This window comes from Herbaspirillum sp. GW821-FHT09A12 (assembly GCF_059418325.1).
This window is the reverse complement of the sequence record NZ_JBWKPR010000005.1, coordinates 172,809-229,514: the sequence shown is the minus strand read 5'-3', so window position 1 is coordinate 229,514 and position 56,706 is coordinate 172,809. Positions and strand designations below refer to the sequence as shown.

The following is a 56,706-nucleotide window of genomic DNA, read 5'->3' as shown; positions in this document are numbered from 1 at the left end:
GGCCGCCGCCGCCCGCAGCAAGGAACTCGGCGACGAATTCGGCAAGGCCTGATGAAGAGAACTGCAAGCATCGTTGCGGCGCTGCCGCTGGCGGGCGCGCTGCTGCTGGCAGGTTGCGCCTCGACCGCCGACGGCGACGGTTATTACACCGTGCGCCGCGGCGACACCCTCTATAGCATCGGCCGCGACTTCGACCAGAATCCGTCCAACCTGGCTGCCTGGAATCGTCTGCGCAATCCCAACGACCTGGAAGTCGGCCAGCGCATCCTGGTGAAACCGCCGACCGGGATTGTGGCGCGCACCGGCGCCGGCCAGACCAGCCGCGGCGCATCGCCGGCCCCGGCGCGCAAGGCCACGCCGGCCGCCAGGCCCGCGGCCAAAGCGGCGGGCCAGGGCGGCGATGACGATGCCCCGGCGCCGGCCGATGCCAAGCTTGACTGGATCTGGCCTACGCAGGGCAAGTCGGCGCCCAGCAGCGACAGCTACAAGAAGGGCATCGACATCGCCGGCAGCGATGGCCAGGCGGTGGTGGCGGCCGCCGCCGGCAAGGTGACCTACGCCGGCCACGGCATCCGCGGCTATGGCAACATGGTGATCATCAAGCACACGCCTGCGCTGCTGTCGGTCTATGCGCATAACAAGAGCATCGCGGTCAAGGAAGGCCAGATGGTCACGCGCGGCCAGCAGATCGCCGCGATGGGCAACAGCGACACCAGCAAGGTGAAGCTGTATTTCGAAATCCGCCGCAACGGCAAGCCGGTCAATGTGATGGCCTTGCTGCCGCCGCGCTGAACCGTTCAGGAATTGTCATGGCCAAGCTTGAAGAGATCGTCAGGAAGCAGAAGGTGGGGGCGACCTTTGTCATCAGCGCCCAGATGCTGCAGTTGAGTCCGCGCGAGTTCGATGCGCTGGCGCAGGTGTGGGACGATGATGGGGGGCCTGGTTTCAATGTTGCCGGGACGCCGTTTCGGGTGGTGGTGGATGGGGAGTTTTTGATCAGTCGGGTGACTGTGGTTCGGACTACTGCTGAAGTGTGATGTTTTAATTTACTGCGCCGTATTAGATAGATGTCGGGCGGCGCTGGGTAGTCTGGTCTTGCTGCTTGTTGGTGTACTGGCTTTAGTCTTTTCTTTCTTCGGTCGGAGGGGAGCGCCGGGGGCGGCCCGGCAGCCGCTCACTTTCTTTGCTTCGCCAAAGAAAGTAAGCAAAGAAAGGCGACCGCTACCGCCCAGCCCCTTCGGGGTTCCCGCTGGAGTCGCCGAAAAAATGGGCAAGGCAGAGTCGCTACGCTCCGACTGCCTTGCTGATCCATTTTTTCGGTGACTCCAGCGGCTGGTCAGAAGCGGACTTCTTGTCCGGCTCGCCTTCGGCATTGCGTTGCTTGCTGCTCGCCTACGGCTTCGGTGTTTTTGATCGCTATCGCCGTCGTTTCGCCGCGCTGTACTTAGTCCTTGCGCTGCAACCGGTACACCACCGTATCCAGCTTTTTCAAGCCGCGCTCGATGAACTTGGGTTCCTTTTCCAGGATGTCGCGGCGGTCGATTGCCTGCGCTTCCGTATGAGAGGCGTAAATCTCTTGGACTTCCTTTTCCGGCACCGAAAACGGCGGCCCATCCATTTGCTCCTGGGCATATTCCAGGGTGATCAGGATGCTGCGCGCGCCGGTCGGCAGGCGGCCGTAGACTTGTTCTGCGTAACGTGCGCGCATTTCCGGCGGCAGCGCGATCAGCGCTGCGCGGTCGTAGGCGCTGGCGCAGTTGGCCAGGGTCGCATCATCGAGCTTGAAGATGTCGCCGCAGATGATTTCGATGGCGCCGGCCGAGTAATGGGTTCCTTGCGCGGATTCGCGTACTTGCGGCGACAGTTGGTTTTCGGCGAAGAATTGTTCGACCGCCAGCTGCGACAGTTCCACGCCCAGCACCTTGTGGCCTTGCTCGGCCAGCCACAGCATGTCCAGCGACTTGCCGCATAGCGGCGCCAGCACCGTGCTGCCGGCCGGCAGCGCCAGCGTCGGCCAGTATTTCTGCAGCAGCGGCGTCACGCGCGACTGGTGAAAATGGGTGCGTCCCTCGCGCCAGCGTTCCAGCCAGAATTCTGCTTCCATCTTGTCTCCTCGTTATCGTCAATCCGCTTGCGTTGTCAGCGCAGCAGGTAATCCAGCGCCACGCCGGCGAAGATTGCCGAGCCCAGCCAGTTGTTGTTGTTGAAGGCGGCGAAGCAGCGCATGCGGTCGCGCTCGCGGATCAGCGTGTAGTGATAGATGGCGAAGCCGCAGGCGACCAGCATGCCGGCCGAGAACCACAGGCCCATGCCGTACTGCAGGCCTACCGCCCAGATCAGGGCCAGGGCGACGGCGTAGCACAGCATCACCGCCAGCACGTCATGGCGGCCGAAGGTGATGGCGGAGGTCTTGATGCCGATCTTGAGGTCGTCGTCGCGGTCGACCATGGCGTATTCGGTGTCGTAGGCCACCGCCCAGAATACATTGGCGACCAGCAGCACCCAGGCCGCTGGCGGCACCTCGCCGGTCACCGTGGCGAAGCCCATGGGAATGCCGAAGCCGAAGGCGATGCCCAGGTAAGCCTGCGGGATCGCGAAGAAACGCTTGAAGTAGGGGTAGGTGGCGGCGATGATGAGCGCGGCGACCGACAACTGCTTGGTCAGCGCGTTGAGCGGCAGGATCAGCAGGAACGACACCAAGGCCAGCACGCCGGCCACCATCAGCGCTTCCCACGACTTGATCTTGCCGGCGGTCAGCGGGCGTTGCTCGGTGCGTTTCACAAAACGGTCGAAGTCGCGGTCGGCGTAGTCGTTGATGGCGCAGCCGGCCGAGCGCATCAGCGCGGTGCCGACCACGTAGATGGCCAGCACGCCCAGCGCGGGAACGCCGCCCGAGGCCAGCCACAGGGCGATCAGCGTGGGCCACAGCAGCAGCAGGATACCGATGGGTTTGTGCGCGCGCACCAGCAGCGCGTAAAGCTTGAGCCTGTTCATGCCTGGTCCGGAAAAGGAAAGCCGCATTATAAATCGCTGCCGCGGCGACTGCTGCCGGGCTGGTGGGCTGACGTGCGGCTGACAGCGGATGCCCGCCGGGCAGAAAATTGTTGAAGAAAATATCTTATTGATCATTTTCTGCTGCATAGCGGCATCGTTTTTCTTTGCGCCGGGAAGGGACTCCCGTTAATGTAACGCGGCTGTCATGGAGCATTGTTAGCATCAAAACCCCTTTTCTGGAGGTCTCTGATGAAATTCAAAACACTGGTCGCGACAGGCTTGCTGGCGACGATCGCCTCTTCCGCCCATGCCGCAACCGAAATTTCCTGGTGGCATTCGATGACCGGTGCCCTGGGCGAACGCGTCAATGCCCTGGCCGATGACTTCAACAAGAGCCAGTCCGACTACAAGGTGGTTCCGGTCTACAAGGGTACCTACGACGAATCGATGGCTGCCGCCATCGCTGCCTACCGCGCCGGCAATGCGCCCGACATCCTGCAGGTATTCGAGGTCGGCACCGCCACCATGATCTACGCCCGCGGCGCGGTCAAGCCGGTGTATGAAGTCATGCACCAGGCCGGCGAGAAGTTCGACCAGAATGCCTATGTGCCGGCGGTGGCGGGTTACTACTCCACGTCCAAGGGCATGATGTCCTTCCCGTTCAACAGCTCCACCACCATCATGTTCTACAACAAGGACATGTTCGCCAAGGCCGGCCTCGATCCAGAGAAGCCGCCCGTGACCTGGCAGGAATTCGTCGGCATGGCCGCCAAGATCAAGGCCAGCGGCGCATCGTGCGCATACACCACGACCTGGCAATCCTGGGTGCATTTGGAATCGTTTTCAACCTGGCACAACGTCGAGCTGGCATCGAAGAACAATGGCTTCGGCGGCCTCGATGCGCGCCTGAAGATGAACAGCCCGTTGCACGTGCGCCATATCGAAAACCTGGTGAACTGGGCCAAACAGGGGTACTTCACCTATGCCGGCCGCAAGGATGAGGCCAACGCCAAGTTCAATGCCGGCGAGTGCGCGATGATCACCGGCTCCTCCTCCGCGTATGCCGATATCCGCAAGAACGCCAAGTTCAAGTTCGGCGTGGCCGCGCTGCCGTACTACAACGACGTGCCGGGCGCGCCGCAAAATACCGTCATCGGCGGTGCTTCGCTGTGGGTGATGGGGGGCAAGAAGGCGGATGAGTACAAGGGCGTGGCCAAGTTCTTCACCTACCTCTCCAAGCCGGAAGTGGCGGCCAAGTGGCACCAGGACACCGGCTACCTGCCGGTCACCAAGGCTGCTTACGAGCTGACCAAGCAGGCCGGTTTCTATGAGCGCAACCCCGGCACCGATGTCGCGGCCAAGCAGATGATCGTCAAGACCACCGAGAAGTCGCGCGGCCTGCGCCTGGGCAATTACGCACAGATCCGCACCGTGTTCGACGAGGAACTGGAAAACGTCTGGACCGGCAAGAAGACCCCGAAGGACGCGCTGGACTCGGCCGTCAAGCGCGGCGACGAATTGCTGACGCGCTTCGAGCGAGCCAACAAGGGCAACCAGTAATACCGGCGTTGACTGTGCCGCCGGCCGCGCTGCCCATCGCGCACGCGCGGCCGGCGGCATCGCCCGTTCCGATGGGATGGCGCGGCGCCGCCGGTTTGCGCTTTCCTGAACCTTTTTTCCTGGCCTGAACCAACGTGGAAAAACGCGCGCGATTCAAATCCAAATGGTTGCCGTATCTGCTGGTCGCACCGCAGATCCTGGTCACCTTGCTGTTCTTCTTCTGGCCGGCGCTGCAGGCGCTGTACCAGTCCGTTCTCTTGCAGGACGCCTTCGGCGGCTATTCCGAATTCGTCTGGCTGGACAACTTCGCCGCCCTGTTCGGCGACCCGACCTATCTCGAATCCTTCCGTACCACGGCGGTATTTTCCCTGCTGGTGGCTTTTTTCGGCATGACCCTGTCGCTGTTGCTGGCGGTCTTTGCCGACCGCGTCACCCGCGGCGCGTCGATCTACAAGACCTTCCTGATCTGGCCCTATGCGGTGTCGCCGGTAGTGGTGGGGGTGCTGTGGATGTTCCTGCTGAGCCCTTCGCTGGGCGTGCTGTCGCACCTGCTGGGCAGGCTCGGCATCGATTGGGACTATATGATCAACGGCCGCCACGCGATGATCCTGATCGTGATCGCCGCCGTGTGGAAGCAGATCAGCTACAACTTCCTGTTCTTCCTGGCCGGCCTGCAGTCGATCCCCAAGTCGCTCATCGAAGCGGCCGCCATCGATGGCGCCGGCCCGGTCAAGCGCTTCTTCACCATCGTGTTCCCGCTGATCTCGCCGACCACGTTCTTCCTGCTGGTGGTCAATGTGGTCTACGCCTTCTTCGACACCTTCGCCATCGTCGAGGCCACCACCCGCGGCGGCCCCGGCAAGGACACCGAGATCCTGGTCTACAAGGTGTTCTCGGACGGCTTCAAGGGCGGCGACCTGGGCAGTGCGGCGGCGCAATCGGTGGTGCTCATGGCGGTGGTGATCCTGCTGACCGTGGTGCAGTTCAAATACGTCGAAAAGAAGGTCCAATACACATGATCGAGAGACGGCCAATCCTGGATGCGGTGAGCCACCTGGTGCTGATTCTGGGCGTGCTGGCGGTGGTGTTCCCGCTCTATGTCGCCTTCATCGCCAGCACCCAGACCGCCGAGCAGTCGGCCATGTCGCCGATTTCGCTGGTGCCCGGCGGCGAGCTGCTCAACAACTACGGCACCGTGCTGTTCAAGGGCGCCTCCGGCCAGGTCATCGCGCCGCCGGTGATCAACATGCTGTGGGTCAGCCTGGTGACGGCGCTGATCATCGCCGTGGGCAAGATCGCCATCTCCATGCTGTCGGCCTTCGCCATCGTGTATTTCCGCTTCCCCGGCCGCAACCTGTTCTTCTGGATGATCTTCGTCACCCTGATGCTGCCGGTGGAAGTGCGCATCACGCCGACCTACCAGGTGGTGTCCGATTTCGGCATGTTGAACAGCTACGCCGGCCTGACGGTGCCGCTGATCGCCTCGGCCACCGCCACCTTCCTGTTCCGCCAGTTCTTCCTGACCGTGCCCGACGAGCTGGCCGAGGCCGCCCGCATCGACGGCGCCGGGCCGCTGCTCTTCCTCAAGGACGTGCTGTGGCCGCTGTCGCGCACCAATGTGATCGCGCTGTTCGTGATCATGTTCATCTACGGCTGGAACCAGTACCTGTGGCCGCTGATGATCGCCACGAAACAGGACATGTACCCGATCGGCATCGGCATCAAGACCCTGATCTCGGGCGGCGATTCGGCCGTCGAGTGGAACATGGTGATGGCCACCATGATGCTGGCCATGCTGCCGCCCGGGCTGATTGTGGTGGTGATGCAGAAATGGTTCGTCAAGGGCCTGGTCGATTCCGAGAAATAATCTTACGCAGAGCGAATATGGCAGCGATCCATCTCAAGCAAGTCCGCAAGACCTACGGCCGCGGCGCCAAGGCGGTCGACGTCATCCACGGCATCGATGCCGAAATCGCCGACGGCGAATTCATCGTCATGGTCGGCCCTTCCGGCTGCGGCAAGTCCACGCTGCTGCGCATGGTGGCCGGCCTGGAAGAAGTCAGCGACGGCCAGATCGTCATCGGCGATCGCGTGGTCAACGAACTGGAGCCCAAGGAGCGCGACATCGCCATGGTGTTCCAGAACTACGCGCTGTATCCGCACATGAGCGTGTATGAAAACATGGCCTACGGCCTGAAGATCGCCGGCCTGCCCAAGGCCGAGATCGACGCGCGCGTGCAGCGCGCGGCGGCCATCCTCGAGCTGGGCGCCTTGCTGGAGCGTACGCCGCGCCAGCTCTCCGGCGGCCAGCGCCAGCGCGTGGCGATGGGCCGCGCCATCGTGCGCAAGCCCGCGGTATTCCTGTTCGACGAGCCGCTGTCCAACCTCGATGCCAAGCTGCGCGTGCAGATGCGGCTGGAGATCCAGAAACTGCATGCTTCGCTGCGCACCACCAGCCTGTACGTGACGCACGACCAGGTCGAGGCGATGACGCTGGGCCAGCGCATGATCGTCATGCACAAGGGGCGCGCCGAGCAGATCGGCACCCCGGCCGAAGTCTATGCGCGCCCGGCCACCACCTTCGTGGCCGGCTTCATCGGCTCGCCGCCGATGAACCTGCTCAACGGCAGACTCGGCGACGACGGCACGCGCTTTACCTTCGACGACGGTTCGACGCTCGACTTGCCGGCGGCCAAGCGCATCGGCGGCGGTGCGCGCATTCTCGGCATCCGTCCGGAACACCTGCAACTGGGCCGTCCCGGCCTGGCGCTGCAAGTCGAGCTGGTCGAGGCGCTGGGCGCCGAATTGCTGGTGCACACGCGCTGCGGCGGCCAGAGCCTGGTGGTGCGCTGCGCGGCCGGCACGGATGTCGCCATGGGGCAAACGGTGACGGCCGGTTTCGATGCCGCTCTTTTGCACTGGTTCGATCCGCAAACCACGCAGCGCATCGATGCCTCTTAGCCGACGGATTCCTTTCGGTCTTCCAATGCAGCCGCAATATCCGGTGCGAGGGCGGCGAGCTGGACGGCAGCGTTGCCGTTTTCGCCAATGGGCTGTTGCAGCCATTTGAAACGGATGTGAAACGGGCTGGAAATCCTGGAAGGAAGCGATTCGCCAACACTAAATCATACGAAGGAGACAAGCATGGACAAGAATCGTCGCAATCTGATCAAGGCCGGCGCCTCGGCGGCTGTTGGCGGCATGTTGATGGGGCAGAACCTGGCGCAGGCGCAGGATGGAGCGCCAATACCCGCAGTCACGCCGCTGGCAGGCAAGATCGGCATGCGCCTGGCGACGGCGACGATCGCCGGTGGCGCGCCCACGGTGATTGTGGTGCTGGATGATGGCCGCATCGTCGACCTGAAAAAAGCCGCACAGCGCCAGAATGTCGCGCTCGGTTTCGACGGCGCGTCGATGCTGGCCCTGGTTGCCAGCGGCAATGCCGGTTTGGCGCAGGTCAAGGCAGTGGCTGACCGCGCGGCGCAGGACACCGGTTTGCCGCCCTTGAGCCAGGCCCGCCTGATGTCGCCGATCCCGCGGCCGGATCGCAATATTTATTGCGTCGGCTGGAATTATCTCGACCATTTCGAGGAAGGAAAGAATGCGCGCGCCGACAAGGTGGTGCAGAAATTGCCGGACCATCCGGTGTTTTTCAGCAAGGCCACCCATACGATGAACGGGCCTTTCGATCCGATTCCGCATGACATCACCAACTCCAACACGACCGATTGGGAGGCCGAACTGGCGGTTGTCATCGGCCGGCGCGGTCGCAATATCCCGGAAACCGACGCCATGGATTACGTGTTCGGCTATGCCGCCTATAACGATACGACTTCGCGCGAAGTGCAGCAGAAGCGCCATGGTGGCCAATGGTTCAAGGGCAAGAGCCTGGACGGTCACGGGCCGATGGGGCCGTGGATCGTCACGGCGGCGGGCGTGAAGCTGGATGACGTGCGCGTGATCTGCCGCGTCAACGGCGTCGAGAAACAGAACGCCAGTTATCAACAGATGTATTTCAAGATCCCGCGCATCATTGCCGAACTGTCGCGCGGCATGACACTGGAGGCGGGTGACATCATCGCCACCGGCACGCCGTCCGGCGTCGGCTTTGCACGCACGCCGCCGGAATTCCTCAAGCCGGGAGACATGCTGGAGACCGAAATCACCGGCATCGGCATTATCCGCAACCCGATCAAATCGGAAGTCTGACTCAGTATTTTTCTTCGATGCGCGGCACGCGCTGCGCGGGGTCGTAGAAGAAGGTCTCTTCGACGATGCGTTCGTCTTGCCAGCGCTGGTAGGCCAGTTCTTCCATGTGGGTGACGGTGCCGTCCAGCCATTCGAAGTGGAAAATCCAGCGGATCACCACCTTGTCGCCCTCGACGAATACCGGCCTGACGCATTTCGATTTGAGCGACTTCACACGCGCCATGACCTTGCGCTCGTTGGCGACATGGGCATCGCGGCCGAAGCGCGGCGGGTCGGTATTTTCCTGCATGGTGGCGTCTTCGGCATAGAACTCTTCGACCGCTTCGACATGGGCGTTGGCTTCGACGCGGGCGATGAATTTTTCCAGGGTTTCCTTGCTTGGCATACGGGTCTCCTTGTCGCTTAATTTTCCATGTCGCCGATGGCGTCAGGCCGGCGCTGCGCAGCGCGCGCGGATAGCGCTGTTGCCGTCTTGCTGCCACCAGCTGTCGGCCTGTTCCCGGCCGGCCTGGCGCAGCGCCTGGCGAATCGCCTCGGCCGGCTGCACATTCAGGGTCATGCCGTGTTCGCTCATGCGCGCATAGTTGGCCTGGATGCGGTTCTTGACCGAGGCCCAGTTGGCGTCGCTGACGGCCTTGGCCGCTTGCGTCAAGGCGGCTTGCTGCGCCGGCGTCAGCTGGTTCCAGACATCGTTGTTGATGACGGTATAGCTGAGCGGAATGGCGTAGCTGACCGCGGTGAAGTTGGGCAGGTAATCCCACAGGCGATTGCCGGCGCCGCCATCGCCGGACGACAGCACGGCATTGAGTTCGCCCGAAGTCAGTTTGGGGCCCACCGCCGAGAACGGCAAATTGACGCTTTGCGCGCCGATGCGCTGGAACACGCCGCGGCTGTTGTCGTCGTAGGTGCGGATGCTGAGCGCCTGGAGCGCCGCGAGGTCCGGCAGGGGCTTGGCCGACCAGATGCCGGACGGCGGCCAGGGGGTGGCATACAACAGGCGCATGTTGAGCGCCGCCAGGTGGCGCTCCAGTTCGGGCCGGGTACAGGAGAACAGGTTTTGCGCCTGCTCGAAGTCGTCGACCACGAAGGGCAGCGACGACAGCAGGAAGAACGAATCGCTGCCGCCCAGGATGCCGGCGAACAGCGTGCCGATCTCGGCCCGTCCTGCGCTTACCGCGGCGACCTGGTCTTTGCCTTTGTAGGGGTTGGCGGCTTCCTGCAAGGTCACGATGTTGACGGCCCCGTTCGACAGCTTTGCCACATTGGCCGCGAACTGCAGGTCGGCGCTGGCGGTGACCGAGGTGGCCGGGTATTCGTTGATCAGGCGCAGAGTGGCGGTCTGGGCCGGCACGGAGAGCGCCGGCAGCAGGAACATGGCGGCACAGGCCAGGCGGCGCAATGTTGCGGATGCAATCACGGACATGCTTTTTCCTTCGACGCTGGCGTTATTGATGGAACCAATGGAATCCGATACTTTCCCGTACACGGTCCGCCAGGCCAAGGTATGGCGCAATCAGCCCGCGGCCAGCTCCGTCTCGTGCAGCATATCCACGCCGCCGAGGTTGCAGGCGAACACCGCCTTTTGCACGGCGTCGATCGCTGCCTGGCGGGTGAAGCTCTTGCGCCAGGCGATCACCACGCGGCGCGATGGCGCCGGCGCGATGAAGGGTACGTAGCGCACCATGCCGTCGCGCGCGTTGAGGTCGGTGATGGAAGCCTTGGGCAATACGGTGATGCCGATGCCCGAGGACACCATGTGGCGGATGGTTTCCAGCGAAGAGCCCTCGAAGGTGCGGGCGATGCCGTCGCCGCTGGTCGAGAAGCGCGACATCTCGGGGCAGACTTCCAGTACCTGGTCGCGGAAGCAATGGCCATTGCCCAGCAACAGCATGGTTTCGCTCTTGAGGTCGCGGGCGTCGATGGCCTTGCGGTCGGCCCATTTGTGGTGGCGCGGCAGGGCCACCACAAATTCCTCGTCGTACAGCGGCAGCACGTTCAGGCCGTGGTCGGGGAAGGGCAGGGCCATGATGGCCGCATCCAGTTCGCCCTGGCGCAGCAGCTCGATCAGGCGGGTGGTGAAATTCTCTTGCAGGATCAGCGGCATCTGCGGCACGGTCTCGATCATGGTCTTGACCAGCGAGGGCAGCAGGTAGGGGCCGATGGTATAGATGATGCCCAGGCGCAGCGGGCCCGACAGCGGGTCCTTGTTCTGGTTGGCGATTTCCTTGATGGCCGCGGTCTGTTCCAGCACCCGTTCGGCCTGCGCCACGATCTGCGCGCCCAGCGGCGTGACCGATACCTCGGTGCCGCCGCGTTCGAAGATCACCACGCCCAGTTCGTCTTCCAGCTTCTTGATGGCGACCGACAGCGTGGGCTGGGCCACGAAACAGGCTTCCGCCGCGTGGCCGAAGTGCTTTTCGCGGGCCACCGCCACGATGTATTTGAGTTCTGTGAGTGTCATGCTGATAGGCTAAATCCGATTTCAAGGACTATAGCGTATTTTTGATCAGGGGGTTCCGTACCGCATCAGGGGCGTGCAGCCGGCGCCCGCGGGCGCTGTCACGGCTTGGTCATAATCGGCAGGTATGTTGTCACGCACTTTACAGTGGACGGAAACGTCCGCCGGGCGGCTTAATCTTGCTTAAAGGAAAACAATGGACAACGAAGAACTGGTCAAGCGCATTCATCGCGAACTGGCCGACAGCTATGACGAAGAGATGGAGCTGGAAATCGAAGACCGCACCGTCGACCCGGTGACCGGCGAGATTGGCAGCGCGCACGGCGATGTCGAGAAGGCGTATCGCCGCCAGTACTTCCGCGAACTGTTCCGCCTGCAGGGCGAACTGGTCAAGCTGCAGGACTGGGTGGTGAAGACCGGGCACAAGGTGGTGATCGTGTTCGAAGGCCGCGACGCGGCCGGCAAGGGCGGCGTGATCAAGCGCATCACCCAGCGCCTCAACCCGCGGGTGGCGCGCGTGGCGGCGCTGCCGGCGCCCAACGACCGCGAGCGTACGCAATGGTATTTCCAGCGCTATGTGTCGCACCTGCCGGCCGCCGGCGAGATCGTGCTGTTCGACCGCAGCTGGTACAACCGCGCCGGGGTCGAGCGCGTCATGGGTTTTTGCAACGACGAGCAATACGAGGAATTCTTCCGTTCGGTGCCGGAGTTCGAGCGCATGCTCACGCGCGCCGGCATCCAGGTGATCAAGTACTGGTTTTCCATCACCGACGAGGAGCAGCACCTGCGCTTCCTCTCCCGTATCCATGACCCCTTGAAGCAGTGGAAGCTGAGCCCGATGGACCTGGAGTCGCGCCGCCGCTGGGAGGAGTACACCAAGGCCAAGGAAGTGATGCTGGAGCGCACCCACATCCCGGAGGCGCCGTGGTGGGTGGTGCAGGCGGTGGACAAGAAGAAGGCGCGCCTGAACTGTATCCAGCACCTGCTGCAGCAGATGCCTTACCAGGAAGTGCCGCATTCGCCGGTGATCCTGCCGGAGCGCGAGCGCCATGAAGACTACGAGCGCCATCCGGTGCCGGACAACATGATCGTGCCCGAGTATTACTGAGCAGGGCCTGCCGGACGTTGCTGGACGTTGCCGGCCGGGCCGGAAATGAAAAATGGCCGGTGCATCGCACCGGCCATTTTCATTGGGGCTGAACGAAAACGGATCAGCCGAAATGCTTTTCGATGATTTCCCCGAACGCCTGTTCGGCGGACATGCCCTTCAACATCAGCGCGCTGATGTCGTCCGAGTACTGGTTGATGCCTTCCGGCAGCATTTCGCGGTTGGCCTTGAAGTAGGCGTACTTCTCGCCGTCGATGGCTTCGCGCGCGCGTGCGGCCGCGGTCATCGGGCGGGCGCCGCCGGCGCTGCGGGCCGAGGCCGCGCGCGCCGAACGCGGCGTGCTGTTGCGCACGCCGCTGCCGCCGGTGGCGATGATGCGCTTGATCTGCTCCAGCGTGAAGATGGGCGTGACGTTGCCGGCGCCGAATTCGTCGTCTTCCGCACGATGCAGATGATGGTTGCCGTCGAAGGCCATCTTCTTGTCGAAGCTGTTGATGACTTCGTAGTGCGGCTTTTGCACCGAACCGAACATGGAAAAATGCACGCGGTCGCCATAGGCGGCCATCTGTCCGATGACGCCGTTGAGGAATTCAGGCTTGATGGCCTCGACGTTGCCATGCCAGCGCTTGGTTTTGCTTGAACTCAAAATAAATCTTCCAATGAAGCATGCGCGTCCTTGTATCGATGGGATCGATGCGGCGATGGCCGCCAAGGTCGCGCAAAATAAAAAAGCGGGGATCGAGACAATATTATCCTCCTCTGTTCGTCATCTTGCATGCCCGGCGCCGACTTTTTCTGCGCCGCCGATCCGGGGAATTGCCCGCAATGCCATGTCCAGTAAGGATTTGCGGGGTTTTTGCGCTGCATGTGGTTGAAAACCTGTCATCAGGCCGCCATATCGGCAAGGCGATGCAAGTATTTAATCGCGTTTGATCGCGTTTGTCTGGCAGACCGGCCCGATGCCGGGCTTCGGCCTCTTTCCCCCACAACCAGAAAGCCCTCATGCGCCGTACCTATATTGGAGTCTTCGTGTTTCTCGGCATCCTCGCCGCCCTGCATGCATGGATAGGCTGGCAACTATTGCCCGCGCTGACTGCAGACGCCGGCTGGATCGCGGCCGGCGCCGTCGTGCTGGCCATGTCGTTCTTGCTGATGCCGGCCGCCCTGTTCGCGCCCATCCTGAAGCGGCGCGGCATGGCCGAAGGCGCGGCCGACCGCCTGGCGTGGGCCGGCATGCTGGCCATGGGCGCGTTCTCCTCGGCGCTGCTGCTGACCGTGCTGCGCGCAGTCGCACTGGCGCTGGCGCCGCTGCTGGATCTGTCCACCATCCACCTGCGCCAGCTGGACGCGGCCACCGCCTGGCTGGTGCTGGCGCTGACCGCTGCCGCCACCGTAGTGGGCTTTCTCAATGCGCGCCGCACCGCGGCCGTGGTCAACGTCAGCGTGCCCATCGCCAACCTGCCGCCGCAGCTTGAGGGCTTCACCATCGTGCAGATCAGCGACATCCACGTCGGTCCCACCATCAAGCGCCCCTACCTGCAGGCCATCGTCGACAAGGTCAATGCGCTGCAGCCCGATGTGGTGGCCATCACCGGCGATCTGGTCGACGGCAGCGTGCGCCAGCTGGCATCGCATACCGAACCGTTGGCGCAGATCAAGGCGCGCCACGGCGCCTATTTCGTCACCGGCAACCATGAGTACTACTCGAACGCGCATGAATGGATAGAAGAAGTGCGCCGTCTCGGCCTGACCGTGCTGATGAACGAGCATGTGGTGCTCAGCCATGAAGGCGCCGGCCTGGTGCTGGCCGGCGTGACCGATTTCACCGCCCACCAGTTCGATCCGGCCCAGCGCAGCGACCCGCACGCCGCCATTGAAAACGCTCCCGCCGGCAGTCCGCGCATCCTGCTGGCGCACCAGCCGCGCTCGGCGGCGGCTGCGGCCGAGGCCGGCTTCGACCTGCAACTGTCGGGCCACACCCACGGCGGCCAGTTCTTTCCCTGGAATTTTTTCGTGCCGCTGCAGCAGCCCTATGTGGCCGGCCTGAACCGCCTGCACCAGCTGTGGATTTACGTCAGCCGCGGAACCGGCTACTGGGGGCCGCCCAAGCGGCTGCTGGCGCCTTCCGAAATCACGCGGGTCAGGCTGACGGCGGGCTGATCCCGCGCATCATCGACTTCAACGCTTCAGGCCGCCGCTTCCAGGCGGCCTTGTTCGTCATGCCCTCGCGCCAGCCGGCGCAGCGTTTGCGGCGGTTGCCCGAACAAGCGCATGCAAGCGCGCCGCATGCGTTCGGCGTCGCCAAAGCCGGTAGCGCGGGCGATCTGCTCCAGCGAGTCGGATGACTCTTCGATACGGATGCGGGCAGCCTCAGCGCGCATCTGCTCGATTGCCTTGGCCGGCGTCTGGCCGGTTTCGGCGGCGAAGGCGCGGTCGAACTGGCGGCGCGAGAGGCACGCCACTTCGGCCAGCGCATCCACCGTCAATTCTTGCTGCAGATGCTCGCGCGCGAAGCCGAGCGCGCGGCGGATGCGGTCGCTGCCGCCATCCATTTCCTGCAGCGCCGAGAACTGCGACTGCCCGCCCGGGCGGCGATGGTAGACCACCAGTTCGCGCGCCACCGCGCGCGCCAGGTCGGCGCCATGGTCGTCTTCGATCAGGGCCAGCGCCAGGTCGATGCCGGCGGAGATGCCGGCCGAGGTCCACACCGAACCGTCGCGCGAATAAATCCGGTCGCTGTCAACCAGCACCTTGGGATGCATCTTCTGCAGCTTGGCCGCCATGCGCCAGTGCGTAGTGGCGCGCTTGCCATCCAGCACGCCGGCCGCCGCCAGCACGAAGGCGCCGGTGCACACGCCGGCGATGCGGCGCGAGCGTTTGGCCGCGCGCACGATGTAGCTGCGCAATTGCTCCGACACCAGCCCTTCGCGCGGCGCGCCGCCGCCGGCCACCAGCAGGGTGTCGAAACTGGCTGTGCCGATGCGTTCGGTCTGGATGCAGGCGCCGGCCGAACTGCGGATCATGCCGCCCGGCTCCGACAGCAGCGACAGGCGGTACAGCTGCTTGCCCGCGACCCGGTTGGCGGCGTCGAAAGCCGAGAGCGGCCCGGTGAAGTCGAGCATGCTGCAATCGGTGAAGATCAGGAAGGCGGTATCGCGCATGGGCATCTGGACAGGCTCCGGGATGGCTTGAAATGCAGGAATTATGACATTTTGGACGTACGCGTGCAGCGCACACTGCGCAGGTCGATATCACCGGAGCCTGCCATGGACCGAACCGCCGCCGTCGCCGAAGCGCGCGACCCCACTCCCGCCAACCCTGCCGCCGCGCGCCACCGCTGGAAGGTCCTGGCCGCCGGGGTGGCCGCCAACGCCAGTTTCTCGGCCATCTTTTCCGGCATTCCCGTGACCTCGGTGGTATTGCGCGCGGACTACCAGCTCAGCAATGCCCAGCTTGGGCTGGCGCTGGGCCTGTTGAGCCTGGGCGTGGCCCTGGGCGAACTGCCGTGGGGCGTATTGACCGACCGCCTGGGCGACCGCAAGGTGCTGCTGACCGGCTTGCTGGGCACCGTTGCCGCGCTGTGGCTGCTGGTGCTGTTCGCGCTGCCGGGGCAGGGCGCGGCAACGTTCAGATGGCTGTGCGCGGGGCTGATGCTGGCCGGCTTGCTGGGCGGCAGCGTCAATGGCTCAAGCGGGCGGGCGGTGATGGGATGGTTTCAAGATGGCGAGCGCGGCCTGGCGATGAGCATACGCCAGACCGCGGTGCCGCTGGGCGGCGGCATCGGCGCGCTGCTGCTGCCGTCGCTGGCGGCCCATGCCGGCTTCGGCGCGGTCTATGGCGCGTTGATCGCCGGTTGCCTGGCCAGCGTCTGGCTGACCTTGCTGTGGCTGCGCGAGCCGCCGCCGTCGGCGCCGCCGCAACAGGCGATCCGGCAGGAACGTGCCGCAACCCCGGCTTTGCGCAACGCTACGGTCTGGCGCCTGGCGCTGGGCACCGGTTTGCTGTGCGCGCCGCAGGTAGCGCTGATCAGTTTCGGCGGCGTCTTCCTGCACGACGTCAGCCATGCCGGCCTGGTGCTGATCAGCGCGGTGATGACGGTGGTGCAAGTCGGCGCTGCCGTTTCGCGTATCGCCAGCGGGCGCTGGACCGATCGTCGCGGCAATCGCCGCGGTTTCCTGCGCGGCTGCGCTTTATTGAGCGCCGGGCTGTTCGCGCTGCTGGGCGTATTGGCGTGCTCCGGCGCAACGCTGGCGCCGCTGGCCTTGTCGCTTGCCGTCGCCGGCATCGCGGTATCGGCCTGGCACGGCGTGGCCTATACCGAACTGGCGGTGCAGGCCGGGCCGGCGCAGATCGGCACCGCGCTGGGGTTGGGCAACAGCTGCGTATTCATGGTGTTCTTCCTGACCGCGCAGGCGGTGCCGCCGCTGCTGCAATGGCGGGGCTGGGCCGCCGTCTGGTTGGCGATGGCAGCGGTGGCGCTGGCGGTGCGGCCGTTGTTTCCGGCGCCGGGCAAGCAATGACGGAAGCGTGTTTCTTCGAAGAAGGCAGCTTTAGACGACCGGTCTAATTTTTGGTTAGAATGTCGCCATGCGAGAAAACTACGGCGAAAACAAGCGCAACATCCTCATGGCCGGGCGCGCGATCATCGCGCAAAAAGGCTTTTCCGGCGTCGGGCTGTCCGAGATCCTGGCGGCGGCGGAGATTCCCAAGGGGTCGTTCTACCACTACTTCGGCTCCAAGGAGCAGTATGGGCGCGAGCTCATCGAACACTATGTCGAGGGCTACCTTGAGCTGCTGGGCAAGGTGCTCGGCGCGGATGCCTATGGCGCCAGCGCGCGCGAGCGGCTGCTGACCTATTGGGGCTATTGGCTGGAAAGCCAGTGCTGCCAGGAATTCGAGCAGCGCTGCCTGGTGGTCAAGCTCAGCGCCGAAGTGGCCGACCTGTCCGACGACATGCGCGAGGCCTTGCATCAAGGCACCGGGCGTTTTATCGCCCGTATTGCCGGCTGCATCGAGGACGGCGTCGCCGACGGTTCTCTGCATACCGTGCTGGAGCCGCTGGCCACCGCCACCATGTTGTACCAGCTATGGCTGGGCGCCAGCTTGCTGTCCAAGCTCAGCCGCGACCGCGTGCCGATGGAAAGCGCGATGCACGTCACCCGCCGGGTACTGGTTCCGCCGCAATAGGCCGGCCATTCATCTTCATTGCGCATTCAAATTTCCCAATTAAGTTTCCCAATTTCCAAAGGACTTCCCATGAGCGCCAATCACGCAGTCAACCGCAGGATCGTCCTCGCCGCGCGCCCCACCGGCGCGCCTGTGGCGGCCAATTTCCGTCTTGAGGAAACCGCCGTGCCGGCGCCTGAAGAAGGGCAGGTGCTGCTGCGTGCCGAGTGGCTTTCGCTCGATCCTTACATGCGCGGCCGCATGAGCGACGCGCCGTCTTACGCGCCTTCGGTCGATATCGACGCGGTGATGACCGGCGGCACCGTCTCGCGCGTGGTGGCTTCGCGTCATGCCGATTTCCATGAAGGCGACCTGGTGATGGCCTACACCGGCTGGCAGGAATACGCCCTCTCCGACGGCAGCGGCGCCACCAGGTTGCCGGCCGGCTTCGACCACCCTTCGCATGCGCTGGGCGTGCTTGGCATGCCCGGTTATACCGCTTATGCCGGCCTGATCGACATCGGCCAGCCGCGCGCCGGCGAAACCGTGGTGGTGGCCGCCGCCACCGGCGCGGTCGGCTCGCTGGTGGGACAGATCGCCAAGATCAAGGGCTGCCGCGTGGTCGGCGTGGCCGGCGGCGCGCAGAAGTGTGAATACGCAGTCAAGGAATTGGGCTTCGACGCCTGCATCGACCACCGCTCGGCGGATTTTGCCGCGCAACTGAAGGCGGCCTGCCCCCAGGGCATCGATGTCTATTTCGAGAATGTCGGCGGCGCCGTGTTCGATGCCGTGGCGCCGTTGCTCAACGTGCACGCCCGCATCCCGGTATGCGGCCTGATCGCGCATTACAACGGCGGCCGTGTCGAGTCCGACGCCAGCGCGCTGCTGCGCCGCGTGCTGACGCAACGCATCCAGATCCGCGGCTTCATCATCTTCGACTACTACGTCAACCGCCCCGACCTGCTGGCGGCGTTCCAGCACGATGTCTCGGGCTGGCTCAAGCAAGGCCGGCTGCGCTACCGCGAAGACGTGGTGCAAGGGCTGGAAAATGCGCCGCAAGCCTTCATCGGCATGCTGGAAGGCAAGAACTTCGGCAAGCTGGTGGTCAAGCTGGACTGACAAGCTATCCGGGCGCGCTGCCCGGCAACCCGGCGCAGCGGTGATCCCGTTGCGCTTTCAAGGATCGCATCCCCATGATTCCGTTTTCCGTCCTCGACCTGTCCCCGATCAACAAGGGCAGCACCGCCGCCCAGGCCTTCAACAACACCAGGGAACTGGCGCAGCTGGCCGAGAAGCTCGGCTACCGGCGCTACTGGCTGGCCGAGCACCACAACATGGCCGGCATCGCCAGCGCCGCCACCTCGCTGGTGATCTCGCACGTGGCGGCCAACACCAGGAGCATCCGCGTCGGCTCCGGCGGCATCATGTTGCCCAACCATTCGCCGCTGGTGATCGCCGAGCAGTTCGGCACGCTGGAGTCGCTCTACCCCGGCCGCATCGACCTCGGCCTGGGGCGCGCGCCGGGTTCCGACCAGCGCACCGCGCGCGCCCTGCGCCGCCACATGGGCGGCGACACCGCCGAGAATTTCCCGCAGGATGTGCAGGAGCTGCAGGACTATTTCGCCGAACCATCGGACTACCAGTCGTTGCGCGCGGTGCCCGGCGCCGGCCTGAACGTGCCGATCTGGCTGCTGGGGTCGAGCATGTTCAGCGCCCAGTTGGCGGCCGAACTGGGCTTGCCGTTCGCCTTCGCCTCGCACTTCGCGCCGGGCTTCATGAAGTCGGCGGTGGAGATCTACCGCGCCCGCTTCAAGCCCTCGGCCGCGTGGCCAAAACCGTATGTGATGCTGGGCCTGAATGTGTTCGCCGCCGATACCGAGCGCGAAGCGGTGCGCCTGTTCAGTTCGCTGCAGCAGCAGTTCATCAACCTGATCCGCGGCACGCCGGGCCAGCTCAACCCGCCGGTGGACGACATCGCCGACTACTGGCAGCCGGGCGAGCAGGCGCACGTCGAACGTTCGCTGGCCTGCGCCGTGGTGGGCGACCGCGAGAGCGTGCGCGAGGGCCTGCAGAATTTCATCGACGACACCGCGCCGGACGAGCTGATGATCACCGCCCAGATCTATGACCATGCGGCGCGCCTGCATTCATTTGAAATCGTGGCCGAGGTGCGCCGGGAGCTGGAGAGCCGGGTGGCGATCTGAGTTCATTGTTCAGGTACCGATAAAAGAAAAACGGCATTGCCCGCAACAGGCAATGCCGTTTTTCCGTTGAAGAAGAGAAATCCTTATTCCATCCCCAGCATGCGCGCCAGGTTGTTCCCGCTCTTGCCGCTGACCAGGTGGATGTGTTCCTCCAGCGTCACCAGGTGCGACTCCATCGCCGCCACCGCGCCTTCGGTATCGCCGCGCTCGATCAGGTCGACGATGCGGGTGTGTTCCTCATGCTCGCAGGAGGCGTAGCCGGCCGGTTCGTGCAGCGCCACGATCAGCGAGCAGCGCGACACCAGTTCGCCCAGGTAGCGCTGCAGCGTGGCGTTGCGCGCCAGTTCGGCCACCTGCATGTGGAAGGATGAGGCCAGCCGCGCCCAGCGCGTCTGCGCGTAGCTGTGCATCGCCTGGTGCTCTTCCTTGAGTTGGCGGCGCAGCCGGGCCAGGTCGGCGCGCGTGGCGTTGCGTACCGCCAGGCGCATGATGGCGGCTTCCAGCGAACGCCGCGCCTCGAAGATCTCGCGCGTTTCTTCCGGGGTCGGCATGGCCACCACCGCGCCGCGGTTCGGGCGCAGTTCGACGATATGTTCGTGCGCCAGCTTTTGCAGCGCCTTCTGCACCACCGTGCGGCCCACGCCGAACAGTTCGCACAGGGCCGCCTCGGGCAGCTTGGTGCCGGGCGCCAGGCGCTGGCTCATCACGCTGTCGTACACGGTGGCATAGATGCGGCCGATGATGTCGTCGCCGGCCTCGGCGTCGGGCTGCAGGGCCGGCGCATCGGCCAGCGTGTCGTGGCGCACGCGCGGGCGGCCGGCGCGCTGTTGGCGGGCTGGGGCCGGGGCGTCGTCGGCATGGCGCGCGGCCACGCCCCTGGTGCTCTTGGCGCTCTTGGCCGCCGGCTTGGCGGCCGTGCCGGCGGTGCGCTTGCCCGCGTTGCGGGGGGAGGTTTCGCTCATCGTCTTGTGCTTGGTGTCTCATCGCGCCACGCTTCCTTTGGCGCGGAAGGCGCGGCGCCCGGTTGGGCATGCGTCGCGGGTCAGTGCGGCGCGCCCTGCTGCAGCGTGCGCCATACCTCGGCGGCCAGCCTGATCAGAGACAGGTCGCTGCCCGCGGGGCCCAGCAATGATACGCCGATCGGCAGCCCGGCGGGCGTGGCCAGCGGGATGCTGACCTGCGGCAAGCCGCACAGGCCGGCGATGCAGGTGATGCGGAAGGTGCGTGCGCGCACCAGGTCGACCTCGCCGGGGGCGGCGTCCAGCGGCGGCGCCACGCTGGCCGCGGAGGGGATCACCGCCACCGCGTCATCGCCCAGCAGCGCATGCACCTGGCGGCGCACCAGCCGCTGGCGCTCGCGCGCCTGGCGTTCGTCCTGGACACCGGTGGCGCGCGCGATGTCCCAGCGGCCCTGCACGGCGGGGCCGAAGCGCGGCGTTTCACGCTCGATCCAGTCGCGGTGGGTTTGCCAGGCCTCGTGCGCCGAGGCCACGACGTAGGCGCGGCGCCATTGTTCCAGTGCATCCGGGTCGTCGCCGGACAGGCGGCAGTGCCGGCCCTGCATGCGCGCGCACAGCGCCTGGTAGACGCGCTGCACGGCCGGCTGGAACACCGGGTCGGCCTGTTCCAGCGCATCCAGGGGCAGCAGGACGCGCCGCAAGTCGCGGCCGGCGGTCTGCGGCAGCAGCACCTCGCCCACGCGGGCGAAGGCGCCGGCTTCGTGCGCGAGCCAGGTGGCGGTATCGAAACCGGGGGAGAGCGGCGCCATGGCCGCGCAGGACAGCAGGCCGTGCGTGGTGCGCAGGCCCCAGATGCCGCAGTAGCTGGCCGGCACTCGGGTCGAGCCGCCGGTGTCGGTGCCCAGCGCGAAGTCGCACAGGCGCGCCGCCACCGCCGCCGCCGAGCCGCTGGAGGAACCGCCCGGCACGCGGCCCGGCGCGGCCGGGTTGATGGGCGTGCCGTAGTGGTGGTTGTCGCCGTGAATGCTATAGGCGATCTCGTCGGTCAGGGTCTTGCCCACCAGGGTGGCGCCGGCGTTGAGCAGGGTCGTCACCAGCGGGCTGGTGGACGTGGCCGGGGCATGCGTGCGCAGCCAGTCCGGATTGCCGGCGCCGGTGACGTGGCCGGCCACGTCGAACAGGTCCTTGGCGCCGAAGGCGAGGCCGGCCAGCGGGCCGGCGGCGGCGCCGGCGATGCGAAAGCGCCCGTGCGGCACGAAGGCGCCGATGCCGTCATCGGCGTCGCCCGGAGCCGGGGCCGGAATAAAGCGGGGATGGTTCAAGCGGTTCTCCAATGATCAGGGCAGCAGCGCAGGGGGCTGCCGCAGTTCTTCCAGCGCATCCACGTGCGCGCAGATGGCGCCCGGCGTGGTGAACCAGACCTGGCCGCGGTCGCGCGCCGCGGCCAGGTGTTGCAGCGCGCGGCGCAAGTGGCGCAGGCGGTAGGGCTGGCCCACCAGGTAAGGATGCAGGGCGATGCCCATCACCAGCGGCTGCCGCGCCGATTGTTCCAGCATCTCGTCGAAGTTGTCGACGATCATCTGCGCGAAGTCCTTTCCGTCCATCTGGCGCGCCACGATCATCGGGATGTCGTTGAGCTCTTGCGGATAGGGGATCGACCACAGGCTGCCGCCGTCGCGCGTGCGCATGCGCACCGGCTGGTCGTCGTGCGCCCAGTTCAGGTTGTAGCGGTACCCCGATTCGCGCAGCAGGTCGGGGGTGACCAGGCTTTCCGAGATCCACGGCGAAAGCCAGCCGGCCGGCGCCGCCCCGCTTTCGGCGGCGATGCGGTCGCGGCAGTGGCGCAGCAGCGCCAGTTCGGCGCTTTCCGGCAGCGTGCCCTGCTGTTGCGAATTGCTGTGGCCGTGGCCGATGATCTCGTCGCCGCGCGCGGCGAAGGCGGCCACCAGTTCCGGGCAATGATCGTACAGCGCGGTGTTGACCAGCACGCCGGCCGGCAGCGCCAGTTGTTCGAACAGTTCCAGGCAGCGCCAGGCGCCGACGCGGTTGCCGTATTCGCGCCAGGCATAGTTGAGCACGTCGGGCTCGGGGCAGGCCGGGCCCAGGCGCGCGCCCAGGCCCGAGCCGAAGGCGAAGTGCTCGATGTTGAAGCCGAGGTAGACCGCCAGCCGCGCGCCGTTGGGCCAGCAATAGCCGGGGCGGCGGTGGATGGCCGAATAGCCGAAGCGGCCGTGGCCGGGCAGCGGGCCGAAGGGGCGGGCGCTGCCTTCGACGGCGGGGACGGTGGGCGGGAGGGTAGGCTGGTTCATGCCGGCTTCCTCACGGTGCGGCCAGGCCGGCGCCCTGGGGTGTGGTTGATGATGGTGCGGCGTGCATCATTTTCTCCATCTTTTGCACAAGAGTCGTGCGTTATTGGCTGCAAACTTGATTGGTTATCAGCGGCAATAAATGAAGATATTTGCTGCCTATATAAGGTAAATATTGTCGGCAAAAATTATCTTCGCATGCGGCGCTTGGCATAGCCCTTGCATAAGTCATGCCGGGAACAATGCCAACCGTCTCTTAGCCAACCTGGAGGGAAGCCACCATGATCCGTTTCACCCGCCGTACCCTGATTGCCGCCGCAGCCGCCACCGTCGCCGCTGCTGCCGCTGCTGCCTTCGCCTCGCCGGCCCTGGCCGCCGACCCCATCAAGATCGGCCTGGTCACCGCGCTGTCGGGCCAGTCGGCGCAAGCCGGCGAGGCGCTGACCCGCGGCATGGCCATCGCCATCGACGAGATCAACGCCAAGGGCGGCCTGTTGGGCGGGCGCAAGCTGGAGCTGGTGCGCCGCGACGATGAAGGCAATCCGGCCAAGGGCGTGGTGGCCGCGCGCGAACTGATCTTCAAGGAAAAGGTGGCGGTGCTGTTCGGCGGCCTGGACACCCCGGTGTCGATGGCCATCGTGCCCATCGTCAACCAGGAGAAGGTGCCCTTCGTCGGCCCGTGGGCGGCCGGCACCGGCGTGACCAAGAACGGCGCCAACCCGAACTACGTGTTCCGCGTGTCGGCGGTGGATGAACTGGTCGACAAGGCCATGCTGAACTACGCGCAGAAGACCTTTAAAAGCAGCAAGGCCGGCCTGATCCTGGTCAACAACCCCTGGGGCGAATCCAACGAGAAGGGCATCGTCGCCGCGCTGGCCGAGAAGGGCTTGAAGCCGGCCGGGGTGGAGAAGTTCGAAGGCAGCGACGTCGACATCGTGCCGCAGCTCACGCGCCTGAAGGCCGCCGGCGCCGACACCTTGTACCTGGTCGGCAACGTCGGCCCCTCGGCGCAGGTGGTCAAGTCGCTCGACCGCATGGGCTGGAAGGTGCCGGTGGTGTCGCACTGGGGCCCGGCCGGCGGCCGCTTCACCGAACTGGCCGGCCCCAACGCCAGGAACGTGCACTTCATCCAGACCTTCAGCTTCTTCGGCAAGCTCTCGCCGGTGGGCGAGAAGGTGGTGGGCGAGCTCAAGGCCAAGTACCCCGCGATCAAGGGCCCGGACGATATCACCCCGGCCGTCGGCGTGGCCAACGCCTATGACGGCATGCAGCTGGCCGCGCTGGCCATCGCCAGGGCCGGCTCCACCAACGGCGACGCGGTGCGCGAGGGCTTCTACAAGATCGACCGCTACGAAGGCCTGATCAAGACCTACGTCAAGCCGTTCAGCCCGGCCGTGCACGATGCGCTGCAGGCCGACGACTACGTCTGGGCGCAGTTCATCGACAACCGCATCCTGCCGGTGGGCCTGGCGCAATAAGGCCCACCGGCAGCGCCGCGCCGGCCGGGAGCGGTCTGCGCGGCGGCCAATCCATGCGCAATGCGGGCAACGCATCACGCGCAATACCAACGATCAACAGCCGCCGCCGGCAACGCGGCGGGGCAGGGAGAACACGATGTTGCTGCTGTCGGCACTCATCAGCGGATTCGGACTGGGCAGCATGTACGGTCTGATGGCGCTCGGTTTCTACATGACGTATGCCGTTTCCGGCACCGTCAATTTCGCGCAGGGCAGCTCCATGATGCTGGGCGCCGTGCTGTGCTTCACCTTCGCCCAGACGCTGGGCTGGCCGATGTGGCTGGCCGTCGTGCTGGCGCTGGCCTTGTGCGCCGCCTATGGCGTGCTGGTCGAAGTGCTGGCGGTGCGCCCCTTCGCCCGGCAGGGCTCGAACGCCTGGCTGATGTCCACCGTGGCGCTGGGCATCGTGCTGGACAATCTGGTCATGCACACCTTCGGCAAGGAGCCGCGCAGCCTGCCGTCGCCGCTGGCGCTGTCGTCCATCGAAGTGGGCGGCATCGGCCTGGGGGTGTATCCGCTGCACCTGCTGATCCCCGCCGTCGGCCTGGCGCTGGCGGCGCTGCTGCATACCGTCTCGCGCCGCACCCGCTGGGGCACCGCCTTGCTGGCGGTGGTGCAGAACCGCGACGCCGCGCGCCTGATGGGCATCCCCATCACCCGCGCCATCGCCGCCGCCTTCGCGCTGTCGACCCTGCTGGCCGGGGTGGCCGGCGTGCTGATCGCGCCGCTGTTCAACGTCAACGCCGACATGGGCACGCTGTTCGGCCTGAAGGCCTTCGCCGTGGCTATCCTGGGCGGCATCACCAGCGCCTGGGGCGTGATGATCGCCGGCCTGCTGTTCGGCATCGCCGAGGCGCTGATCACCGCCACCCTCGGTTCCGGCTACACCCAGATCATCACCTTCGCGCTGGTGATCGCGGTATTGGCGATTCGTCCCAACGGCCTGTTCGGCCGCGCACAGGTGAAAAAGGTATGAACAATCTTCCGCATTCCGTGACCGCGGCGCTGCGCCGCGCGGCCCAACCCGCGCCGCCGGCCGTCGCCCCGCGCGCCCAGGTGCGCCTGGGGCTGGGCACGCCGGCCGCGCTGGCCTGGTGCGTGCTCGGCTTCATCGCCGCCGCCACGCTGGCGCTGTCGGTCAACAGCTATTACGTCTTCGTGCTGGCCGGCATCGCGCTGGTGGCCATCGTCGGCATCGGCCTGAACGTGCTGATCGGCCTGACCGGGCAGGTCTCGTTCGGCCATATCGGCTTCTACGCCATCGGCGCCTATACGGTCGCCATCCTGACCACCAAGGCCGGCTTCTCGTTCTGGCTGGCGTGGCCGCTGGCGGCGCTGGCAGCGGGGGCGCTGGGTGTGCTGCTGGCCTTGCCGGCGCTGCGCGTGAAGGGCCCCTACCTGGCCATGATCACCATCGCCTTCAGCTTCATCGTGCAGCACGTCATCATCGAGATGCGCGATGTGACCGGCGGCCAGAACGGCATCATGGGCCTGGCCGCCCCCGCCTTCCTCGGGCTGCAGGGCGAGCGCGCCATCGCCATCCTGGGGCTGGTGTCGGTGGCGGCGGTGCTAGCCGGCTACTGCTGGCTCTCGCGCGGCAGTTGGGGCGCGGCCATGCGCGCGGTGCGCGACAGCGAGACCGCGTCCGAATCGATCGGCCTGAACCCGCTGGTGGTCAAGACCGCCGCCTTCGCCATTTCGGCCGCCCTGGCCGGCCTGGCCGGCGGGTTGTTCGCGCCGTTGTCGACCTTCGTCACGCCGGACACGTTCAGTTTCATGCAGTCCATCCTGTTCGTGCTGGTGGTGGTGATCGGCGGCGCCGGTTCCATCATGGGGCCGGTGGTCGGCGCGGTGATCGTCGGCGCGCTGCCCGAACTGCTGTCCAGCATGGAGGACTATCGTCTGCTGTTCTTCGGCGCGCTCTTGTTGCTGGTGCTGTGGATCGCGCCGGACGGCGTGACCGGCCTGCTGCGCAAGCTGGCGGGCGCGCTGCGCCAGCCGGCCGCGGCCATTCCTCCGCCGGCGCCGGCGGGCGATGAAGCGGCGCTGCCGGTGCGCACCCGCCGCACCTTGTCGGCCGACGGCCTGACCATGGTGTTCGGCGGCGTGCGCGCGGTCGGCGGCCTGGGATTCGAAGTGCCGGCAGCGGCCGTCACCAGCCTGATCGGCCCCAACGGCGCCGGCAAGACCACGGCGCTGAACATGCTCTCCGGTTTCTACCGCCCGAGCTCCGGCAGCTTCGCGCTGGGCGGGGTGGCGCTGGCGGGCTTGCCGGCCTTTCGCATCGCCCGCCACGGGGTGGCGCGCACCTACCAGACTTCGCAACTGTTCGGCAGCCTCAGCGTGGCCGACAACGTCGCGCTGGCCTGCGGCCGCGGCCGCCTGGGCGGGCTGCTGTCGGCGCGCGGTTTCGGCGATGCCGCGGTGCGTGCGCGCAGCGCCAGCCTGCTGGCGTATTGCGGTTACCACGGCGCCATCGATATCGCTGCGGCCGACCTGGCGCACGTCGACCGCCGCCTGGTGGAAATCGCGCGCGCCCTGGCCGCCGATCCGGATGTGCTGCTGCTGGACGAGCCGGCCGCCGGCCTGTCGCGCGAGGACAAGTCGATGCTGGCGCGCCTGCTGCAAAAGATCGCCGCCGCTGGCATCAGCGTGGTGGTGGTCGAGCACGACATGGAACTGGTGATGCAGATCTCCAGCCGCATCGTGGTGCTGGACGCCGGCCAGCGCCTGGCCATCGGCACTGCGCTAGAAGTGCAGAACGACCCGGCGGTGCGCCAGGCCTATCTTGGCGAGGACGCGCAGCAGCCGGCGGCGACTGCTGCGCGCGTGGCGACGCCGGGTGCGACCGAATTGCTGGGCGTGGGCGAGCTGGTCGCCGGCTATGGCGCCGAGCCGGTGCTGCATGGCATCAACCTGCAGGTGAAGCAGGGCGAGATGGTGGCCCTGCTGGGCGCCAACGGCGCCGGCAAGTCGACGCTGATGCGCGCGCTGGCCGGGCTGCACCGGCCGGTGCAGGGCGGCATCCATGCCGGCGGCGTCAACCTGATGCACCTGCGCGCCGAAGAGATCGTGCGTCATGGCGTGGTGCTGGTGCCGGAGGGGCGGCAGGTCTTCCCGGAACTGAGCGTGCTGGACAACATCCGCCTTGGCGCTTTCCTTTATCCGCAGGATGTGGAGGCGCGGGTGGAGGAAATGCTGGGGCGCTTCCCGCGTTTGCGCGAGCGCCTGCACCAGCGCGCCGGCCTGCTCTCCGGCGGCGAGCAGCAGATGCTGGCGATCGCGCGCGGTTTGATGTCGCGCCCGCGCGTGCTGTTGCTGGACGAGCCGTCGCTGGGCCTGGCGCCGAAAGTGATTGCCGAACTGTTCGCGGCGCTGGATCGGTTGCGCAACGAGAACATGACCATCGTGCTGGTCGACCAGATGGCGGCGCTGGCCTTGTCGCTGGCCGATCGCGCTTATGTGATCGAAGGCGGGCGGGTGGTGGCGCAGGGCAGCGCGGCCGAGATCGCGGCCAATGATGCGCTGGCCAAGGCTTATCTTGGCGGGCATTGAGGAGATTCGCGATGGAACCGACGTTGCCGTTCGAGGTGAACATCCCGGAAGTGCTGGCTGAAGTGACGGTTGCTTTCGGGCGTTATGAGGTGGCGCTGACGACCAACCAGGTCGAGGTGCTGGATGAGCTGTTTCTGGACTCGGCCCATACCGTGCGTTATGGCGCTACCGAGAATCTTGTCGGGTTTGACGAGATACGATCATTTCGTCTTGAACGTTCGCCCAGGAACCTGATGCGGGATTTGAGGCGGACTGTCATTACCACCTATGGGCGCGACTATGCGGTGGCCAATACCGAGTTCACCCGTGATGGGGATGCCCGGATTGGGCGGCAGAGTCATGCCTGGTTGCGGTTGCCGCAGGGGTGGAGGATTGTGGCGGCGCATGTTTCCTGGATGGAGGTGAAGTAGTTTTTTTGGGGGGAGTCTGGGTAGTCTGGTCTTGCTGCGTGCAGATGTACTGGTTCTATGCTTATCTTTCTCCGGTCGGAAGGGAGCGCCGGGGGCGGCCCGGCAGCCGCTCACTTTCTTTGCTCCGCCAAAGAAAGTAAGCAAAGAAAGGCGGCCCCTAAGTGCCAGCCCTCCTTCGGAGGGTACCCGTTGGAGCGCGGTAAAAAATGGGCGAGGCAGAGTCGCTGCGCTCCGACTGCCCCGCTGATCCATTTTTTACCGCACTCCAACGGCTGGCCCACAAGGGGAGGTAAACCTGAACGCCTCGCCTGCGGCATCGGGCTTGGGAGGGGGGTGTGCGTTGGCTCCATTCCTTGAACCAAGTTAGTCGCAAGCTTGGCGATGCCGAAGGCGAGCCGTTTCCGAAGTCCGCATCTAACCAGCCGGCGGAGTGGGCAAAAAAATGGATCAGCAAGGCAGTCGGAGCGAAGCGACTCTGCATTGCCCATTTTTTTGCCCACTCCGCCGGGGACCCCGAAGGGGCTGGGTAGTTGCGGTCGCCTTTCTTTGCTTACTTTCTTTGGCGAAGCAAAGAAAGTGAGCGGCTGCCGGGCCGCCCCCGGCGCTCCGTGTCGACCGAAGAAAGAAAAGCATAAAGCCAGTACATCTGCATGAAGCAATAGCAGACTACCCAAACCACAAGCAAACAAACAAAAGCCCCCTCACGCCGCCGCAAGCACCTCCCCCTCTTCCGGCGGCACCCCATACCCCTGCCCCTTCACCAACTTCCGCAACTCACCAATAAAAGCCTGCGTCAATTGCGACAACGGCTCCAACCGCACATGCACCAGATTGGCCTGCAAGATGGGCGCGCGCGCCACCGGCCGCACCACCATCTGGCTGCTGCCGGCCCAGCTGCGCACGGAGAATTCGTCCACCAGCGCCACCCCCGCCCCCATCTGCACCAGCGAACAGGCGTTCTGCGGCGAGCCCACTTCCAGGATCGGCCGCAACACCTCTTCCTCGGCCTGGTAAAAGCGGCCGACGATGCCGCCGAAGGGCGAATCCTTGTCGTAGGAGATCAGCGGGAAGGGCCGCAGGTCGGCCAGCGCCAGCGTGCCGCGCCGCGCCAGCTCGTGGTTGTACGGCAGCACGCACACCAGGCGGTTGCTGCACAGCGGCGCGACCTCCAGGTTGGGATGCTCCATCGGCAAGATGATGATGCCCAGGTCGGCCTGGCGGTTCAGCAGGCGCTCCTTGAGGTAGCCGTAGTTAAGACAGTGGAAGCTCAGCTTGACGTCCGGATGCCGGTTGCGAAACAGCGTGATGGCCTGCGGGATCAGCATCTGCCCGATGCTGGGGCTGGAGACGATGTTGAGGATGCCGCTGCGGTTGTCGGCCAGGTCGGTGGCCAGTTCGTTGACGCGCTGCACCGCCTGGTAGACGCTCTCCACTTCATGGAACAGCTTCTTGGCCTCGGGCGTTGCGTACAGCCGGCCCTTGATGCGCTCGAACAGGGCGAAGCCGACGCGCTGCTCGGTATGCGAAAGCAGGCGGCTGACCGCCGGTTGCGAAACGAACAGCAGCTGCGAAGCGCCGCTGATGGAACCGGTGATCATCACCGCGCGGAAGATTTCGATCTGACGCAGGTTCAGTGCCATAAGTCCTCGCCATGCATAACAGGATGTTAAGGGGAACCGACAAATGAGCAAGGAACATGCCCAGCGGCCTGGGTTAGAGTTTCTTCATCGATTGTGAACCCAACCGCCCACTCCCGGGAAAGCACCATGTCCACTCCTCCGCCTGACGGCCAGACCGTCTTCGTCATCAATCCCAACAGCACGCAGCGCGTCACCGACGGCATCGACGCCGCCATGGCGCCGCTGCGCATGGCCGGCGGCCCGGCCATCGAATGCCTGTCGCTGCCATCAGGCCCGCCGGGCATCCAGAGCCAGCACGACGTCGAATCGGTGACGCTGCCGCTGGCGGCGCTGGCGCGCTCATTGGAAGCGCGCGCCAGCGCCTTTGTGATCGCCTGCTTCTCCGACCCCGGCTTGTTCGCGGTGCGCGAAGCAGTCAAGGCGCCGGTGCTGGGCATCATGGAAAGCGGCATCCTGAGCGCATTGACGCTGGGCCAGCGCTTCGGCGTGATCGCCATCCTCGACGCCTCCATCCCGCGCCACCTGCGCGCCTACGGCGCCATGGGCGTGCAGTCGCGCCTGGCCGGCGAACTGGCGATCGGCCTGAACGTGACCGAGCTCTCCCAATACGAACGCACGCTGCAACGCATGACCGAAGTCGGCCGCCGGCTGCGCGACGAGCGTGGCGCCGACGTGATCGTCATGGGCTGCGCCGGCATGGCGGTCTATCGCGAACCGCTGCAGCAGGCGCTGGGCATGCCGGTGGTGGAACCGAGCCAGGCCGCGGTCGCGATGGCGATCGGCCGCGTCAAGATGAACTGGCATGGAGCCTGAGATGAGCGACAACACGCAAGACCTGATCGAACAATTGCGCGCCATCGTCGGCGACGCCGGGCTGGTGACCGATGCGGATGCGCAGGCGCCTTACCTGAAGGACTGGCTGGGCAAGTGGCAAGGCCGCGTGACGGTCGTCGTGCGTCCGGCCGACACCGCCCAGACCGCTGAGGTGGTGCGGCTGTGCCACGTCACGCACACGCCCATCGTCACCCAGGGCGGCAACACCGGCATGAGCGGCGGCGGCACGCCGGACGACAGCGGCGCCCAGGTGATCCTCTCGACCACGCGCATGAACCGCATCCGCGAGGTCGATCCGCTCAACAACACCATGACGGTGGATGCCGGCGTGATCCTGGCCAACGCGCAACAGGCAGCGCGCGAGGCGGGCCGCTACTTCCCGCTGAGCCTGGGCGCCGAAGGCAGCTGCACGGTCGGCGGCAACCTCGCCACCAACGCCGGCGGCATCGCCGTGCTGCGCTTTGGCAACATGCGCGAACTGGCGCTGGGGCTGGAAGTGGTGCTACCCGACGGGCGCATCTGGAACGGCCTGCGCGGGCTGCGCAAGGACAATACCGGTTACGACCTGCGCGACCTTTTCATCGGTTCCGAAGGAACGCTGGGCGTGATCACCGGCGCCGTGCTCAAGCTGTTCGCCCAGCCGCATGCGCGCGCCACCGCCTGGGTCGGCGCCGATACACTGGAGCAGTTGGTCGAATTGCTGGCGCGCTCCCGCGCGCGTTGCGGCGAACGGCTGGTGGCCTTCGAGATGATGTCGGCCGCCTCCCTGGCGCTGGTGCTGCGGCACGTGGCCGACACCCGTGCGCCGCTGGCGCAGCCGGCCGCCTTCAATGCATTGGTCGAGCTGGCCGACACCGAGGATGGCGGCCTGCAGGCGATGCTGGAAGATGTGCTGGGCCAGGCGCTGGAAGACGGCTTGGTGAACGACGCCATGTTCTGCGCCAGCCAGGCGCAAAGCGCGGCGCTGTGGAAACTGCGCGAGGGCATCTCGCAGGCGCAGGTGCGCGCCGGCAAGGTGGTCAAGCACGACATCGCGCTGCCGATCTCGTCGCTGGCGGCGTTCACGCAGGCGGCCGAGGCCGCCATCGGCGGCGAAGGCATCGTCGCCGAGATCATCAACTTCGGCCACCTGGGCGACGGCAACCTGCACTTCAACGTGATGATCCCGCTGTCGTCGACCTATGAAGAAACCAAGCACGCCACCGCCGTCTTCAACCGGCTGGTGCACGACATGGTCACGCGCATGAACGGCAGCATCAGCGCCGAGCATGGCGTAGGCCAGTTGCGCCGCGACGAGCTGCGCCACTACAAGCAACCGCTGGAGATGGAATTGATGTTGCGGATCAAGCAGGCTTTCGATCCCAACCTGATCATGAATCCGGGCAAGCTCCTCTAAGAAGCTGTTCAAAGATCAGCGCAGCAGCTTGTCGATGATGGCCTGGCGGATATTGTCGATGTGGCGCGCGGTTTCGGCCGCCGCTGCGGCGCCGTCGCCGCGCGCCAGCGCGTCGAGGATGGCCATGTGTTCCAGGCAGGTGGGATGGGCGCGGTTGTCCATGCGCTTCAACGAGAACATGCGCGTCTTGCGGCGCAGCTCGACGATCATCGACGCCAGCAACTGGTTGTCGCAGCATTCGGTGATCAGGCCGTGCAGTTCGCCATCCAGGCGCTGGTGCTCGGGGTCGGCCGGGTCGTCGCGGCGCATGATGTCTTCAATGCGCATGCGCAGGTCCGCGGCCTGCGCGCCCGGCACCTTGCCGGCCGCACGCGCGGCCGCATCGGACTCCAGCAGCCGGCGCACATGCAGCACCTCCATGATTTCCTGCACCGTCACCAGCCGCACATACAGCCGGCCATTGGCCTTGCGCTCCAGTACCCGCTCCCCTTCCAGCCGGTGCATCGCCTCGCGCAAGGGCGTGCGCGAGATGCCCAGGCGCGCGGCCAGCATGCGCTCCTGCACCGCCTCGCCTTGCTTCAATTCGCGCGAAAGGATCAGGTCGACCAGGGCTTCATAGGCCTGGTTGCCGAGGCTGGCGGCGCCGGACTCGGGCGCGTCGCTGCCGTCGTCAGGATTGGCACCGGATTCGGCTGGCATGTCGTGGCGGGCATTCATGGTGGGCAGATTTTAACCGAAAGGATCATCGTATTTGGCACGAGTATTGCTTGAATACATTTGGTATACCAATTGTATTTCATTTAAACTCAATTTGAACCAAAACGGAACAAGCTTCTTCACATGACGATCCCGCACCCTTCGCAACGTCTCTCGGCGCGCCTGGCCCAGGCCCGTCCCTCGGCCACCGGCGCCGCTTCCGAAGCCGCCCGCAGGCTGGCCGCGCAAGGCCGCCGGATCATCAGCCTGGCCGAGGGCGAGCTCGATTTCGACACGCCGGCCCATATACAACAGGCGGCCATCCAGGCCATCACCGGCGGCCAGACCCGCTACACCTCGGTGGGCGGCACAGCTGCCCTGAAGCAAGCCATCGTCACCAAATTCGCGCGCGACAATGGCCTCGATTACCAAATTGGTGAGGTCATTGCCGCCACCGGCGCCAAGCAGATCCTGTTCAATGCCTTGCTGGCCACGGTCGATGCCGGCGACGAAGTGATCATGGCCGCGCCGTATTGGGTCTCCTATTCGGAGATGGTGCGCATCGCCGGCGGCGAGCCCGTGGTGCTGCCGACCTCGCCCGATGCCGACTTCAAGCTCACGCCGCAGCAACTGCAGGCGGCCATCACCCCGCGCACGCGCTGGCTGATGCTGAATTCGCCCTGCAATCCCTCGGGCGCGCTGTACAGCGCCGACGAACTGCGCGCGCTGGCCGAGGTGCTGCGCCCGCATCAACAGATCATGGTGCTGGCCGATGACATCTATGAAGCGATCGTCTTCGACGGCGCCTTCTGCACCTTCGCCCAGGCCGCGCCCGACATGCATTCACGCACGCTGACGGTGAACGGCGTCTCCAAGTCGCACGCCATGACCGGCTGGCGCCTGGGATACGCGGGCGGCCCGCAATGGCTGATCCGCGCGCTGGAGCTGCTGCAATCGCAAAGCACCAGCAACCCCAGCTCGATCAGCCAGGCCGGCGCGCTGGCGGCGCTCGACGGCCCGCAGGACTTCCTCGACGGCTGGCGCGAACGCCTGCGCACGCGGCGCGACATGGCGCTGTCCATTCTGGGCGACGCCGCTCCCTGGCTGTCCATGCGCAAGCCGGCCGCGGCCTTCTATCTGTATGCCGATTGCCAGGCGGCGATCGGCGCGCTCACGCCGCAAGGCCAACGGCTGGCCGACGACTGGGCGCTGGCTGCCTGGCTGCTGGAAGAAGCCGGCGTCTCGGTGGTGCCGGGCAGCGCTTTCGGCATGGCCGGCTACCTGCGCCTGGCCTATGCCACCGCCGACGAGCGCCTGCGCTCGGCCTGCGAGCAGATCGTGGCGGCCTGCCAGCGCCTGCGGCGGGCATGAGGAGCTGATGCCATGAAGACTGCCCTCCGTCCTGACGAACCCGCCTACGCCATCGCCGCCGGCACGCTGGCCGCGGCCTCGCTGCCGGCCTTCGACTGGCAGGCCGAGCCGGTCGGCGAACGCTGCCTGCTGGTGCGCGTGGGACAGACGGTGGGTGTGGACACCAGCCGTATCGTGCATGCGGTGGCGGCGCTGCTGCGCGAAGGCCTGGGCGCCGCCGTGCTCGATGTGGTGCCGGCCTTCACTACGGTGGCGGTGCATTTCCAGCCGGCCGCCTTCCCGCGCCGCGCCGGCCCGGCGTCGGCGCAGGTCGCGCGCAAGGTGGAGCGGCTGCTCGGCAAAGGCGTGCGCGCCACCGCCGGCAGCGGCCGCGTGGTCGAGGTGCCGGCCTGCTACGGCGGCGACCACGGCCCCGACCTGGTGGAAGTGGCGCGCCGCTGCAAGCTGACGCCGCAGGAAGTCATCGCCCTGCACAGCAGCCGGCCGCTGACGGTGTATGCGTTCTTCTTCTCGCCCGGCAATCCCTTCGCCGGCCCGCTCGATGCGCGCCTGGACATCCCCCGCCGCAGCACGCCGCGCACGCTGGTGCCGGCCGGCTCGGTGGGCGTGGCCGGCGGCATCACGTCGATCTACCAGAACGCCTCGCCGGGCGGCTGGAACATCATCGCGCGCACGCCGCTGAACCTGTTCGACCTCAAGGCCATGCCGCCCACCCGCATGCAGCCGGGCGACCTGATCCATTTCCGCCCGGTCTCGCCCGAACAGTTCGGGCAACTGCTGGAGGCCCGTCCATGAACCTGATGCATATCGACCGCGCGGGCATGTACTGCACGCTGCAAGACCTCGGACGCTATGGTTTCCAGCAATACGGAGTGCCGGTCAACGGCCCCATGGACGAGTGGGCGCATCGCGCCGCCAACGCCCTGGTAGGCAACGCGGAAGACGCGGCGGTGCTGGAATGCACGCTGACCGGCCCGGCCCTGCACTTCAGCCAGGACACGCTGCTGGCGCTGACCGGCGCCGACATGCGCGCCACCGTGGACGGCCGCGCGCTGCCGCGCCAGCGCGCGGTGCTGGTGCGACGGCAGGCGAAGATCGAACTGCAGGGTGCGGCCGGCGGCGCGCGCGCCTACCTGGCCGTGCGCGGCGGCTTCGCCACCGAGGCCGTGATGGGCAGCCGCAGCACCTATGTCCGCGGACGCTTCGGCGGCATGGAAGGACGCCCCTTGCAATGCGGCGACCGCGTGCCGGCCTTCAGCCGCGAACGCGGCACGCCGCCGCTGGCGCTGGAGCGCACGCTGGTCTCCAGCGGCCTGAACATGGTGGCTGCGGCGGCCCTGCCCGAAGCGGCCGGCCATTGGGTCGCCCCGTTCGACGCCATGGATGACGCCACGGATAACGCCCTGACGCTGCGCTGCATTCCCGGCCCGCATTGGCATGCCTTCAGCGAGGCCGCGCGCGCAGCGTTCACGGGCCAGGCCTGGCGCATCACGCCGCAGTCCGACCGCATGGGCTATCGCCTCGATGGCATGGCGCTGGACAAGCCGGACTTGCCGGAAATGATTTCCGAGGCTACTTGCTTCGGCACCGTGCAGGTGCCGGCCGGCGGCCAGCCGATCGTGCTGATGGCCGACCGCCAGAGCGCCGGCGGCTATCCCAAGATCGCCTACGTGGCCGCCGCCGACCTGCCCTTGCTGGCGCAGGCCGGGCCGGGCGCGGCGGTGCGCTTCGCGCCGCTGGCGCAAGCCCGGGCCGAGAAGCTGTGGCTGCAATGCGAAGACCGCGTGCAGGCGCTGCGCGATGCCGCGCAACGCGCGCTGGCGTGCAACTGAAACCGATCCGACAAGTTCAACAAGGAGTGGCCATGCCAAGCATCGACATCAACTGCGACATGGGCGAAAGCTTCGGCGCCTGGAACATGGGCGCCGACGAGACCATCATGCCGCACATCACCTCGGCCAACATCGCTTGCGGCTTGCACGCCGGCGACCCGGGCGTGATGCTGTCCACCGTGAAGCTGGCGCTGCGCCACGGCGTGGCGCTGGGCGCGCACCCCGGCCTGCCCGACCTGCAGGGCTTCGGCCGCCGCGAGATTGCCATGAGCCCGGCCGAGGTCTACGCACTGGTGGCCTACCAGGTGGGCGCGCTGCAAGGCATCGCCGCCACCCAGGGCGCCAGGCTGCACCACGTCAAGACCCATGGCGCGCTGTACGGCATGACCGGGAAAAGCCGCGCCATGGCCGATGCCGTGGCGCAGGCGGTGTTCGACATCGACCCGGCGCTGCAGGTCTACGTCGCCAATCGCCACATGACCGACGCCACGCTGGCGCTGGGCCTGAAAGCGGTCCATGAGATCTACGCCGACCGCAGCTACCAGGACGACGGCACGCTCACCCCGCGCTCGCAGCCGCACGCCATGATCGAGGACCCGGCCGCCGCCACCGCGCAGGTGCGCCAGATGGTGCTGCACGGCACGGTGCGCGCGCTGTCCGGCAAGGACGTGCCGCTCAAGGCCGACACGCTGTGCGTGCACGGCGACCAGGCCGGCGCCGTCGTGTTCGCGCAGCAGATCGGCGCCGCGCTGCGCGCCGACGGCATCGCCATCGCCGCTACCTGAGCAGCAATCATCCAGCAGAAACCCGTTCCCTCATCCCGACCCGTCAACCAGAAAGGCTACGCCCATGTTCTCTCGCATCGCCCTCCCTTCCCGCCGCGCCATCGCGGTGGCCGCCATGTCGTTCGGCCTGTGCGCCACCGGCATGCTGGCGTCTTCGGCCGCCCAGGCGCAGACGCGCGGCGGCACCCTGCGCGCCATCGTGCAGCCGGAGCCGCCGCTGCTCATGCTGGGCCTGAACCAGCAGATCCCCACGCAGTACGTGGCCGGCAAGATCTATGAAAGCCTGCTGACCTGGTCGCCCGAGCTGCAGCCGCAACCGGGCCTGGCCAAGAGCTGGGAAATTTCCAAGGACGGCAAGACCTATACCTTCACCCTGCAAAGCGGCGTGAAGTGGCATGACGGCAAGCCGTTCTCGGCCGACGACGTGGTCTTCACCATCGACAAGTTCCTGCGCGAAGTGCATCCGCGCGCGCGCGTGATCATCAACCAGTTCGTGGCCTCGGTGAAGGCGCTGTCGCCGACCCGGGTCGAGATCAAGCTCAAGGAACCGTTCGCGCCGTTCCTGAAAGCCTTCGTCAGCGACAACATGCCCATCGTGCCCAAGCACATCTACGACGGCACCGACTACAAGAACAACCCGGCCAACCATACCCCGATCGGCACCGGCCCGTTCAAGTTCAAGGAGTGGAAGAAGGGTTCCTACATCATCCTGGCGCGCAACCCGGACTACTGGCAGGCCGGCAAGCCCTACCTCGACGAGATCGTGTTCAACGTGATCCCCGACGCCGCCTCGCGCGCGGTGGCCTTCGAACGCGGCGACGTGCAGGTGCTGCGCAGCGGCGACGCCGACAACGTCGACATCAAGCGCCTCAAGGCGCTGCCCAACGTGCAGTACACCACCAAGGGCTGGGAGATGTTCGCTCAGCAGTCCTACATCCAGATGAACCAGCGCAAGCCGCCCTTCGACAACGTCAAGGTGCGCCAGGCGGTGATGGCGGCGATCAACCGCAAGTTCGTGGTGGACAACATCTTCTTCGGCCTGGGCAAGATCGCCACCGGCCCGATCTCGTCGAACACGCCGTTCTACAGCGCCGACGTGCCGGCCTACGCCTTCGACCTGAAGAAGGCGCGCGCGCTGGTCAAGGAATCCGGCGTGGACCTGTCGAAGACGCCGGTCAAGATCCTGTCCTACCCTTACGGCGCGGCCTGGGACCGCCTGGCCGAGTACACCCGCCAGAGCCTGGAGCAGATCGGCTTCAAGGTCGAGATCGAGTCGGCCGACGCCGGCACCTGGTCCAAGCGCGTCTCGGACTTCGACTTCGACCTGACCTTCAGCTTCACCTCGCAGTACGGCGATCCGGCGCTGGGGGTGTCGCGCCTGTACCTGACCCGCAACATCGTCAAGGGCTCGGCCTTCGTCAACAACCAGGGCTACCAGAACGCCGCCATGGATGAACTGTGGGACAAGGCGGCCGCCGCCACCTCCAGCGACGAGCGCGCCCGTGCCTACGCCACGATCCAGAAGACCCTGGTCGAGGAAGTCGCCAACGGTTACCTGTTCGAGCTGGAAAACCCGACGCTCTACAGCGGCAAGGTGCACAACCTGGTCAAGAGCGCGATCGGCCTGAACGACACCTTCGCCGACGTCTATCTGGACAAATAAGTACGTGGAACCGGCCATGCGGCACAACCGCCGCATGGCCTCGCTGGAGTTACCGATGAAGTCTCTGTCCTTTCTCTTCGCCCGCCTGGGCAAGGCCCTGGTGGTGGTGCTGGGCGTGGTCGTGATCAACTTCCTATTGATCCGCATGGCGCCGGGCGACCCGGCCAGCGTGCTGGCCGGCGAGGCCGGCTCGTCCGATCCGGCCTACGTGGCGCAACTGCGCCAGGAGTTCGGCCTGGACCAGCCCGTGTACGTGCAGCTGGCCACCTACCTCAAGGGCGTGGTCAAGCTGGACCTGGGCTTTTCCTATCGTGAACGCCTGCCGGTGCTGGACCTGATCCTCGACCGCCTGCCGGCCACGCTGCTGCTGATGGGCTGCGCCTTCGTGTTCTCGGTGGCGCTGGGGGTGCTGTTCGGCGTTATCGCCTCGCGCGCCCGCTATGCCGGCAAGCGCCCCTGGCTGGATAGCGCCATCATGAGCGCCGCGCTGCTGATCTATGCCACGCCGCAGTTCTGGCTGGCGCTGATCGCGGTGATCTTCTTCTCGCTGCACCTGGGCTGGCTGCCGCCGTTCGGCATGGAAACCGTCGGCGCCGGCTTCACCGGCTGGGCCCGCGCCGGCGACATCGCCGCCCACCTGGTGCTGCCGACCGTCTCGCTGGGCTGCTTCTTCATGGCGGTGTATGCGCGCCTGACGCGCGCTTCCATGCTGGAAGTGCTGGGTATGGACTTCATCAAGACCGCGCGCGCCAAGGGCGTGGCCACCGGCGAGATCATCCGCCGCCATGCGTTGCGCAACGCGCTGCTGCCGGTGGTGACCTTCGCCGGCATCCAGCTGGGCCAGCTGGCCGGCGGCGCGGTGCTGACCGAGACCGTGTTCGGCTGGCCGGGCATCGGCCGCCTGATGTTCGATGCGCTGATGCAGCGCGACTACCAGCTGATGCTGGGCGTGTTCCTGATGACCTCGGTGATGGTGGTGCTGTTCAACCTGCTGACCGACCTGCTGTACCGCCTGATCGACCCGCGCATCGCCGAGCGCTGAAAGGAATCCCGATGACTATGTTCTTCCGACGTTTCGCCGCCAACCGCGGCGCGCTGGCCGGCCTGGTGCTGCTGGGCATCGTGGTGCTGGTGGCTTGCCTGGCCTCGTTCTGGTACCAGGAGTCGCCGTGGGCGATGGTGGCGCAACCGCTGCTGCCGCCCTTCACCGAGGCCGACTACCCGCTGGGCACCGACATGCTGGGCCGCGACCTGGCCGCCGGGCTGGCCTACGGCGCGCGCGTGTCGCTGATGATCGGCCTGATCTCGACGCTGGTGGCGGTGCTGTTCGGCATCCTGGTGGGCGCGCTGGCCGGCTACAACGGCGGCCGCATCGACGACCTGCTGATGCGCTGCACCGAGTTCTTCCAGACCATCCCGCAGCTGGCCATGGCGATGGTGCTGGTGGCCATCTTCAAGCCGTCGCTGTATTCCATCGTGGGCGCCATCGCCGTGGTCTCGTGGCCGCCGGTGGCGCGCCTGGTGCGCTCGGAATTCATGACGCTCAAGCAGCGCGAGTTCGTGCAGGCGGCGATCGTGATCGGCCAGACGCCGGCGCGCATCATCGTCACCCAGATCCTGCCCAACGCCGCCTCGCCCATCATCGTGACCGCCTCGCTGATGACGGCCACCGCCATCCTGACCGAGTCGGCGCTGTCCTTCCTCGGACTGGGCGACCGCAACCTGATGAGCTGGGGCTACATCATCGGCGCCTCGCGCACCATGCTGCGCGAAGCGCCGATGATGAGCCTGTGGCCGGGGCTGGCGATCATGCTCACGGTGCTGGCCATCAACCTGATCGGCGAGGGCTTGAACGATGCGCTCAACCCGCAACTGCGCAAGCGTGGAGAATGACATGAGCGCCATCACCGAACACGCTATTTCCGCCTCCACTGCTACTGCCGCCGCTGCCGCCGCCGGCGGCGATCCGCCGCTGCTGTCCATCCGCAACCTCAGCATCGCGCTGCCCCGGCAGGGCGACCGCCGATACGCGGTGCGCGACATCTCCTACGACATCCATGCCGGCGAGATCGTCTGTATCGTCGGCGAATCGGGCTCGGGCAAGTCCATGAGCGCCAATGCCGTCATGGGTCTCCTGCCCGCTTACCTGCGTCCCGAACAGGGCAGCATCCAACTCGAAGGGCGCGACCTGCTGCGCCAGGACGAAGACAGCCTGCGCGCGCTGCGCGGGCGCGAGATGGCGATGATCTTCCAGGAACCGCTGTCGGCGCTCAATCCGCTGATGACGGTGGGCGACCAGATCGCCGAGGTCATGCGCGTGCACAACGCTTTCCCCGGCCCCGCGCGCGAGCGGCGCGTGCTGGAGCTGCTGGAGTTCGTCGGCCTGCCCGACCCGGCCACGCTGCGCCATAGCTGGCCGTTCCGCCTCTCCGGCGGCCAGCGCCAGCGCGTGATGATCGCCATGGCGCTGGCGCTGGAGCCTCGGCTGCTGATCGCCGACGAACCCACCACGGCGCTGGACGTGACCACGCAGGCGCAGATCCTGGCGCTGATCGCCCGCATCCAAAAGGAGCGCGGCATGGGCGTGATGTTCGTCACTCACGACTTCGGCGTGGTGGCGGAAATCGCCGACCGCGTGATCGTGATGGAAAAGGGCGAACTGGTCGAGCAAGGCACGGTGGACCAGGTGCTCAACCATCCGCGCCATCCCTATACCCGCAAGCTGATCGGCGCGGTGCCGCGCCATGTCGGCCAGGCGCCGGCCGCGCAGGAAGAACGGCGCAACATTCGCCAGGTGCAAGAGCGGCCGCTGTTGCAGGTCGAAGGCTTGCGCAAGACCTACGCCACCGGCTCCAGCCTGTGGGGCCGCAAGCGCGTGGTGCACGCGGTCGATGGCGTGAGCTTTGAAGTGCGACGCGGACAGACGCTGGGCGTGGTGGGCGAATCGGGCTCGGGCAAGTCGACCATCGGCAAGTGCCTGCTCAAGCTCACCGATATCGACGGCGGCAAGATCCTGTTCGGCGGCGACGATATCGCGCCGCTGAGCGAGACCCAGTTCCGCCCTCGGCGGCGCGATATCCAGATGATCTTCCAGGACCCGTTCGCCTCGCTCAACCCGCGCCACACCATCGGCCGCATCCTGTGCGACGGACCGATGGCCGCCGGCGTGCCGCGCAAGCAGGCCGAACAGCGCGCGCGCGAACTGCTGCAACTGGTGGAGCTGGATGCCTCGGCCTTCGATCGCTACCCGGCCGAGTTCTCCGGCGGCCAGCGCCAGCGGGTGGGCATCGCCCGGGCGCTGGCGATGGAACCGCAACTGATCGTGGCTGACGAGTCGGTCTCGGCGCTGGACGTGTCGGTGCAGGCGCAGGTGCTGCGGCTGCTGCGCCAGTTGCAGCAGAAGCTGGGCATCGCGCTGGTGTTCATCACCCACGACCTGCGGGTGGCGGCGCAGATCTGCGATTCGCTGATCGTCATGCATCGCGGCAAGATCGTCGAGCAAGGTCCGCCGCAGCAACTGTTTGAAGCGCCGCGCCACGACTACACGCGCGCGCTGATCGCGGCCATGCCGGGCGCCCACTGGGACCCGGCGCAGGCCCTGCTGGCCTGAGGCCTGGATGTGCCCAATCCACGTTTCCCTCTGAGGTTCTTGCCTCTTTTCCGCACCGGCGTCTTACGACCGGTGCGGCTTTTTTCACCTGAAAGGAATCTCCAGACATGGCGCTGTGCGTGATCGCCCAACCCATCCACCCGGTCGGCGCCGAACTGCTGCGCGCGGCCGGTATTGACGTGCTGCAGTCGGCCGGGGCCGCCGCGTTGGCGCAGGAACTGGCCGGCGCCGACGCCGCCATCGTGCGCGACGGCGTCAGCGCCGCCCAGCTCGATGGCGCGCCGCGCCTGCTGCTGGTGGCCAACCACGGCACCGGCACCGACAAGATCGATGTCGCCCACGCGCACAGGCTCGGCATCGCGGTCAGCAACACCCCGCTGGCCAATGTGCGCGCCGTGGCCGAGCATACGCTGACCCTGATGCTGGCCGCCGCGCACCAGGCGGTGGCTGCCGACGCCGCCACCCGCGCCGGCAACTGGCGCTTCAAGTATGAGGGCCGCACGGTCTCGCTGTACGGCAAGACGCTGGGCATCGTCGGCTTCGGCCGCATCGGCGAACTGTTGTGCGGCATGGCCGGCGGCGGGCTGGGCATGCGCGTGCTGGTCTGGTCGCCGCGCGCCAATGCCGGTCATGTGCGCGCCTGCGGCGCCGAGGTCGCGGCCTCCTTCGAACAATTGCTGGCGCAGTCCGACGTCATCAGCCTGCACCGCCCGCTGCGCCCGGACACCGCGCACACCATCGATGCCGCGGCGTTGTCCCTGATGAAACGCGACGCCATCGTGGTCAACACCTCGCGCGGCGGACTGATCGACGAGGCGGCGCTGGTCGATGCGCTGCGCGCCGGCCGCATCGGCGGCGCCGGCCTCGACGTGTTCGAACGGGAACCGCTGTCGCCGGCTTCGCCGCTGGCGGCGCTGCCCAACGTGGCGCTGTCGCCGCACATCGCCGGCTCCTCGCAGGAAGCGCTGCAGGCGACGGCGACCCAGTGCGCCGGGCAGGTCATCGCCGCGCTGTCGGGCCGGCAGCCGGAGAGCCTGCTGGATCCTTCGGTATGGGGACGGCGCACCGGCGCCTGATCCAGACGACGGACGAAAAAAAACGGCGAACCGGAGTTCGCCGTTTTTCATTGCGCAGCAACGCTTACTTCTTGCGCTGCGGCGGCAGGTCGGTGCAATGCCCTTCCGCCACTTCCGCCGCCATGCCGAGCGATTCGCCCAGCGTCGGGTGCGGGTGGATGGTCTTGCCGATGTCGACCGCGTCGGCGCCCATCTCGATGGCCAGCGCCACTTCGCCGATCATGTCGCCGGCGTGCGTGCCGACGATGCCGCCGCCGATCACGCGGTGCGTCTCGGCGTCGAACAGCAGCTTGGTGAAACCTTCGGAACGGCCGTTGGCCACCGCGCGGCCGGAAGCGGCCCACGGGAAGTGGCCCTTCTCGATCTTGATGCCGCGGGCCTTGGCTTCGTCTTCGGTGACGCCGACCCATGCCACTTCCGGATCGGTGTAGGCCACCGACGGGATCACGCTGGCGTCGAAGAAGCTCTTCTCGCCGGCGATCGCCTCGGCTGCCACGTGGCCTTCATGCACCGCCTTGTGCGCCAGCATCGGCTGGCCCACCAGGTCGCCGATGGCGAAGATGTGCGGCACGTTGGTGCGCATCTGCTTGTCGACCGGGATGAAGCCGCGCTCGCCGACGATCACGCCGGCCTTGTCGGCCGATACCTTCTTGCCGTTGGGGCTGCGGCCCACGGCCACCAGCACCAGGTCGTAGACTTGCGGCTCGGGCGACTTGGCGCCGGCTTCAGCGGCCTCGAAGGTGACCTTGATGCCTTCCTTCAGCGCCTCGATTGCGACCGTCTTGGTCTTGAGCATGACGTTGTCGAAGCGCTTCTCGTTGAACTTCTGCCAGACCTTGACCATGTCGCGGTCGGCGCCCTGCATCAGGCCATCCATCATCTCGACCACGTCGATGCGCGCGCCCAGCGTGGAGTAGACCGTCGCCATTTCCAGGCCGATGATGCCGCCGCCGATGACCAGCATGCGCTTGGGCACCTGGCGCAGTTCCAGCGCGCCGGTGGAGTCGACGATGCGCGGGTCCGCTTTTTCTTTACCCTGGACGAACGGCAGGTTCACCACCGATGAACCGGCGGCGATGATGGCGTGCTTGAACTGCACCACCTTCTTGCTGCCGTCGGCGGCCGTCACTTCGATATGGTTGGGGCCGGCGAACTGGCCGTTGCCGTTCACCACGGCAACCTTGCGCGCCTTGGCCATGCCGGCCAGGCCGCCGGTCATGGTGCCGATCACCTTGTCCTTGTAGCCGCGCAGCTTGTCGATGTCGATCTCGGGCTTGCCGAAGGTGACGCCGTGCGAAGCCATGGCGGCGGTCTCGTCGATCACGGCGGCCACGTGCAGCAGCGCCTTGGACGGGATGCAGCCCACGTTCAGGCAGACGCCGCCCAGTGTGGCTTCCTGCTCGACGATGACGGTGTTGAGGCCGAGGTCGGCCGCGCGGAAGGCGGCCGAGTAGCCGCCGGGGCCGCCGCCCAGCACCATCACGTCGCACTGCACGTCGGCGCTGCCGCCGAAGCTGGCGGCGGCCGGTGCGGCCGCTGTGGCTGCGGGAGCGGCGGACGCTGCCGCCGGGGCTGCCGGTGCCGCCGCTGCAGGCGCCGGAGCGGCTGCCGGCGCAGGGGCCGCGGCGGCCGCGCCCGAAGCTTCCACCATCAGCAGCACCGAACCTTCGGCGACCTTGTCGCCGACCTTGATCTTGATTTCCTTGACCACACCCGCCGTCGACGACGGGATTTCCATGCTGGCCTTGTCGGACTCGACGGTGATCAGCGACTGGTCGACCTTGATCGTATCGCCGACCTTGACCATCACTTCGATGACTTCGACTTCCTTGAAATCCCCGATATCGGGGACCTTGACTTCAGAGAGACTCATTGTCTTGGCTCCGTTATGTTCTGTTTCGCTGCGCGCCGCCACCGGGGCGGCGCATCGACTTGATTAGAGCAAGGACTTGCGCAGGTCGCCCAGCACGTCGGCCAGGTAGGCCGAGAAACGAGCCCCCATTGCACCGTCGATGACGCGGTGGTCGTAGGACAGCGAAGTCGGCATCATCAGGCGCGGCACGAATTGCTTGCCGTCCCACACCGGTTTGGTGATCGACTTGGACAGGCCCAGGATCGCCACTTCCGGCGCGTTGATGATGGGCGTGAAGGCGGTGCCGCCGATGCCGCCCAAGGACGAGATGGTGAAGGTCGCGCCCTGCATGTCGGCCGGCTTCAACTTGCCTTCGCGCGCCTGGGCCGACAGCTCGCCCATTTCGATGGCGATCTGGCTCACGCTCTTCTGGTCGGCGTTCTTGATCACCGGCACCACCAGGCCATTGGGCGTGTCCGCCGCGAAACCGATGTTGTAGAACTGCTTGAGGATCAGGTTTTCGCCCTTGGCATCCAGCGAGGAGTTGAAGGCCGGGAATTTCTTCAACGCCGAAACGCTGGCCTTGATCACGAACGCCAGCATGGTCAGCTTGACCGGCGACTTGGCCTTGGCGTAAGCGGCATTGGAGGTGACGCGGAATTCTTCCAGCTCGGTGACGTCGGCTTCGTCGAATTGCGTGACGTGCGGGATCATCACCCAGTTGCGGTGCAGGTTGGGGCCGCTGATCTTCTTGATGCGCGACAGCGGTTGCAGCTCGGTGGCGCCGAACTTGGAGAAGTCCAGCGACGGCCACGGCAACAAGTCCATGCCGGCGCCGCTGCCGTTCTTGCCCGGCGCGGCGGCAACCTGGGTCGAACCGGCCATCACGCCCTTGACGAAGTTCTGCACGTCCTCTTGCAGGATGCGGCCCTTGGGGCCGGTGGCCGGCACGCGCGCCAGATCCACCCCCAGTTCGCGCGCGAACTTGCGCACGGACGGCGAGGCGTGGGCCTTGCCGCCGGCGCTGGTGGCCGATGCGGTGGCGATCGCCGGCGCGGCGGCCGGTGCTGCCGCAGGCGCAGATGCAATCGCGGGCGCAGCGGCGGCAGGCGCCGCTGCCGGAGCAGCCGCGGCAGGCGCGCCGCCGGTGGTTTCCAGCGCGGCGATGATGCTGCCCTTGGCAACCTTGTCGCCCAGCTTGACCTTCAGTTCCTTGATCACGCCGGCGTGGCTGGACGGGATTTCCATGCTGGCCTTGTCGGACTCGACGGTCAGCAGCGACTGTTCGGCCTTGACCGTGTCGCCGACCTTGACCATCAGTTCGATGACTTCGACTTCCTTGAAGTCGCCGATATCGGGCACTTCGATTTCGATCACGCCGCCGGCGGCAGCGGGTGCAGCGGCGGGTGCCGGCGCGGGGGCCGCAGCCTGTGCCGCTGCCGGCGCCGCTGCCGCGGCTTGGGTTGGGGCCGCGGCCGGCGCTGCGCCGGCGCCTTCGCCTTCGACGATCAGCAACAGCGAGCCTTCGGCGACCTTGTCGCCGACCTTGACCTTGATTTCCTTGACCACGCCAGCCTGGCTGGAGGGGATCTCCATGCTGGCCTTGTCGGATTCGACGGTGATCAGCGACTGGTCGACCTTGATCGTGTCGCCGACCTTGACCATTACCTCAATGACTTCGACTTCCTTGAAATCGCCGATGTCCGGGACTTTTACTTCGACTTGACTCATCTGTTGCGCTCCGTTGTTCTGTTCCCCGGCCTTGGGCTGGGAGAGGGTATTCGCAGAGGGGAAGGTGCTGCCGCGTGGCCATTGCATCTTAAGCCATGTCGCGGCCGCCCCTGCCCTGTTTTTCGGCTGACGCTGACACGAAACATCCCCGCCATCAGGAAGCTGAAGCGGGGATGCTCGGGTCGGCGGAACTTACTGGGTCACCGGGTTCGGCTTGTTCGGGTCGATGCCGTACTTGGCGATCGCCTGGGCCACGACTTCAGGCTTGATCTTGCCTTCATCGGCCAGCGACTTCAGGGCCGCCACGGTCACGAAGTAGCGGTTCACTTCGAAGAACTCGCGCAGCTTGGCGCGGGTGTCCGAACGGCCGTAGCCGTCGGTGCCCAGCACCTTGTAGGAACGGCCCTTGGGCACGAAGGCGCGGACCTGTTCGGCATAGGTGCGCATGTAGTCGGTGGAGACCACGATCGGGCCGTCGGTGCCTTCCAGCGATTGCTCGAAATGGCTCTTGCGGGCAGTGTCGGCCGGGTGCAGCATGTTCCAGCGTTCCACGTCCTGGCCGTCGCGGGCCAGCAGGGTGAACGAGGGCGCGGACCAGACATCGGCATCGACCTTCCAGTCGTCGCGCAGCAGGTCGGCGGCGGCGATGACTTCGCGCAGGATGGTGCCCGAACCCAGCAGCTGCACGCGCAGCTTGTTCTTCTTGCCGCCTTCGTTCAACAGGTACAGGCCCTTCAGGATGCCCTCTTCCTGGCCCGGCTTGATGCCCGGATGCGCGTAGTTCTCGTTCATCACGGTGATGTAGTAGAACACGTCTTCCTGGTTGGCCACCATGCGGCGCAGGCCGTCATGGATGATCACCGCGACTTCGTGGGCGAAGGTCGGGTCGTAGGGCACGCAGTTCGGGATCGCCGAGGCGAACACGTGGCTGTGGCCGTCTTCGTGCTGCAGGCCTTCGCCGTTCAGGGTGGTGCGGCCGGCGGTGCCGCCGATCAGGAAGCCGCGCGCGCGCATGTCGCCTGCCGCCCATGCCAGGTCGCCGATACGCTGCAGGCCGAACATCGAGTAGTAGGTGTAGAACGGGATCATCACGCGGTTGTTGGTCGAGTACGAGGTCGCCGCGGCGATCCACGAGCTCATGCCGCCCGCTTCGTTGATGCCTTCCTGCAGGATCTGGCCGGCCTTGTCTTCGCGGTAGTACATGACCTGGTCCTTGTCGACCGGTTCGTACAGCTGGCCGACCTGGCTGAAGATGCCGATCTGGCGGAACAGGCCTTCCATGCCGAAGGTGCGGGACTCGTCGACCATGATAGGCACCACGCGCGGGCCCAGGCTGCCGTCGCGCAGCAGCGCGGTCAGCACGCGCGAATAGGCGGCGGTGGTGGAAATTTCACGGCCTTCGGCGGTCGGCTCCAGCATCGCCTGGAAGGCGGACAGCTCGGGCACCACCAGCTTCTCGTCGGCTTGCGGACGGCGCTGCGGCAAATAACCGCCCAGGGCCTTGCGGCGCTCGTGCAGGTATTGCATTTCAGGCGTGTCGTCGGCCGGCTTGAAGAACGGGATGTTGGGCAGGTCGGCGTCCGAGATCGGCAGCTGGAAGCGGTCGCGCATGGCCTTGATGGCCTCGTCGTCCAGCTTCTTGGTGTTGTGCGCGGTGTTGCGCGCTTCGCCTGCCTTGCCGAAGCCGTAGCCCTTGATGGACTTGGCCAGGATCACGGTCGGCTGGTCCTTGCTCTCTTGCGCGACCTTGAAGGCGGCGTAGATCTTGTGCGGGTCGTGGCCACCGCGGGTCAGGCGCCAGATGTCGTCGTCGGACATCTTGCTGACCATTTCCAGCAGCTTGGGGTGCTTGCCGAAGAAGTGCTTGCGCACATAGGCGCCATCCTTGGCCTTGTAGTTCTGATATTCACCGTCGACGGTTTCCATCATCACCTTTTGCAGGATGCCTTCCTTGTCCTTGGCCAGCAGCTCGTCCCAGCCGCTGCCCCAGATGACCTTGACCACGTTCCAGCCGGCGCCGCGGAAGTCGGATTCCAGTTCCTGGATGATCTTGCCGTTGCCGCGCACCGGGCCGTCCAGGCGCTGCAGGTTGCAGTTGACCACGATGACCAGGTTGTTCAGCTTTTCACGGCCGGCCATGCCGATGGCGCCCATCGATTCCGGTTCATCCATCTCGCCGTCTCCGCAGAAGGCCCAGACCTTGCGGTTGTCGGTCTTGGCGATGCCGCGGGCGTGCAGGTACTTCAGGAAGCGCGCCTGGTAGATCGCCATCAAGGGCCCCAGGCCCATCGAGACGGTCGGGAACTGCCAGAATTCCGGCATCAGTTTCGGGTGCGGGTACGAAGACAGGCCCTTGCCGTCGGCTTCGCGGCGGAAATGGACCAGTTGCTCTTCGGTCAGGCGGCCTTCCAGGAAGGCGCGCGCGTAGATGCCGGGCGAGGAGTGGCCCTGGATGTACAGCAGGTCGCCGCCGTGGTCTTCGGTCGGGGCGTGCCAGAAGTGGTTGAAGCCGATGCCCAGCATGTTGGCCAGCGAGGCGAACGAGGACAGGTGGCCGCCGAGGTCGCCGTCAACGCGGTTGGCCTTGACCACCATGGCCATGGCGTTCCAGCGCATCCACGAGCGCAGGCGCTCTTCATATTCGAGGTTGCCGGGGCAGTGCTCGCCCTGGTCGGCGGGAATGGTGTTGACGTAGGCGGTATTGCTGGAAAACGGGATATGCGCGCCGCGGCGGCGGGCCAGGTCGACCATGCGCTCCATCAGGTAGTGGGCGCGGTCCGGACCTTCCTTCTCGATCACGGCTTCGAGGGCGTCAAGCCACTCCTGGGTTTCCATCACGTCGGGATCGTTGGCGGCCTGCGCCAGGACTTGGTCGATTTGGGCTGACATGTCATGTCTCCTGTTTGTTGAAGGCCCCTGCCAGGTCTGATGGACTGGCCGGGTCGGTCGGGTCATTCAGTGCAAATAGCCGCCGGCGATGATGCGTGGAAAACACTAATGTACGGTCTTCCAGCCGTGTGGACGACGCATTTTATCAGGGATTTTTTGATTTTCAAATTACGATAATTGATTTCATAATACGAAATTATGCTGCAAAGCGGCATGAACAGGCGCTTTCCAGCCACCGTATTTTTACGGTCAGGGCGATGTGAAGGGTGTTTTTTGCCATGTTTGCAATGCCGCAAAATGCGCCTTCGCCAGCCTGCTCAGGTCATCGAAGAAGCGCTACGGCCGTGCCGGCCCACTAGAAAAAATATGAAAAAGACAATGAAATTTGCCTGAACAAGCCAGGCAGGGGCAGCGCTGCCGCCCCCTGCCCCATGCGCCGGACGAGGCCGGTTCTATATAGGCTCTATATAGATAGCAGATAGGCGTGGAAATGGCCGGCTTCGGGTCGGCCGGAACGGCTCAGACGCTGATATTGCCCAGCGTGCTGGCGCGGTAGGCGGCGACGAAGGTGTCGAAGTCGCCGGTCTGGGTACGCTCGATGTCGCGCTGGGCATCCAGCGAAGCCTGGGCGATGGCCACGAAATCGGCGGTCTGCGCCGCCGTCAGCGGCTCGGCCAGCAGTTGTCCGGCCTGTGCCGCGCTGTTTTGCAGGGCCCAGGCCGGGAAGGAATTGCCGGCCGCGCGGATCTCGCGCAGCACCCGCGCCGACGGCGTGGCGTCGGGATCGGCCAGCTTGGCGCGCTGGGCGTCCATGCTGTCGCGGTGGATGCTGCCGCCGGCCTGCCGGTCCAGCAATTCGGCCACCGGCGCCATGCGCTCCAGCAATTGCTCGCCCCATTCCTTCAAGCCGATCGCCTGGCCCTTGAACTGCAATTGCAGGCCGGGCTGGCGCCCCTGCTTGACCGTGGCCATGAAGTTGGCGCGGTTCTCGACGCCCTCCTCGTCCGAGGTCAGGCAGCTGTCATCGAAGGCCAGGAAGTGCAGGAACACGTCGAGGAAGCGCGCCGTCTGCAGGTTGATGCCCAGCGGATCGAACGGGTCGATGTCCATGCAGCGTACTTCCACATACTGCACGCCGCGCGCCGACAAGGCCTGCACCGGACGTTCGCCGCTGTAGATGACGCGCTTGGGGCGGATCGCCGAGTAGAACTCGTTCTCGATCTGCAGGATGTTGGTATTGATCTGCACCCACTCGCCATCGCGCTTGGTGCCGATCGCCTCATAAGGCGGATAGGGCTCGCTGACCGCATGCGCCAGGCTGCGGATGTAGGCCGGCAGGTTGTTGTAGTGCGGGGTGATGTTGGCCTGGGCGTTGTTCTGGTAACCCAGGTCGCTCATGCGCAGGCTGGTGCCATGGGGCAGGTAGAGCGTGTCGCCGGACAAGGTCTCCAGCTGGTGCGGGCGGCCGCGCAGGAAATTGGTCGCCACCGCCGGCGAGGCGCCGAACAGGTACATCAGCAGCCAGCTGTAGCGGCGGAAGTTGCGGATCAAGGCGATGTAGCGCTCGGACTGGTAGTCGCGCCGCGAGACCGAGGCGTCGACGCCGCGGTCGCTGTCGCGCAGTACGTCCCATACGCCTTCATTCAACGAGAAGTTGTAATGGATGCCGGCGATGCACTGCATGGTGCGGCCATAGCGCAGCGCCAGGCCGCGGCGGTAGACGTGCTTCAGCATGCCGATGTGCGAGCTGCCGTACCAGGCGATGGGAATCTCGTCCTCCGGCGGCAGCACGCAGGGCATCGAGGCATTCCACAGCAGTTCGCCGCCCAGCCGGGTATAGGCGAAGCGGTGGATCTGGTCCAGCCGTTGCAGGGCGGTGGCGATATCCGGCTCGGCCGGCGTGATGAATTCCAGCAGCGACTCGGAGTAATCGGTGGTGATCAGGTCATTGGTCAGCGCCGAACCCAGCGCCGGCGGATGCGGCGTATGCGCCAGTTGTCCGTGGCGGTCGACCCGCAGCGTTTCCCGTTCCACGCCGCGCAAACCCTGGCCGAGCAGCGCGATGTGTTGCGGGCTGGCAAGCTGCTGCAGGCGTTGGTTCAGCAAATCGGTCATGCGGGCGTCCTTCAAAAGAGATATCGTTGCGCTTTGGTTGCGGGAGCATAACCGAAATTGAAATTCCCCGTCGCGCACGCGGCAAAATGCCCGCATTGTGGAACCCCGGCCATTTCCCTTGCCTGAAAGGCAAGCCCTTCCGATCGGGCGCCGGGTCGTCGCCCGGCCGCGCTGGCTTTATAATCATGGGTTTCGGCGCTCCATGCGCCTTCATCGCCCGGCGCCGCCCGGGTGCTTTCGCCACCGCCCTGCCTCTATATTTGCCATGCCAGCTCAATTGATCGACGGAAACCTGCTCTCCCAACAACTGCGCGCCGACGTTGCCAAACGCGCCGCCGCCCTGACCGCTCAAGGCAAGCAGCCCGGCCTGGCGGTGATCCTGGTCGGCGACAGCCCGGCATCCCAGGTCTATGTGCGCAACAAGGTCAAGGCTTGCCAAGACAACGGCCTGTATTCGGTGCTGGAAAAGTATGAAGCGTCGCTGACCGAGGCCGCACTGCTGGCCCGCATCGATGCCCTGAACCAGGATCCGAAGATCAACGGCATCCTGGTGCAATTGCCGCTGCCGGCCCACATCGATGCGCACAAGGTGATCGAAGCCATCGCCCCCGAGAAGGATGTGGACGGCTTCCACATCAGCAACGCCGGCCTGCTGATGACCGGCCAGCCGCTGTTCCGTCCCTGCACCCCGTACGGCGTGATGAAGATGCTGGAATCGATCGACTACCCGGTGCGCGGCGCCAACGCCGTCGTGGTGGGCGCCTCCAACATCGTCGGCAAGCCGCAGGCGATGTTGCTCTTGCAAGCCGGCGCCACCGTCACCATCTGCAATTCCAAGACCCGTGACCTCGGCGCGCATACCCGCAATGCCGACATCCTGGTGGTGGCCACCGGCCGCCGCAACATCGTCACCGCCGACATGGTCAAGCCGGGCGCCGTGGTGCTGGACGTCGGCATGAACCGCGACGACAACGGCAAGCTGTGCGGCGACGTCGACTTCGCCAACGTCAAGGAAGTCGCCGGCTACATTACCCCGGTGCCGGGCGGCGTCGGCCCGATGACCATCACCATGCTGCTGGTCAACACGATCGAAGCCGCCGAACGCACCTGATACTGAACTGAATAGAGAAGACTCCATGACCACCGACATCGCCGCCAATCCCCTGCTCGACTTCTCGGGCTACGCCCAGTTCGACGCCATCCAGCCGGAACACGTCACGCCCGCATTGGACAAGCTGCTGGCCGACGCCGGCCGCCTGGTAACCGAACTGGAAGCGCCGATGGCGGAGGTCAGCTGGGACAACTTCGTCGAGCCGCTGGAATCCGCCACCGAGAAACTGGGCCGCGCCTGGAGCGTGGTCGGCCACCTGAACTCGGTGATGGATACGCCCGCGCTGCGCGCCACCTACAACGAGAACCAGCCGCGCCTGGTCGAATTCTGGACCGGCCTGGGCCAGAACCTGGCCTTGTTCGAGAAGTACAAGGCGCTGCAGGCCAGCCCGGCCTTCGCATCGCTGTCGGCCGCGCGCCGCAAGGTGGTGGACAACGCCGTGCGCGACTTCCGCCTGTCCGGCGCCGAGCTGCCGGACGACCAGAAGGAACGCTTCGCCGAGATCCAGGAAAAGCAGGCGGCGCTGACCACCCGCTTCTCCGAGAACGTGCTGGACGCCACCAACGACTTCGGCCTGTTCGTGGAGGACGAGGCCGAACTCTCCGGCCTGCCGGACGATGTGAAACAAGCCGCGCGCGCCGCCGCCGAGAAGGATGGCAAGCCCGGCTTCAAGTTCACGCTGCACTTCCCCTCTTACTTCCCGGTGCTGCAATACGCCGACAACCGCGAGCTGCGCGAGAAGGTCTACCGCGCCAACGCCACCAAGGCGTCCGAGCTGGGCGCCAAGCCGGAATGGGACAACAGCGCCAACATCGACGACATCCTGAAGCTGCGCAAGGAAGAGGCGCAACTGCTGGGCTACGCCAACTTCGCCGAGGTCTCGCTGGTGGCCAAGATGGCGCAGTCGCCGGCCGAAGTCATCGCCTTCCTCGAAGACCTGGGCCGGCGCGCCCGCCCCTTCGGCGAAAAGGATTACGACGAACTGAAGGCCTTCGCCAAGGAAAAGCTGGGCCTGGACACGCTGCAAGCCTGGGACAGCACCTATGCCTCCGAGAAGCTGCGCGAACAGCGCTATGCCTTCTCGGAACAGGAAGTGAAGCAATACTTCCCCGAACCCAAGGTGGTGGGCGGCCTGTTCCAGGTCGCGCAGCAGCTGTTCGGGGTGACCATCAAGCCGGACAGCGCGCCGGTGTGGCACAAGGACGTGAAGTTCTTCCGCATCGAGCGCGACGGCCAGCTGGTCGGCCAGTTCTACCTCGACCTGTACGCGCGCAGCGGCAAGCGCGGCGGCGCCTGGATGGACGACGCCCGCGCCCGCCGCCTGACCGCCAATGGCGTGCAGACGCCGATCGCCTACCTGGTGTGCAACTTCACCGAACCGGCGGTGGTCGACGGCGTGACCAAGCCGGCGCTGTTCACGCACGATGAAGTGATCACGCTATTCCACGAGTTCGGCCACGGCCTGCACCACATGTTGACGCAAGTCGATGAAGTCGGCGTGTCCGGCATCTCGGGCGTGGAATGGGATGCGGTCGAGCTGCCGTCGCAGTTCATGGAAAACTTCTGCTGGGAATGGGATGTGCTGCAGCACCTCTCCGCGCATGCCGAGACCGGCGAACCGCTGCCGCGCGCGCTGTACGACAAGATGATCGCCGCCAAGAATTTCCAGTCCGGCCTGCAGATGCTGCGCCAGGTGGAGTTCTCGCTGTTCGACATGATGATCCACCACGAATACCAGGCAGGCGGCGACCAGACCGTGCAGCAATTGCTCAACGCGCTGCGCGACCGCGTCGCCGTGATCCGCCCGCCTGAGTTCAACCGCTTCCAGCACTCGTTCTCGCACATCTTCGCCGGCGGCTATGCGGCGGGCTATTACAGCTACAAGTGGGCCGAAGTGCTGTCGGCCGACGCTTACAGCGCCTTCGAGGAAGCCGCTGCCGGCGGCGGCAATGTGGTATCGATCGAAACCGGCCGCCGCTTCCAGCAGGAAATCCTGGCCGTGGGCGGTTCGCGCCCGGCAATCGAGTCGTTCAAGGCCTTCCGCGGCCGCGAACCGAGCATCGATGCGCTGCTGCGGCATAGCGGCATGGCTGCCTGAGCCACCCGCCACGCTCCCCATGAAAGCCAAGGCCCAGCGCCTTTCCACGGCTTTCATGGGTAACCGGCGGCAGCATGACGGCCACTCTGGGCAGCGCTTGCCCTGGGCAATCATGTGATGCCGGCCGGAGGAGCAACGTACATACCTGCGAGAAAGCTTTCTAACGATTTTTCGGCAAAAAACATCTACGCATCATCGAAAAATCCAGAAGATCGCACGTCACCCGCCGTTTAACCCATTTTCTTCTTATTGTTTCAGGCTTGGTTTTTCCCGCCGGAAGCCGTTCGGCATGCCGTCATCGAAAACCTGCGCGCCGTACCAGCGCAAGCGGCCGTTTTCACGGCCACTCCCCTTGCAACCGACGACTGAATCAATCCATGAAGAAAATCATTCTATTGCTGGCTGCGGCCATGTCCACCGGTTCGGCATTGGCGCAAGCCAAGTTGCATCCCGGCGCCTATATCGGCCTTGACGGCGGCATCGTCAGCGCCCGGCTCAGCACCCCGCCCGGCAACTACCAGCGCACGTCCGAAACCAATACTGCCGGCATGATGCGCGGCGCCCTGGGCTATCAGTTCACGCCGAACTGGGCGCTTGAGGCGGGCTACTTCAATACCGGCGCTTTCAAGCAAAGCGGCGCCAATGGCGCCGCCAACTTCGACGTCCAGGCCAGCGCCCGGGGGATGGATCTGGCCGCGCTCTACAAGCTCACCTCGGGTGTGCCTGGCCTCTACCTGAAGAGTGGCATCACGTATGCCAAGTTGTCGAATTCGGCATTCTTGCGCCATGCGCCCTTGCGCGACTCTTCCGCGTCGGTGGAAAACGCGATCGGCTATATGTTCGGCATCGGCTATGAATACAGCCTTGCCTCGAACTGGAGCGCCAATGTGGGCTATACGCGCCTGCACCGGCTGGGCGGCGCCAAGGGCGTCGTCGCCGTCATGGGGACTGCGGGCGTGCGCTACCATTTCTGATCGCGCCATCCACGCGGGCCGTGGACATCATTTACTATCGGATGGCCGTGGCAACGCTCCTCGCTTGCCACTATACTTCCGCCATGACCCGCATCGACTTCCATAGCAACGTCCCGCAAAAGCTCGCCTATGTCTGCCGCCTGGTGCGCAAGGCGCGCGGCGCCGGCACCCAGATCGTGCTGCGCGTGCGCGACCGCAGCGAACTGCAGCAGCTCGACCAGGCGCTGTGGACATTTTCCGAACAGGATTTCCTGCCGCACGTGGCCGCCGGCGATCCATTGGCCGCGCAGACACCGATCATCCTGACCGCCAGCGACGACATCGAACTGCCGCACCATCAGGTGCTGATCAACCTGTCGGGCGAAACGCCGGCCCATTTCGCCCGCTTCGAGCGCATGCTGGAAATCATTTCCGCCGACGACGCCGACCGCGCCGCCGGCCGCGACCGCTACCGCTTCTACAAGGAGCGCGGCTATCCGCTGTCCCACTTCGTGGCCAGCTAAGCGGCCGGTGCATGCCATGAACCACGACGACAACAGCATCCCGCTCCTGACCGAGGTCATCCCGCTGGCGCCGCCGCCGGCCGT

General features: G+C 65.9%; 50 protein-coding genes (2 of these 50 running past the window's edge). 34 read left to right on the top strand and 16 right to left on the bottom strand.

Annotation, left to right across the window (positions count from 1 at the left end; translation table 11 throughout):
* The 3 genes in view from proC to AC07N6_RS14600 are tightly spaced (at most 17 nt apart) and all read left to right on the top strand, a layout consistent with a single transcriptional unit that may run on beyond the window.
* Nucleotides 1–52, top strand: the 3' portion of a protein-coding gene (proC, locus tag AC07N6_RS14610; RefSeq protein WP_494783785.1) for a pyrroline-5-carboxylate reductase. Its footprint begins 761 nt before the window's first position; only the last 52 of its 813 coding nucleotides appear in the window; its start codon lies off the left edge, out of view; its stop codon occupies nt 50–52.
* On the top strand, nt 52–792 hold the full coding sequence (locus AC07N6_RS14605; protein ID WP_494783786.1) for a peptidoglycan DD-metalloendopeptidase family protein: 741 nt from the start codon (nt 52–54) through the stop codon (nt 790–792). The genes proC and AC07N6_RS14605 overlap by 1 nt, the downstream gene beginning before the upstream one ends.
* A 17-nt stretch (nt 793–809) precedes the next feature.
* Complete coding sequence (locus AC07N6_RS14600) at nt 810–1,037, top strand: hypothetical protein (protein WP_494783787.1); 228 nt, start codon at nt 810–812, stop codon at nt 1,035–1,037.
* A 407-nt stretch (nt 1,038–1,444) separates the two neighbouring features.
* On the opposite strand, the gene AC07N6_RS14595 is transcribed toward AC07N6_RS14600, so the two are convergent.
* On the bottom strand, nt 1,445–2,104 hold the full coding sequence (locus tag AC07N6_RS14595) for a thiopurine S-methyltransferase (protein ID WP_494783788.1): 660 nt from the start codon (nt 2,102–2,104) through the stop codon (nt 1,445–1,447).
* Between the two features lie 35 nt (nt 2,105–2,139).
* Entirely contained in the window at nt 2,140–2,994 is an 855-nt protein-coding gene (gene ubiA / locus AC07N6_RS14590) for a 4-hydroxybenzoate octaprenyltransferase (RefSeq protein WP_494783789.1), read from the bottom strand.
* Between the two features lie 249 nt (nt 2,995–3,243).
* Between ubiA and ugpB the strand changes: the two genes are divergently transcribed.
* The 5 genes from ugpB to AC07N6_RS14565 all read left to right on the top strand — a co-directional run bounded on the left by ugpB (nt 3,244) and on the right by AC07N6_RS14565 (nt 8,763).
* Entirely contained in the window at nt 3,244–4,554 is a 1,311-nt protein-coding gene (gene ugpB, locus AC07N6_RS14585) for a sn-glycerol-3-phosphate ABC transporter substrate-binding protein UgpB (protein WP_494783790.1), read from the top strand.
* Nucleotides 4,555–4,688: 134 nt separating this feature from the next.
* The gene (ugpA, locus tag AC07N6_RS14580; protein ID WP_494783791.1) at nt 4,689–5,573 is read left to right on the top strand and encodes a sn-glycerol-3-phosphate ABC transporter permease UgpA; all 885 of its coding nucleotides are present in this window, start codon (nt 4,689–4,691) and stop codon (nt 5,571–5,573) included.
* Entirely contained in the window at nt 5,570–6,421 is an 852-nt protein-coding gene (gene ugpE, locus AC07N6_RS14575; protein WP_494783792.1) for a sn-glycerol-3-phosphate ABC transporter permease UgpE, read from the top strand. The genes ugpA and ugpE overlap by 4 nt, the downstream gene beginning before the upstream one ends.
* Before the next feature lie 17 nt (nt 6,422–6,438).
* On the top strand, nt 6,439–7,515 hold the full coding sequence (locus AC07N6_RS14570; protein ID WP_494783793.1) for a sn-glycerol-3-phosphate import ATP-binding protein UgpC: 1,077 nt from the start codon (nt 6,439–6,441) through the stop codon (nt 7,513–7,515).
* 183 nt (nt 7,516–7,698) lie between these two features.
* Entirely contained in the window at nt 7,699–8,763 is a 1,065-nt protein-coding gene (locus AC07N6_RS14565; RefSeq protein ID WP_494783794.1) for a fumarylacetoacetate hydrolase family protein, read from the top strand.
* Nucleotide 8,764: 1 nt separating this feature from the next.
* Here the strand turns inward: AC07N6_RS14565 and AC07N6_RS14560 are convergent, their stop codons facing one another.
* From AC07N6_RS14560 to AC07N6_RS14550, 3 genes are all read right to left on the bottom strand, one after another.
* Nucleotides 8,765–9,148, bottom strand: coding sequence for a nuclear transport factor 2 family protein (locus tag AC07N6_RS14560; RefSeq protein WP_494783795.1), 384 nt, complete (start codon nt 9,146–9,148; stop codon nt 8,765–8,767).
* Between the two features lie 42 nt (nt 9,149–9,190).
* Nucleotides 9,191–10,186 carry a TRAP transporter substrate-binding protein gene (locus tag AC07N6_RS14555; protein WP_494783796.1) on the bottom strand — a complete coding sequence of 332 codons (996 nt, stop codon included), beginning with the start codon at nt 10,184–10,186 and terminating at the stop codon, nt 9,191–9,193.
* A gap of 90 nt (nt 10,187–10,276) precedes the next feature.
* On the bottom strand, nt 10,277–11,224 hold the full coding sequence (locus AC07N6_RS14550; protein ID WP_494783797.1) for a LysR substrate-binding domain-containing protein: 948 nt from the start codon (nt 11,222–11,224) through the stop codon (nt 10,277–10,279).
* Between the two features lie 193 nt (nt 11,225–11,417).
* Here AC07N6_RS14550 and ppk2 point away from each other — a divergent pair, with 193 nt between their 5' ends.
* Nucleotides 11,418–12,329 carry a polyphosphate kinase 2 gene (gene ppk2, locus AC07N6_RS14545; protein WP_494783798.1) on the top strand — a complete coding sequence of 304 codons (912 nt, stop codon included), beginning with the start codon at nt 11,418–11,420 and terminating at the stop codon, nt 12,327–12,329.
* Nucleotides 12,330–12,432: 103 nt separating this feature from the next.
* Here ppk2 and AC07N6_RS14540 read toward each other — a convergent pair whose 3' ends face one another.
* The gene (locus AC07N6_RS14540) at nt 12,433–12,975 is read right to left on the bottom strand and encodes a hypothetical protein (RefSeq protein WP_494783799.1); all 543 of its coding nucleotides are present in this window, start codon (nt 12,973–12,975) and stop codon (nt 12,433–12,435) included.
* A gap of 356 nt (nt 12,976–13,331) precedes the next feature.
* On the opposite strand from AC07N6_RS14540, the gene AC07N6_RS14535 reads away from it, so the two are divergent.
* Nucleotides 13,332–14,489 carry a metallophosphoesterase gene (locus AC07N6_RS14535; RefSeq protein ID WP_494783800.1) on the top strand — a complete coding sequence of 386 codons (1,158 nt, stop codon included), beginning with the start codon at nt 13,332–13,334 and terminating at the stop codon, nt 14,487–14,489.
* Nucleotides 14,490–14,515: 26 nt separating this feature from the next.
* Here AC07N6_RS14535 and AC07N6_RS14530 read toward each other — a convergent pair whose 3' ends face one another.
* Entirely contained in the window at nt 14,516–15,490 is a 975-nt protein-coding gene (locus tag AC07N6_RS14530; RefSeq protein WP_494783801.1) for a GlxA family transcriptional regulator, read from the bottom strand.
* Between the two features lie 105 nt (nt 15,491–15,595).
* Here AC07N6_RS14530 and AC07N6_RS14525 point away from each other — a divergent pair, with 105 nt between their 5' ends.
* From AC07N6_RS14525 to AC07N6_RS14510, 4 genes are all read left to right on the top strand, one after another.
* On the top strand, nt 15,596–16,849 hold the full coding sequence (locus tag AC07N6_RS14525) for an MFS transporter (protein ID WP_494783802.1): 1,254 nt from the start codon (nt 15,596–15,598) through the stop codon (nt 16,847–16,849).
* Between the two features lie 67 nt (nt 16,850–16,916).
* Nucleotides 16,917–17,516, top strand: coding sequence for a TetR/AcrR family transcriptional regulator (locus AC07N6_RS14520; protein ID WP_494783803.1), 600 nt, complete (start codon nt 16,917–16,919; stop codon nt 17,514–17,516).
* Between the two features lie 69 nt (nt 17,517–17,585).
* On the top strand, nt 17,586–18,614 hold the full coding sequence (gene curA, locus AC07N6_RS14515) for an NADPH-dependent curcumin/dihydrocurcumin reductase (RefSeq protein ID WP_494783804.1): 1,029 nt from the start codon (nt 17,586–17,588) through the stop codon (nt 18,612–18,614).
* Between the two features lie 74 nt (nt 18,615–18,688).
* Entirely contained in the window at nt 18,689–19,699 is a 1,011-nt protein-coding gene (locus AC07N6_RS14510; RefSeq protein ID WP_494783805.1) for an LLM class flavin-dependent oxidoreductase, read from the top strand.
* 83 nt (nt 19,700–19,782) lie between these two features.
* Here the strand turns inward: AC07N6_RS14510 and AC07N6_RS14505 are convergent, their stop codons facing one another.
* The 3 genes from AC07N6_RS14505 to AC07N6_RS14495 form a co-directional block, all read right to left on the bottom strand.
* Nucleotides 19,783–20,661 carry a GntR family transcriptional regulator gene (locus AC07N6_RS14505; RefSeq protein ID WP_494783806.1) on the bottom strand — a complete coding sequence of 293 codons (879 nt, stop codon included), beginning with the start codon at nt 20,659–20,661 and terminating at the stop codon, nt 19,783–19,785.
* 80 nt (nt 20,662–20,741) lie between these two features.
* Nucleotides 20,742–21,980, bottom strand: coding sequence for an amidase (locus AC07N6_RS14500; protein WP_494783807.1), 1,239 nt, complete (start codon nt 21,978–21,980; stop codon nt 20,742–20,744).
* A 15-nt stretch (nt 21,981–21,995) separates the two neighbouring features.
* Nucleotides 21,996–22,967, bottom strand: a complete 972-nt coding sequence (locus AC07N6_RS14495) for a polysaccharide deacetylase family protein (protein ID WP_494783808.1) — start codon at nt 22,965–22,967, stop codon at nt 21,996–21,998.
* A gap of 278 nt (nt 22,968–23,245) precedes the next feature.
* Here AC07N6_RS14495 and AC07N6_RS14490 point away from each other — a divergent pair, with 278 nt between their 5' ends.
* The 4 genes from AC07N6_RS14490 to hpxZ all read left to right on the top strand — a co-directional run bounded on the left by AC07N6_RS14490 (nt 23,246) and on the right by hpxZ (nt 28,446).
* Nucleotides 23,246–24,442 carry an ABC transporter substrate-binding protein gene (locus tag AC07N6_RS14490; RefSeq protein ID WP_494783809.1) on the top strand — a complete coding sequence of 399 codons (1,197 nt, stop codon included), beginning with the start codon at nt 23,246–23,248 and terminating at the stop codon, nt 24,440–24,442.
* Nucleotides 24,443–24,578: 136 nt separating this feature from the next.
* Entirely contained in the window at nt 24,579–25,457 is an 879-nt protein-coding gene (locus AC07N6_RS14485) for a branched-chain amino acid ABC transporter permease (RefSeq protein WP_141911534.1), read from the top strand.
* Nucleotides 25,454–28,036: a branched-chain amino acid ABC transporter ATP-binding protein/permease gene (locus AC07N6_RS14480; RefSeq protein ID WP_494783810.1), complete on the top strand. Its 2,583-nt coding sequence runs from the start codon at nt 25,454–25,456 to the stop codon at nt 28,034–28,036. Before AC07N6_RS14485 ends, AC07N6_RS14480 begins: the two co-directional genes overlap by 4 nt.
* Before the next feature lie 11 nt (nt 28,037–28,047).
* Nucleotides 28,048–28,446, top strand: coding sequence for an oxalurate catabolism protein HpxZ (gene hpxZ / locus AC07N6_RS14475; protein ID WP_494783811.1), 399 nt, complete (start codon nt 28,048–28,050; stop codon nt 28,444–28,446).
* Nucleotides 28,447–29,147: 701 nt separating this feature from the next.
* Here the strand turns inward: hpxZ and AC07N6_RS14470 are convergent.
* Entirely contained in the window at nt 29,148–30,086 is a 939-nt protein-coding gene (locus AC07N6_RS14470) for a LysR family transcriptional regulator (RefSeq protein WP_494783839.1), read from the bottom strand.
* Between the two features lie 126 nt (nt 30,087–30,212).
* Here AC07N6_RS14470 and AC07N6_RS14465 point away from each other — a divergent pair, with 126 nt between their 5' ends.
* Nucleotides 30,213–30,899, top strand: a complete 687-nt coding sequence (locus AC07N6_RS14465; RefSeq protein WP_494783838.1) for an aspartate/glutamate racemase family protein — start codon at nt 30,213–30,215, stop codon at nt 30,897–30,899.
* A 1-nt stretch (nt 30,900) separates the two neighbouring features.
* On the top strand, nt 30,901–32,316 hold the full coding sequence (locus AC07N6_RS14460) for an FAD-binding oxidoreductase (RefSeq protein WP_494783837.1): 1,416 nt from the start codon (nt 30,901–30,903) through the stop codon (nt 32,314–32,316).
* Between the two features lie 15 nt (nt 32,317–32,331).
* Here AC07N6_RS14460 and AC07N6_RS14455 read toward each other — a convergent pair whose 3' ends face one another.
* Nucleotides 32,332–33,015: a GntR family transcriptional regulator gene (locus AC07N6_RS14455; RefSeq protein WP_494783836.1), complete on the bottom strand. Its 684-nt coding sequence runs from the start codon at nt 33,013–33,015 to the stop codon at nt 32,332–32,334.
* A 141-nt stretch (nt 33,016–33,156) separates the two neighbouring features.
* Here AC07N6_RS14455 and AC07N6_RS14450 point away from each other — a divergent pair, with 141 nt between their 5' ends.
* From AC07N6_RS14450 to AC07N6_RS14410, 9 genes are all read left to right on the top strand, one after another.
* A complete protein-coding gene (locus tag AC07N6_RS14450) occupies nt 33,157–34,383 on the top strand; it encodes a pyridoxal phosphate-dependent aminotransferase (RefSeq protein ID WP_494783835.1) in 1,227 nt (408 codons plus the stop codon).
* A 12-nt stretch (nt 34,384–34,395) separates the two neighbouring features.
* Nucleotides 34,396–35,178 (top strand): 5-oxoprolinase subunit PxpB, encoded by a 783-nt coding sequence (gene pxpB / locus AC07N6_RS14445; RefSeq protein WP_494783834.1) that lies wholly within the window; start codon nt 34,396–34,398, stop codon nt 35,176–35,178.
* On the top strand, nt 35,175–36,215 hold the full coding sequence (locus tag AC07N6_RS14440) for a 5-oxoprolinase subunit C family protein (RefSeq protein WP_494783833.1): 1,041 nt from the start codon (nt 35,175–35,177) through the stop codon (nt 36,213–36,215). The genes pxpB and AC07N6_RS14440 overlap by 4 nt, the downstream gene beginning before the upstream one ends.
* A gap of 32 nt (nt 36,216–36,247) precedes the next feature.
* On the top strand, nt 36,248–37,000 hold the full coding sequence (locus AC07N6_RS14435) for a LamB/YcsF family protein (RefSeq protein ID WP_494783832.1): 753 nt from the start codon (nt 36,248–36,250) through the stop codon (nt 36,998–37,000).
* A 64-nt stretch (nt 37,001–37,064) separates the two neighbouring features.
* On the top strand, nt 37,065–38,663 hold the full coding sequence (locus AC07N6_RS14430) for an ABC transporter substrate-binding protein (RefSeq protein ID WP_494783831.1): 1,599 nt from the start codon (nt 37,065–37,067) through the stop codon (nt 38,661–38,663).
* 55 nt (nt 38,664–38,718) lie between these two features.
* Nucleotides 38,719–39,705, top strand: a complete 987-nt coding sequence (locus AC07N6_RS14425; protein ID WP_494783830.1) for an ABC transporter permease — start codon at nt 38,719–38,721, stop codon at nt 39,703–39,705.
* Nucleotides 39,706–39,716: 11 nt separating this feature from the next.
* Nucleotides 39,717–40,556, top strand: a complete 840-nt coding sequence (locus AC07N6_RS14420) for an ABC transporter permease (RefSeq protein ID WP_494786262.1) — start codon at nt 39,717–39,719, stop codon at nt 40,554–40,556.
* Between the two features lies 1 nt (nt 40,557).
* Entirely contained in the window at nt 40,558–42,273 is a 1,716-nt protein-coding gene (locus tag AC07N6_RS14415) for an ABC transporter ATP-binding protein (protein WP_494782580.1), read from the top strand.
* Nucleotides 42,274–42,380: 107 nt separating this feature from the next.
* Entirely contained in the window at nt 42,381–43,349 is a 969-nt protein-coding gene (locus tag AC07N6_RS14410; protein ID WP_494782579.1) for a hydroxyacid dehydrogenase, read from the top strand.
* Nucleotides 43,350–43,413: 64 nt separating this feature from the next.
* On the opposite strand, the gene lpdA is transcribed toward AC07N6_RS14410, so the two are convergent.
* From lpdA to gshA, 4 genes are all read right to left on the bottom strand, one after another.
* Nucleotides 43,414–45,222, bottom strand: a complete 1,809-nt coding sequence (gene lpdA / locus AC07N6_RS14405; protein WP_494782578.1) for a dihydrolipoyl dehydrogenase — start codon at nt 45,220–45,222, stop codon at nt 43,414–43,416.
* A 63-nt stretch (nt 45,223–45,285) separates the two neighbouring features.
* A complete protein-coding gene (aceF, locus tag AC07N6_RS14400) occupies nt 45,286–46,932 on the bottom strand; it encodes a dihydrolipoyllysine-residue acetyltransferase (RefSeq protein WP_494782577.1) in 1,647 nt (548 codons plus the stop codon).
* 192 nt (nt 46,933–47,124) lie between these two features.
* Nucleotides 47,125–49,821: a pyruvate dehydrogenase (acetyl-transferring), homodimeric type gene (gene aceE / locus AC07N6_RS14395; RefSeq protein WP_494782576.1), complete on the bottom strand. Its 2,697-nt coding sequence runs from the start codon at nt 49,819–49,821 to the stop codon at nt 47,125–47,127.
* Nucleotides 49,822–50,340: 519 nt separating this feature from the next.
* Nucleotides 50,341–51,936, bottom strand: coding sequence for a glutamate--cysteine ligase (gene gshA / locus AC07N6_RS14390; protein WP_494782575.1), 1,596 nt, complete (start codon nt 51,934–51,936; stop codon nt 50,341–50,343).
* Nucleotides 51,937–52,201: 265 nt separating this feature from the next.
* Here gshA and folD point away from each other — a divergent pair, with 265 nt between their 5' ends.
* The 5 genes from folD to AC07N6_RS14365 form a co-directional block, all read left to right on the top strand.
* Nucleotides 52,202–53,047, top strand: a complete 846-nt coding sequence (gene folD / locus AC07N6_RS14385; protein ID WP_494782574.1) for a bifunctional methylenetetrahydrofolate dehydrogenase/methenyltetrahydrofolate cyclohydrolase FolD — start codon at nt 52,202–52,204, stop codon at nt 53,045–53,047.
* A 25-nt stretch (nt 53,048–53,072) separates the two neighbouring features.
* A complete protein-coding gene (locus AC07N6_RS14380) occupies nt 53,073–55,145 on the top strand; it encodes a M3 family metallopeptidase (RefSeq protein ID WP_494782573.1) in 2,073 nt (690 codons plus the stop codon).
* Nucleotides 55,146–55,522: 377 nt separating this feature from the next.
* Entirely contained in the window at nt 55,523–56,119 is a 597-nt protein-coding gene (locus tag AC07N6_RS14375; RefSeq protein WP_494782572.1) for an outer membrane beta-barrel protein, read from the top strand.
* An 83-nt stretch (nt 56,120–56,202) separates the two neighbouring features.
* Nucleotides 56,203–56,622 (top strand): DNA polymerase III subunit chi, encoded by a 420-nt coding sequence (locus AC07N6_RS14370; RefSeq protein WP_494782581.1) that lies wholly within the window; start codon nt 56,203–56,205, stop codon nt 56,620–56,622.
* 16 nt (nt 56,623–56,638) lie between these two features.
* A protein-coding gene (locus tag AC07N6_RS14365; RefSeq protein WP_494782571.1) for a hypothetical protein crosses the window boundary here: on the top strand, nt 56,639–56,706 show its start. The gene runs 352 nt beyond the window's last position; only the first 68 of its 420 coding nucleotides appear in the window; the start codon lies at nt 56,639–56,641; its stop codon lies off the right edge, out of view.

Coding starts and splice junctions, on each gene's coding strand:
- AC07N6_RS14605 (WP_494783786.1), top strand. CDS start 52: ATGAAGAGAACTGCAAGCATCGTTGCGGCGCTGCCGCTGGCGGGCGCG.
- AC07N6_RS14600 (WP_494783787.1), top strand. CDS start 810: ATGGCCAAGCTTGAAGAGATCGTCAGGAAGCAGAAGGTGGGGGCGACC.
- AC07N6_RS14595 (WP_494783788.1), bottom strand. CDS start 2,104: ATGGAAGCAGAATTCTGGCTGGAACGCTGGCGCGAGGGACGCACCCAT.
- ubiA (WP_494783789.1), bottom strand. CDS start 2,994: ATGAACAGGCTCAAGCTTTACGCGCTGCTGGTGCGCGCGCACAAACCC.
- ugpB (WP_494783790.1), top strand. CDS start 3,244: ATGAAATTCAAAACACTGGTCGCGACAGGCTTGCTGGCGACGATCGCC.
- ugpE (WP_494783792.1), top strand. CDS start 5,570: ATGATCGAGAGACGGCCAATCCTGGATGCGGTGAGCCACCTGGTGCTG.
- AC07N6_RS14570 (WP_494783793.1), top strand. CDS start 6,439: ATGGCAGCGATCCATCTCAAGCAAGTCCGCAAGACCTACGGCCGCGGC.
- AC07N6_RS14565 (WP_494783794.1), top strand. CDS start 7,699: ATGGACAAGAATCGTCGCAATCTGATCAAGGCCGGCGCCTCGGCGGCT.
- AC07N6_RS14560 (WP_494783795.1), bottom strand. CDS start 9,148: ATGCCAAGCAAGGAAACCCTGGAAAAATTCATCGCCCGCGTCGAAGCC.
- AC07N6_RS14555 (WP_494783796.1), bottom strand. CDS start 10,186: ATGTCCGTGATTGCATCCGCAACATTGCGCCGCCTGGCCTGTGCCGCC.
- AC07N6_RS14550 (WP_494783797.1), bottom strand. CDS start 11,224: ATGACACTCACAGAACTCAAATACATCGTGGCGGTGGCCCGCGAAAAG.
- ppk2 (WP_494783798.1), top strand. CDS start 11,418: ATGGACAACGAAGAACTGGTCAAGCGCATTCATCGCGAACTGGCCGAC.
- AC07N6_RS14535 (WP_494783800.1), top strand. CDS start 13,332: ATGCGCCGTACCTATATTGGAGTCTTCGTGTTTCTCGGCATCCTCGCC.
- AC07N6_RS14530 (WP_494783801.1), bottom strand. CDS start 15,490: ATGCGCGATACCGCCTTCCTGATCTTCACCGATTGCAGCATGCTCGAC.
- AC07N6_RS14525 (WP_494783802.1), top strand. CDS start 15,596: ATGGACCGAACCGCCGCCGTCGCCGAAGCGCGCGACCCCACTCCCGCC.
- AC07N6_RS14520 (WP_494783803.1), top strand. CDS start 16,917: ATGCGAGAAAACTACGGCGAAAACAAGCGCAACATCCTCATGGCCGGG.
- curA (WP_494783804.1), top strand. CDS start 17,586: ATGAGCGCCAATCACGCAGTCAACCGCAGGATCGTCCTCGCCGCGCGC.
- AC07N6_RS14510 (WP_494783805.1), top strand. CDS start 18,689: ATGATTCCGTTTTCCGTCCTCGACCTGTCCCCGATCAACAAGGGCAGC.
- AC07N6_RS14505 (WP_494783806.1), bottom strand. CDS start 20,661: ATGAGCGAAACCTCCCCCCGCAACGCGGGCAAGCGCACCGCCGGCACG.
- AC07N6_RS14495 (WP_494783808.1), bottom strand. CDS start 22,967: ATGAACCAGCCTACCCTCCCGCCCACCGTCCCCGCCGTCGAAGGCAGC.
- AC07N6_RS14490 (WP_494783809.1), top strand. CDS start 23,246: ATGATCCGTTTCACCCGCCGTACCCTGATTGCCGCCGCAGCCGCCACC.
- AC07N6_RS14485 (WP_141911534.1), top strand. CDS start 24,579: ATGTTGCTGCTGTCGGCACTCATCAGCGGATTCGGACTGGGCAGCATG.
- AC07N6_RS14480 (WP_494783810.1), top strand. CDS start 25,454: ATGAACAATCTTCCGCATTCCGTGACCGCGGCGCTGCGCCGCGCGGCC.
- hpxZ (WP_494783811.1), top strand. CDS start 28,048: ATGGAACCGACGTTGCCGTTCGAGGTGAACATCCCGGAAGTGCTGGCT.
- AC07N6_RS14470 (WP_494783839.1), bottom strand. CDS start 30,086: ATGGCACTGAACCTGCGTCAGATCGAAATCTTCCGCGCGGTGATGATC.
- AC07N6_RS14465 (WP_494783838.1), top strand. CDS start 30,213: ATGTCCACTCCTCCGCCTGACGGCCAGACCGTCTTCGTCATCAATCCC.
- AC07N6_RS14460 (WP_494783837.1), top strand. CDS start 30,901: ATGAGCGACAACACGCAAGACCTGATCGAACAATTGCGCGCCATCGTC.
- AC07N6_RS14455 (WP_494783836.1), bottom strand. CDS start 33,015: ATGCCAGCCGAATCCGGTGCCAATCCTGACGACGGCAGCGACGCGCCC.
- AC07N6_RS14450 (WP_494783835.1), top strand. CDS start 33,157: ATGACGATCCCGCACCCTTCGCAACGTCTCTCGGCGCGCCTGGCCCAG.
- pxpB (WP_494783834.1), top strand. CDS start 34,396: ATGAAGACTGCCCTCCGTCCTGACGAACCCGCCTACGCCATCGCCGCC.
- AC07N6_RS14440 (WP_494783833.1), top strand. CDS start 35,175: ATGAACCTGATGCATATCGACCGCGCGGGCATGTACTGCACGCTGCAA.
- AC07N6_RS14435 (WP_494783832.1), top strand. CDS start 36,248: ATGCCAAGCATCGACATCAACTGCGACATGGGCGAAAGCTTCGGCGCC.
- AC07N6_RS14430 (WP_494783831.1), top strand. CDS start 37,065: ATGTTCTCTCGCATCGCCCTCCCTTCCCGCCGCGCCATCGCGGTGGCC.
- AC07N6_RS14425 (WP_494783830.1), top strand. CDS start 38,719: ATGAAGTCTCTGTCCTTTCTCTTCGCCCGCCTGGGCAAGGCCCTGGTG.
- AC07N6_RS14420 (WP_494786262.1), top strand. CDS start 39,717: ATGACTATGTTCTTCCGACGTTTCGCCGCCAACCGCGGCGCGCTGGCC.
- AC07N6_RS14415 (WP_494782580.1), top strand. CDS start 40,558: ATGAGCGCCATCACCGAACACGCTATTTCCGCCTCCACTGCTACTGCC.
- AC07N6_RS14410 (WP_494782579.1), top strand. CDS start 42,381: ATGGCGCTGTGCGTGATCGCCCAACCCATCCACCCGGTCGGCGCCGAA.
- lpdA (WP_494782578.1), bottom strand. CDS start 45,222: ATGAGTCTCTCTGAAGTCAAGGTCCCCGATATCGGGGATTTCAAGGAA.
- aceF (WP_494782577.1), bottom strand. CDS start 46,932: ATGAGTCAAGTCGAAGTAAAAGTCCCGGACATCGGCGATTTCAAGGAA.
- aceE (WP_494782576.1), bottom strand. CDS start 49,821: ATGTCAGCCCAAATCGACCAAGTCCTGGCGCAGGCCGCCAACGATCCC.
- gshA (WP_494782575.1), bottom strand. CDS start 51,936: ATGACCGATTTGCTGAACCAACGCCTGCAGCAGCTTGCCAGCCCGCAA.
- folD (WP_494782574.1), top strand. CDS start 52,202: ATGCCAGCTCAATTGATCGACGGAAACCTGCTCTCCCAACAACTGCGC.
- AC07N6_RS14380 (WP_494782573.1), top strand. CDS start 53,073: ATGACCACCGACATCGCCGCCAATCCCCTGCTCGACTTCTCGGGCTAC.
- AC07N6_RS14375 (WP_494782572.1), top strand. CDS start 55,523: ATGAAGAAAATCATTCTATTGCTGGCTGCGGCCATGTCCACCGGTTCG.
- AC07N6_RS14370 (WP_494782581.1), top strand. CDS start 56,203: ATGACCCGCATCGACTTCCATAGCAACGTCCCGCAAAAGCTCGCCTAT.